Source organism: Bacillus cereus group sp. N8 (assembly GCF_016483685.1).
In the GTDB taxonomy this organism is placed as follows: domain Bacteria; phylum Bacillota; class Bacilli; order Bacillales; family Bacillaceae_G; genus Bacillus_A; species Bacillus_A proteolyticus.
Map to the genome: position 1 here is coordinate 1 of NZ_JAEHBK010000001.1, position 57,671 is coordinate 57,671.

Consider the following 57,671-nt stretch of genomic DNA (forward strand, 5'->3'; position numbering starts at 1 on the left):
CCCACCCGCCCCACCCGCCGCCCCGGCAGAACCAGGAGCAACAGCAGTAACAGGAGCAACGGGAGCCACGGGAGTAACAGGTCCAACGGGAGCAACGGGAGCGACGGGAGTAACAGGAGCAACGGGAGCAACGGGAGCAACGGGAGTAACAGGAGCAACGGGAGCGTCAGGTCCAACGGGAGCGACGGGAGCGACGGGAGCGACGGGAGTAACAGGTACAACGGGAGCAACGGGAGCAACAGGAGCAACAGGTACAACGGGAGCAACGGGAGTAACAGGAGCAACGGGAGCAACAGGAGCAACAGGAGATACAGGAGCAACGGGAGTAACAGGTACAAGTATAACTGCGACGTATGCATTTGCGAATAATACATCGGGTACGGCAATATCAGTATTACTTGGTGGGACAAATGTCCCGCTTCCAAATAATCAGAATATCGGTCCAGGAATTACAGTATCGGGGGGGAACACAGTATTTACGGCCGCAAATGCGGGGAATTATTATATTTCATATACAATTAATATAACGGCTTCTTTATTAGTTAGTTCGCGAATTACGATTAATGGGGCACCACTTACAGGAACTATCAACGCTCCTGCATTAGCAACGACTTCATTTAGTGCAACAATTATTACAACTCTTGCAGCGGGGAGTGCAATTAGTTTGCAGTTGTTTGGATTGTTAGCCGTTGCAACATTATCAACGAATACACCTGGTGCAGTTTTAACGATTATAAGATTAAGCTAATTAACGATAACTCTCTTATTCTTTTAAAATTAAGAGAGTTTATACATATAATAAGAAGTTAATGAAGTAAAGCATAGTTATATTAAAGTCAGAATATTATGATTGTAACGCTGTTCTGACTATAATATAATGAAAACAATCATCATGAATGAACATTCATTTATTTTAACAATTATTAGAAGGGGGAATGAGAGTGGAAAAACCTTGGTTGCAGAGTTATCCAGAGGAAATCCCAGGGACGATTTCATATGATATTCAGCCACTTCATGGATATTTAGAGAAAATGGCTTCTCGTTATCCAGAAAAGAAAGCGCTTCACTTTTTAGGTAAAGATGTTACATTTTCAGATTTCCATGACAAGGTGAAGAAATTTGCGAATTACCTTCAAAGGCTTGGTGTTGAAAAAGGTGATAGAGTTGCGATTATGCTACCAAATTGTCCGCAATCTGTAATAGGTTATTATGGTACATTGCTTGCGGGGGGAATTGTCGTACAAACGAACCCTCTTTATACAGAAAGAGAGCTTGAGTATCAACTTCATGACTCAGGGGCAAAAGTTATTCTTTGTCTTGATTTGGTGTTTCCTAGAGTTACTAACGTTCAAAAGGCTACAAGGCTTGAGCACATTATCGTAACTCGTATTGCAGATTTTTTACCTTTTCCTAAAAATTTACTTTATCCGTTTGTACAAAAAAAGCAAACAAATCTTGTTGTGAATGTGTCGGAAAGTGAAACAATCCATCTCTGGAAATCAGTAGAAAGAGAAAGTACTGCTAATGTTGAAATTCCATGTGACCCTGAAAACGATCTGGCTCTTTTGCAGTATACAGGGGGAACGACAGGATTTCCAAAAGGAGTTATGTTAACGCATAAAAATCTCGTTTCGAACACTTTAATGGGAGCGCATTGGTTATATAATTGTAAAGAAGGAGAAGAAGTAATTCTTGGTGTTCTTCCGTTTTTTCATGTGTACGGGATGACAGCTGTAATGAATTTGAGTATTATGCAAGGATATAAAATGGTTCTTATTCCGAAATTTGATATGAAAATGGTTTTTGAGGCAATTAAGAAACATAAAGTTACATTATTTCCAGGAGCACCAACTATTTATATTGCTCTTTTAAATAGCCCTCTTTTAAAAGAATACGATATTTCTTCTATTCAGGCTTGTATAAGTGGCTCTGCACCGCTTCCAGTAGAAGTACAGGAGGAGTTTGAGAGAGTTACAGGTGGTAAATTAGTAGAAGGATATGGATTAACGGAGTCATCGCCAGTTACACATGGGAACTTTTTGTGGGAAAAACGTGTGCCAGGAAGTATTGGTGTACCGTGGCCGGATACAGAGGCAATCATTATGTCACTTGAAACTGGAGAGGCATTACCTCCAGGTGAAATTGGTGAAATTGTTGTAAAGGGTCCGCAAATCATGAAAGGGTATTGGAATAAACCAGAGGAAACGGCAGCTGTACTGCAAGATGGTTGGCTCCATACAGGTGATGTAGGATACATGGATGAGAATGGATTTTTCTATGTGAAAGATCGTAAGAAAGATATGATTGTTGCTAGTGGTTTTAACGTATACCCTCGTGAAGTAGAAGAGGTATTATATGAATGTGAAAAGGTGCAAGAAGTAGTAGCAATTGGCGTTCCCGATCCGTATCGAGGAGAAACTGTAAAAGCTTTTGTTGTTTTGAAAGAAGGCGCTGAGTGTTCAGAAGAAGAACTAGATCAGTTTGCACGTAAATATTTAGCAGCTTACAAAGTTCCGAAAGTATATGAGTTTCGAAGTGAGTTGCCAAAGACGACAGTCGGAAAAATTTTACGTCGTGTCCTAATAGATGAAGAGAAGAGAAAGAATGAGGATGAGCAAACGGGCTAAGGCCCTTTCTTTTTGAAAAAATAGGATTGACACTTTTCTAAATAGTCAGTATTATAAGAATATGAATGACTATTCATTCAGTCATCTTCTTGAAGGGGACAGTAAAGTGAAGAAAAATAGACCGAAATACAATCAAATTATTGATGCGGCAGTCATTGTGATTGCGGAGAATGGATACCATCAAGCGCAAGTTTCAAAAATTGCAAAGCAAGCTGGGGTAGCTGATGGCACGATTTATTTATATTTTAAAAATAAAGAAGATATATTAATATCCTTATTCCAAGAGAAGATGGGAGAATTTGTTGAAACAATTCGTCAAAAAACAGCAGGAATTGAAAGCGCTGTAGCGAAGTTATTCATGTTGGTAGAAACGCACTTCTTGCTGTTGTCGCAAAATGATCCTCTTGCTATCGTTACGCAATTAGAACTAAGACAGTCCAATCAAGACTTGCGCCTTAAAATAAATGAAGTATTAAAAGGCTACTTACAGGTTATGGATGAGATTTTAGAAACAGGTATAAAGCAAGGTGAATTCCAGGCGAATTTAAATGTTCGCGTGGCAAGACAAATGATCTTTGGAACAGTGGATGAAGTTGTGACCAATTGGGTAATGAGCGATCATAAGTATGATCTGGTCGCACTTTCGAAAACGGTACATGGGCTACTTATTGCAGCTTGTGGTTATCGTCAATAATGGGAGGGATCATGTTGAAATTCCTATCTGTAAAAGTTGAAGACCATATTGCGGTGGCGACGCTAAATCATGCGCCAGCTAATGCAATGTCTTCACAAGTTATGAATGACGTTACTGAATTAATCGATCAAGTGGAAAAGGATGATAACATTCGTGTTGTTGTTCTACATGGTGAAGGGCGTTTCTTCTCAGCTGGAGCAGATATTAAAGAATTTACATCTGTTACTGAAGCGAAGCAAGCGACAGAATTAGCGCAGCTTGGACAAGTTACGTTTGAGCGTGTTGAAAAATGTTCAAAACCAGTTATTGCGGCAATTCATGGAGCGGCACTTGGCGGCGGCCTTGAGTTTGCTATGTCTTGCCACATGCGCTTCGTAACCGAAAGTGCAAAACTTGGTTTACCTGAATTAACGCTTGGATTAATTCCTGGTTTTGCAGGTACACAGCGTTTACCGCGTTATGTTGGTAAAGCGAAAGCTTGTGAAATGATGTTAACAAGTACACCAATTACTGGTGCAGAAGCATTACAATGGGGGCTTGTTAACGGGGTATTTTCTGAGGAATCTATTTTAGAAGATACGCTTAAAATTGCAAAACAGATTGCTGGAAAAAGTCCAGCAACAACTCGTGCTGTGCTAGAGTTATTACAAACGACAAAATCGTCTCATTATTATGAAGGTGTACAGCGTGAATCACAGATTTTTGGTGAAGTGTTTACGAGTGAAGATGGAAGAGAAGGTGTAGCAGCGTTTTTAGAAAAACGTAAGCCTTCATTTAGTGGTAGGTAGTCCAATTATTTTTTTAATATAAATTAACAGAATTTTAAAATTGATAGAATCTTTCTGAAAAACAAGGGGGTAAATGGAATGAACATCTACGTACTCATGAAACGAACATTTGATACAGAAGAAAAAATCGTAATTAAAAACGGTGCAATTTATGATGGCGAAGCGGAATTCATCATCAACCCTTACGACGAATATGCGATTGAAGAAGCAATTCAAGTAAGAGATGCACAAGGTGGAGAGGTTACTGTTGTAACAGTTGGTGGCGAGGATAGTGAGAAAGAACTTCGTACTGCGTTAGCGATGGGCTGCGATAAAGCGGTATTAATCAATATTGAAGATGATGTTGAAAACGGTGATCAGTTCACGACAGCAAAAGTACTTGCTGAATATTTAAAAGATAAAGAAGTAGATTTAATTTTAGGCGGGAACGTTGCGATTGACGGCGCATCTGGACAAGTTGGTCCACGCGTGGCTGAAGCGTTAAACATTCCATACGTAACGACAATTACAAAGCTTGAAATTGACGGTACAAATGTGAAAATTGAGCGTGATGTTGAAGGAGATACAGAAGTAATCGAAACATCATTACCAGTTTTAGTAACAGCGCAACAAGGTTTAAATGAACCGCGTTATCCATCACTTCCAGGCATTATGAAAGCGAAGAAAAAGCCACTAGAAGAAGTAGAATTAGATGATTTAGATCTAGAAGAAGATGATGTGGAAGCAAAAACAAAAACAATTGAAATCTATTTGCCTCCTAAGAAAGATGCAGGAAAAGTGTTACAAGGCGAGCTGCAAGATCAAGTAAAAGAACTTGTATCGTTGCTCCATACAGAAGCGAAAGTAATCTAATAAAATACGAAATTATATATGCAGGAGGGAAAATCTATGGCTCGTAAAGTATTAGTAATGGGTGAAGTTCGTGATGGATCGCTACGTAACGTTTCGTTTGAAGCGGTAGCAGCAGCAAAAACAATTGCAGAAGGCGGTGAAGTAGTAGGTCTTCTAGTTGGAGACAGCGTTGCCTCTTTTGCAAATGAATTGATTCATTACGGTGCAGATCGCGTTGTGACAGTTGAAAATGATAAATTAAAATCATATACGTCTGATGGTTATGCGCAAGCGTTTTTAGCTGTATATGCTGAAGAAAATCCAGAAGGTATTGTATTTGGACATACAGCACTTGGTAAAGATTTATCACCAAAATTAGCAGCAAAGCTTGAAGCTGGTTTAGTTTCTGACGTAACTGCTTTAGAAGTTGAAGGTGGAAATGTTATCTTCACTCGTCCAATTTACTCTGGTAAAGCGTTCGAGAAGAAGATTGTAACAGATGGTATCTTATTTGCGACAGTGCGTCCAAATAACATTACAACGCTTGAAAAAGATGAGTCTCGCAGTGGTGATGTATCTTCTATTACAGTTGATGTAAAAGATTTACGTACAATCATTCAAGATGTCGTCCGTAAAACTGCAGAAGGTGTTGATCTTTCTGAAGCGAAAGTTATTATCGCAGGTGGACGCGGTGTGAAGAGTGAAGAAGGATTTAAACCATTAAAAGAGTTAGCTGACGTATTAGGCGGCGCTGTTGGGGCATCTCGTGGTGCTTGTGACGCTGAGTATTGTGATTACTCATTACAAATTGGTCAAACTGGTAAAGTTGTTACGCCAGACCTATACATTGCGTGCGGTATCTCTGGTGCGATTCAGCATTTAGCTGGTATGTCTAACTCAAAAATAATTGTTGCGATTAATAAAGATCCAGAGGCAAGTATCTTCAAAGTAGCTGACTATGGTATTGTTGGTGACCTATTTGAAGTTGTACCTCTTTTAACAGAAGAATTTAAAAAGTTAAAAGTACATTCATGATTTGAGTACCCTTGAGTTCTAAGTGAAGTACCCCTATATATAGAAAAAGGTGAGGGATCCCCTGTCTCTCACCTTTTTAGTATTTAATCCGTATTTTTATATAGTATAAAGGAACATTTTTTTGTTACAATACATAACGATACATATTATTCGCCACGTATATAAGTTAATGATATACTCTTGGTAGAATATACTTGAAGGAGGAAATAAAATGGCAATTGTAAACGCAAATGACCAAAGCTTCGCAGCTGAAACTAGCGAAGGTGTTGTATTATTAGATTTCTGGGCACCTTGGTGTGGACCTTGTAAAATGATCGCTCCTGTATTAGAGGAAATTGATGCAGAACTAGGCGAAAAAGTAAAAGTAGTAAAAGTAGACGTTGATGAAAACCAAGAAACTGCTCGTCAATTCGAAGTAATGAGCATTCCAGCTCTTTTCGTATTAAAAGACGGTAAAGTAGTTGATCAAGCGTTAGGTTATAAACCGAAAGAAGCGTTAGTAGAATTAGTTTCTAAACACTTCTAAAATAAAGAGGCTACCATTTGGTAGCTTTTTTTATTTTCTTTTTTATAACCTTTCAGTTACAATAAAAGAACGTATGTTGGGTGTTTTGGCATAGTATGTTTTCATGTGAAAATAAAAATGCTAAGCATGTAGAAATGGAGGGTGACGAGTGCACGAACATTTGAAAGAGAAGTTGGCTATTTTACCAGATCAACCTGGTTGTTATTTAATGAAAGATAAGCAAGGAACGGTTATATATGTCGGTAAGGCAAAAGTACTAAAAAATCGTGTGCGCTCGTACTTTACTGGTTCACATGATGGGAAAACACTTCGGCTTGTAGGAGAAATTGTTGACTTTGAATATATCGTAACCTCCTCAAATTTGGAGGCTCTTATTTTAGAGTTAAATTTAATAAAAAAGTATGATCCAAAATATAATATTCAATTAAAAGATGATAAAACATATCCTTTCATTAAAATTACAGCTGAAAAACAGCCACGCTTACTCATTACGCGAAATGTAAAAAAGGATAAAGGAAAGTATTTTGGTCCTTATCCAAATGCGCAATCAGCTCATGAAACAAAGAAATTATTAGATCGTATGTACCCGCTTCGTAAATGCTCAAATATGCCAGATAAAGTTTGCTTATATTATCATATGGGCCAATGTTTAGCGCCTTGTGTGAAAGAAGTAACGGAAGAGCAAAATAAAGAAATTGTAGATGAAATTATTAAGTTTTTAAATGGTGGACATAAAGAAGTTCGATCAGAATTAGAAACAAAGATGTATGAGGCTTCAGAGAAACTAGAGTTTGAACGGGCGAAAGAGTTGCGCGATCAAATTGCTCATATTGATGCGATTATGGAAAAACAAAAAATGATTATGAGTGACTTAGTGGACCGTGACGTGTTTGGATATGCGGTTGATAAAGGATGGATGTGTGTTCAAGTTTTCTTTGTTAGAAAAGGAAAGTTAATTGAGCGTGATGTTTCTATGTTTCCAATCTATGATGAACCAGAAGAGGGATTTTTAACGTTTATCGGTCAATTTTATGAAAAAAGTAGTCACTTTAAACCGAAGGAAATTGTCGTTCCAGGAAGTATAGATTCAGAATTAGTAGAGCGCTTTTTAGAAGTTGAAGCGACACAGCCGAAACGTGGTAAGAAAAAAGATCTTGTAGAATTAGCAAATAAAAACGCAAAAATTGCACTAGAAGAGAAATTTTACTTAATTGAACGTAATGAAGAGCGGACGGTTAAAGCCATTGATAATTTAGGGAAGCAGCTTAGTATTGAAACCCCATATCGTATTGAAGCATTTGATAACTCGAATATTCAAGGGACAAATCCCGTTTCCGCAATGATTGCTTTTATCGATGGGAAACCAGCAAAGAAAGAATATCGGAAATATAAAATTAAAACGGTTCAAGGTCCTGATGATTACGAATCTATGAGGGAAGTTGTAAGACGCCGTTATACGAGGGCGCTTAAAGAGAATTTACCTTTACCAGATTTAATCATTATTGATGGTGGAAAAGGCCATCTGGCCGCTACAAGTGATGTTCTGGAGAATGAACTCGGATTATATATTCCAATGGCAGGGCTTGTAAAAGATGACAAACATAAAACATCACATTTAATCATTGGAGATCCGCCTGAACCTGTGATGCTTGAGAGGAATAGCCAAGAATTTTATTTATTGCAACGCATTCAAGATGAAGTGCATAGATTTGCAATTACATTCCATCGCCAGTTGCACGGGAAATCGGTCATTCAATCAGCATTAGATGATATTCCAGGAATCGGCGATAAACGCAAAAAGGTATTGTTAAAACATTTTGGCTCGTTAAAAAAGATGAAAGAAGCTTCCATAGCTGAATTTGTCGAAGCGGGTATGCCGAAAAATGTTGCAGAGACGATATACACTTATTTAACAGATAAGAAGACGTTGTAGTTTACAACGTCTTCTGTTTTTTGGTATAATTTCTGAATGTTTAAAATAAACTCATCTGAATGAATATACAAAAAAGTCAACTAAACTTATATGTCTAGTTGACTGTAGGTAGATGCTACGCTTCAATGAGATCTTTAATATCCCATTTAACAAGAATTGTAATAGAGTCTGAACGTTTCTTTTGTTCTTCGTAGGACTCTGCAACGACGTTTCTTTGTCTTTGAATTTGCTCGGCGATAAATCCAGCTTCTAATTGATAAGAAGAATGTCTCTTTTGTTTTTGACGCTCAGTAATAAGCGTACCTTTAAGTTGGAACTGCATTTCACGACGTTTATGTTCAACGATGCTTAAAGTGCCCCAACCAGCTTTTTCAAAAAACTGAATGACTTCTTCAATTGTTTCTAGCGGATATTTTCTTGCAAGGTTTCTGCCGGACCAGTATAAAATACCGTCTAAATCGTTACCAATTAAATCAGGTAGTAATTCTTCACGTAGCAATTCATAAGCGAAGGCGTTCAATGAAACATCTTCTAAAGATGTTATATCGATTGTATTTTTGCTCACAATATTCCCCTCTTTCTATAGGGATTATTATATAACATTTTTCATTTATAAAAACAGATTTTTCTTTAGGGAAATCTGAATATCTAAGAAGAAAAAAAGAATTGGCAAATTATATGCAAATTATGTATACGTTTTCTTGACGCTTCGACAAAAATAGGGGTAAAATGAACTTGTTATCAAATTATGCTGAAATATTTCGAATAATTTTTTCAGTTTTTCTTATGCCAATAGTGAAAAAACATTATTGTTATAAATTAATCTGAAAACAGCAGTCAAACATTCAAGGGGGTAATGGGGACATGAAAGGCCGCGAGTATACGTTTCGTAAGTGGCACTCATTAATGGGGGTCATCCCGGTTGGTGTCTTTTTGACGCAACATCTAATTGTAAACAACTTTGCAACAAGAGGAGCAGAGGCTTTTAACAAAGCTGCAGGCTTTATGGAGCTCCTTCCATTCCGGTATGCGCTAGAAATTTTCATCATCTTTTTACCTATACTGTACCATGCTATATATGGCTTATATATTGCATTTACAGCTAAGAACAATGCGGTATCTTACGGTTATTTCCGTAACTGGATGTTCGTCTTCCAAAGAATTTCAGGTATCGTTACGCTGATTTTCATTTCTTGGCACGTCTGGGAAACTCGTATTCAAGCAATGTTAGGTAAAGAGGTAAATTATGATATGATGGCAGATATTTTAAACAACCCATTTATGTTTGGTTTCTATTTAGTTGGTGTTGTTTCAACGATTTTCCACTTTGCAAATGGACTATGGACATTCTGCATAAGCTGGGGAATTACAGTATCTCCACGTTCACAAAGAATCTCTACTTATGTAACATTAGCTATTTTCTTAGGTCTATCTTATGTAGGTGTGAGTGCATTATTAGCGTTCATCGATCCACAGCTAGCAAACCAGTAAGGAGTGGGAGAGCATGAAAGGGAAACTTATAGTAGTCGGCGGTGGCTTGGCCGGCTTAATGGCAACGATTAAAGCGGCAGAAGCAGGAGTAAATGTTGAACTATTTTCTTTAGTACCAGTAAAACGTTCACATTCTGTATGTGCCCAAGGTGGAATTAACGGTGCCGTAAATACAAAAGGTGAAGGGGATTCTCCATGGATCCACTTTGACGATACAATTTATGGTGGGGACTTCTTAGCGAACCAACCGCCAGTTAAAGCGATGTGTGAAGCAGCACCAGGTATTATTCATTTAATGGACCGCATGGGTGTTATGTTCAACCGTACGGAAGAAGGACTTCTTGATTTCCGTCGTTTTGGTGGAACACAACATCACCGTACAGCATTTGCTGGCGCAACAACTGGTCAACAATTACTATACGCATTAGATGAGCAAGTACGTCGTCATGAAGTAGCGGGACTTGTAACGAAATACGAAGGTTGGGATTTCTTACGAGCTGTTGTTGATGATGAAGGTGTGTGCCGAGGAATCGTCGCACAAGACTTACAAACTATGGAGATTAAAAGTTTCCAAGCTGATGCCGTGATTATGGCAACAGGGGGCCCTGGTATCATCTTTGGAAAATCAACTAACTCTATTATCAATACAGGTACAGCAGCATCTGCTGTATATCAACAAGGTGCATATTATGCGAACGGTGAGTTCATTCAAATCCATCCAACGGCAATTCCTGGAGACGATAAGTTACGTCTTATGAGTGAATCCGCACGTGGTGAAGGTGGGCGTGTTTGGACATATAAAGATGGTAAGCCATGGTACTTCTTAGAAGACAAATATCCAGCTTACGGAAACCTTGTACCTCGTGATATTGCAACTCGTGAAATCTTTGATGTTTGCGTAGAGCAAAAACTAGGTATTAACGGTGAAAACATGGTATATCTAGATCTTTCTCATAAAGATCCGAAAGAACTAGATATTAAACTTGGTGGAATTATTGAAATCTATGAGAAGTTTACAGGTGATGATCCTCGTAAACTACCAATGAAAATCTTCCCAGCGGTTCACTATTCAATGGGCGGACTATGGGTTGATTACAAGCAGATGACAAGTATTCCAGGTTTATTTGCAGCAGGTGAGTGTGATTATTCTATGCACGGTGGTAACCGCCTTGGTGCAAACTCACTATTATCAGCAATTTACGGTGGTATGGTAGCAGGACCAAACGCAATTGAGTATATGAAAGGTCTTTCTAAATCATCTGATGCTGTTTCATCTACTGTATATGAGCAAAATGAATTAATCGAAACAGAGAAATTTAACAATATTTTAACGCTTGATGGTAACGAAAATGCGTATGTTCTTCATAAAGAGCTTGGAGAATGGATGACAGATAACGTTACAGTAGTTCGTGAAAATAAAAAGTTACTAGAAACTGATGCGAAAATCGAAGAGTTAATGGCACGTTACAAACGCATTAACATTAACGATACAGCAAGATGGAGTAACCAAGGTGCTTCATTTACACGCCAACTTGCAAATATGTTCGAGTTAGCGCGTGTTATTACAATTGGCGCATATAACCGTAATGAAAGCCGCGGAGCGCATTACAAACCAGAATTCCCAAATCGTGATGATGCAAACTTCTTAAAAACTACGATGGCGAAATTTGAGGGAGAAGGAAAAGCACCAGCATTCCATTACGAAGAAGTGGATGTTTCATTAATTAAACCACGTAAACGTGACTATTCTTCAAAACACGATGTAGCTGCTAAGGGTGAAGAGAAGGGGGATAAACAACATGTCTGAGAAAACAATCCGCCTCATCATTACGAGACAAGATGGACCAGATGCACAAGAATTTGACCAAGAGTTTGAAATTCCGTATCGTCCAAATATGAATATTATTTCAGCGTTGATGGAAATTCGTCGTAATCCTGTTGATTCAAAAGGGAACCAAACGACTCCGATTGCATGGGATATGAACTGTTTAGAGGAAGTATGTGGTGCTTGTTCGATGGTGATTAACGGAAAACCACGTCAATCATGTACAGCTCTTATTGACCAGTTAGAACAACCAATTCGCTTAAAGCCGATGAAGACATTCCCAGTTGTACGTGACTTACAAGTTGATCGTAGCCGTATGTTTAACGCGTTAAAACGTGTTAAAGCTTGGATTCCAATCGATGGTACGTATGACCTAGGACCAGGACCAAGGATGCCAGAGAAAAAGCGTCAATGGGCATATGAACTTTCAAAATGTATGACATGTGGTGTTTGCTTAGAGTCATGTCCAAACGTAAATAGTAAATCTGACTTTATTGGACCAGCGCCGTTATCACAAGCTCGTTTATTCAACTCACATCCAACAGGTGAAATGCATAAAGCTGATCGCTTACGTGCAATTATGGGAGATGGAGGACTTGCAAACTGTGGTAACTCTCAAAACTGTGTGCAATCATGTCCGAAAGGTATTCCATTAACAACTTCAATTGCGGCATTAAACCGTGATACAACAATTCAATCGTTCAAAGATTTCTTTGGTAGCGACAATAACTATTAATAAATATTGCCTCTTCATGTTGAAGAGGCAATATTTATAACTTTATTTTTCTGTTTATTCTGTTTATTTTAAGGGCGAAAAGGAGAGGTAGCAATGAAGAGGATTTCTTATATTGAAGACTTTGAGCAATGGGAAAGTGGTTTTTCATTTTATAACCCTGTCAAAGTTCGTTTTGGTGAAGTAGATATGTTTGGGCACGTAAATAATGTCGTTGCTTTTACATATTTTGAAGAAGCACGTATCGCATTGTTTAAAGAACTGGGATTTATGCAAGAATGGACACATGAATCATCAGAAACGATGATAGTCGTCGCAGATCTACAATGCAATTTTATTAAACAAATTTATTTTGATGAGCAGTTGAAAGTATATGTAAAGGCAGGAGCGGTTGGGAATTCCTCATTAGATTTACACTATATGGTCAAAAATGCAGAAGGAGAAGTTTGTTTAGTTGGACGTGGCATGATGGTGCAAGCATCGAAAAAAACGGGAAGAGGCGAACCATGGCCTGAAGAATGGAAGGGAAAATTACTAAAATAATAGAATGAAAGAAAAATAAGAGAGCAATTTGCTCTCTTATTTTTTGTCTTCCATCGCTTCTTCTAATGTTAAATGATGTTTATATATGTATGTAGCGTATGGATTACCAACGTAGCGTAAATGCCACGGTTCATATGAATATTCTGTTGTTTCTGTTTTGTCTTCTAAGTAACGGATGACAAAGCCGAATTCATGGGCATGTTCTGCAACCCATTTTCCTTCTGCTGTTTCTCCGAAGATAGGCTCTAATTGGAATTTAGCAGATTTTGAACTAATATCCATTGCTAAACCAGTTTGATGTTCACTTGTTCCAGGAATTGCACTTACCGAATTAGCCTCAGTTTTTCCTTGGCGTTTAATATATGTATTATGTAATGACTGTTGACGTTTGTAAGAACGGTAACCTGAAACTGCTGTAAGTTCTACCCCTTCGTTTTTCGCTGCTTGGAACATTTTCTTAAGCGCATCTGCAGCATCTTTACGAAGTAATGTTTTCTCTTTATCTTTTGGATTAGTAAATGGTACGTTCGGTTTCGTTAAATCTTTTGGAATGTATCCATCTGGCAATTTACGATGTTTATTGACTAATACAAGAGCAGAATCTGGATTTGTTACAACGGAAAAATTATCATCTAGTTTCTTTTTATTATGATCAGCTTTTGGAAAAGCAGGAATCTCTTCTTTTTGATGGTTACTATGTTTTTGACTTTCGACAGCCTTCACCTCGTTTTGTAGTGGTGATTTAGAACCAAAGTAAGCGAAAGATGTGATACCGATTACAATAGTAGCGGCAGAAACAATTATTATCTTTTTCATGATGCCTTGTAATCACAGTCCTTTCTTAATAAAATATGTATCGTTTTTATTATAAGTCTAGCTTATTGAAAAAGAAATATAAGAGCCATAACGTAATAGAAATGCAAAGAAAATGTCAGAAAATGTGCGAAATTGTAGTGTTTTTTTCATATAATTCATTTCTAATCTTTCATGAAATTCATTTTTTATGTAATATATACATATAGATAGATTTAATGATTAACAAGGGTGAAGGACTTCTTGTACAGAATAGGGGTGAATGGGAATGGATTTTGCAACAATTATTGGAATCGTTTTAGGAGTATTGGCGATAGTAGTAGGAATGGTCGTCAAGGGCGCTGACGTAATGGCCTTACTGAATCCTGCCGCGGCACTAATTATTTTTGTCGGTACGTTTGCTGCAGTATGTATTGCATTTCCGATGAATCAACTAAAAAAAGTTCCAAAATTATTTAAAGTTCTTTTTGGTTCAAATAAAAAAGATTTAAGCTATGAACAGTTATTAGAGTTATTTGTTCATTGGACATCTGAGAGTAGAAAATACGGTATTTTGTCTTTAGAACAACAATTAGATGAAATTGAAGATGAGTTTCTTTTACGTGGTATGAAATTTGTGATTGATGGCGTATCCGCAGAAAATTTAGAACAAATTTTAGAAGCTGAATTAGAAGCAATTGAAGAAAGGCATGCAAAAGGAGCGGCAATTTTTTCTCAAGCTGGTACATATGCACCGACATTAGGGGTTTTAGGTGCTGTTATTGGTCTTGTAGCTGCACTTGGAAATTTAACTGATATTGAAAAGCTAGGACATGCTATTTCAGGTGCATTTATTGCAACGATTTTCGGTATCTTTTCAGGTTACGTGTTATGGCATCCATTTGCAAATAAATTAAAGCAAAAGTCTGCCGCTGAATTAGAGAAGAAGCGTTTAATTATTGATAGTTTATTAATGTTACAAGAAGGTACATATCCATTTATTATGAAAAACCGCATTTTAGGTGCGCTTTCTGCAACTGAGCGTAAAAAGCTAGAAAAAGGAGCGGAAAAAAATGCGGAGTAGGAAGAATAGAAGAAGTAAAAAGAAAAAGCATGACGAACATATTGATGAAACGTGGTTAATTCCGTATGCTGATATGCTAACGCTGTTGTTTGCATTGTTTATTGTTTTATTTGCAATGAGTAGTATAGATGCTGAGAAATTTAAACAGATGGCAGTAGCTTTTCGCAGTGAACTAGCAGGTGGAACAGGAAATAAAGAGTTTTTAAGTGATCAAAAGCCAAATGATGAAACAGGATTATCAGCAAGTGGTCTTGAGGCGGAACAAGAAAAAAAACAAGAAGAAGCTAGAGCCGAAGAAAAAAAAGAGATGGCTGAGTTAAAAGCATTACAAAAAAAGATTGATCAATATATTAATGAGAACCAATTATCCTCTGCTTTTCAAACTAAATTAACTGAAAAGGGATTAATGGTGACAATACTAGAGAATGTGCTGTTTGATTCGGGGAAAGCAGATGTAAAGTTGGAATCATTGGGAATTGCAAAAGAAATGTCTAATGTACTTGTTTCAGCAGCTCCTCGTGAAATAACTGTATCTGGTCACACTGATAATGTTCCGATTGCGAATGCAAAATTTGCATCAAACTGGGAATTGAGTACACAGCGCGCTGTGAATTTTATGCAAGTATTGCTTCAAAATAAAGAGTTGCCACCAGAAAGTTTTAGTGCAATTGGTTATGGAGAATATCGTCCAATTGATAAAAATGATACACAAGAAGGAAAGGCAAAGAATAGACGTGTGGAAGTGTTTATCTTGCCTTTAACAGAGAAGGAAAAATAAAAGAGGGTGGCTAAAGCCATCCTCTTTTATTTTGTATCAAATGATTTTAAGTTGTCGCGACGAATTTTATCTTTTTCTGTATCTGATTTTTTGAAATCATAATCATATAAAGCGCCTTCCCAATCACCATACATTGGATTCGGGAAAATAATGAATTTCTCACCAAATTGTGCTTTTGAATTTGCTACTGTTTGATTACGATCTGTTACAGATTTCCCATCAAAACCAGTGAAATCAGATAAGTTATCACCGAAGAATAAGACAATATCATGTGTTTGTGAAACGAGTTCACGGCGTTTTTCTTTTCCTTTTTCTTTTGGATCTTGTAGTAATATATGTTCTTTCGTTGCTTGAGGAGCACCTACACGCTCAAGGTTTTTAATTGTTGCATCTAGTTGGTTCGTTTTACGATTTGAGATGTAGTAAATATCTACACCTTTAGATTCTGTATATTTTAAGAAATCAATTGAGCCTGGAAGGGCCTCAGCTTCAGCCTTATTAATCCAGTCATCCCATTTGTAAGGATAGCCTTTTCCTGTTTTTACGCTCATTGCTTGATGAGGACTGTTGTCTAAAACAGTTTCATCTAAATCAAGTACGATAGCAGGTTTTTTCTCTGTCCCTTTTGCAAGAGCTGCATCAAGCTTCAATTGACCAATATTGTATCCTTGGTAGTAAAGTGCTTTCGTTTCACCAGCTGTTTGATACCATAAATCAGCCATTAATTGCTGGTCTGTTAATTTTACTTTTTCTTCTTTTGCCACTGTTTTCTCTGGTGTTCCTGAACATGCTACAAGTGATGTAGATAGAACTGCTGCAGATAATAAAGTGGTAATGCCCCTCTTCATCTTCATATGTATCCTCCTTGATGTTAGAAAATCATTTAATATTATATATCGAAAAATAATATTTTTTTTATGAACATTTGCATATTGTCTTTTGTATATATAGTAGTCTGTCCTATATTAGAAAGGTGAGTTAAATAATAATACCTGTTTTGACAAGTTGTATTGTTGTAATGACAATTATAATTGACAGAAATAAGGTTTTTATTTACAGTTTTAACTAAATGAAACAAATGATGGATTAAGTGTAGTGATACATATAAGAGAATGAAATATAGTACTATATTTCATTCTGAACAATTATAGGATTTAACAGAGAGTACGAATGATACTAAAGGGGAGGCTTTATACTTTGAGTTTACAAATTCAAAATTTAACGAAACTATTTGGAGAATCAAAAGCAGTTAACGGTTTGCAAATTTCGTTACCAAAAGGTGAAGTGCTAGGATTGCTTGGACGAAATGGTGCAGGGAAAACAACAACAATCAAGATGCTTCTTGGATTATTAACACCTAATGAAGGCTCTATTACATGGGATGGAAAAACATTTGGTAATAGCGGGGTGACAATTGGATATTTACCAGAGGAGAGAGGTTTATATACAAAAAGTAGAGTAATAGATCAATTGCGTTATTTTGGTAGATTAGAAGGAATGACGAAGAAAGAAGTAGATATTGCTATCGATCACTGGTTAGAGCGATTAGCAATACCAGAATATAAATTTAAGACGGCTGGAGAGCTTTCAAAAGGGAATCAGCAAAAAATTCAATTGATTGCTGCTCTTCTTCATGATCCAGAACTTCTTATTTTGGATGAACCATTTAGCGGACTTGATCCAGTTAATGCTGGAATGCTAGCTAGTATTATTGGAGAACAAGTACAGAGCGGAAAGACAATTATTTTATCAAGTCACCGTATGGAGCAAGTAGAGGCCTTTTGCCAACATGTATGTATTTTGAAAAAGGGTGAAGCAGTTGTAGAGGGACAGTTAAGTGATATTAAGAAGGAATACGGTTTCCGTAATTTAACGATTGAAGATATAGCAGAGAATGAAAAGGGATTAGAAGCTATACAAGTCCCGTATGAAAAACAACAAGGCCTTCTTTATGTAAAAGTACAAGACGATGCAGAAGCTCTAAAGATTTTACAACAATTGCAAGAACAAGGTGTTACCTTACGCCAATTTAAAATGTTAGAGCCGACGTTAAACGAAATCTTTGTAGAGAGGGCGAAATAAAGATGCGTAAATTTTCTCATGTATTTTCATTTTATTTTAAAGAAGCATTTTTATCTAAAAAATCATTAATTACGAGTGCGATTTTATTTTTAGTTGTGTTTGGGATTTTTGCATTTAATCATTTTACTTCAGGCGATGATAAAAATAAGGATAAAGATAAAATTGCAGTTGTAGTAGAGAGCTCCACATACAAAGTACAAAAAGAAGAGCTAAATAAGCTATTACCATCAGCAAAAATAACGGTTGGTTCAAATAATGATTTTGATAAATACCATAAACAAGTAGAAGAAGGCGATTTAGATGGTCTATTCCATGTGACGGAAAAGGATGGGGCTCCAGCGGTTACATATATGTATAATGGATTTCCAAGCCAAGCAACTTCTGCAATTATGGCAGGCTATTTAAAACAACAATATACGATGGTGACGATTGCAAAAAATAATGTTTCACCAGAAATTGCGCAGCAATTACAAGCAGAAATTCAAGTGAAGCAAGAAGCGATAAAAGATCGTACATCTTCTTTCGGAATTGCATATTTCTTTACATTTGCTTTGTATATGTTTATTGTAGCTTTCGGAAATACAATCGCAATGAATATTGCATCTGAAAAGGCGTCACGTGTAATGGAAGTAATGCTTCCGAAAGTAAAGCCACTTACGATGATGTATGCGAAAATTTTAGCGGTTGTTTCAACGGCGTTATTGCAACTTGTAATATTGGCGTGTGGTTACCTTATTCCTTATTTGCTAGGTTGGGTCGATTTAGAAAGTGCCTCATTATTTGGTGTTCCAATTGACTTTACAAAATTAGATGCAAAGGTTATAAGCATGTTTCTTGTCTATTTCATTACGGGATATTTACTTTATGCGATGATGTACGCTGCGGCTGGAGCTGTTGTGTCTAAGACAGAGGATTTACAAGCTGTATCTTTCCCGGTAATGATTTTGATTATGGCTGCATTCTTCATTAGTATTAAATCATTAAGTGATCCGAATAGTACTATTGTTGTTGTAAGTTCGTATGTTCCGTTTTTCACACCGATGGTCACCTTCTCACGGATTATAGCCGGTGAAGCAGGTATGTTAGAGATTACGATAACATTAATAGTTTTATTGGCGACAATTGGTATATTAAATGCCGTTACAAGTCGCATTTACGTAAACGGTGTAATGAATTACTCCGACAAAGTGAAATTTAAAGATTTAGCAAAATTTATAAAGCGTCAATAAGGAGAGAAAAGCATGATTTTCTAATGGAATCATGCTTTTTCTTTATGTATAAATTAAAAATAGTATATAATAATAAGAGTGGTCTTTTAATAGAATGAGTACAAAGGAGGGTGTGCAGATGGGAATTAGTAGTCGGTTTACAGTAGGTGTTCATATGCTGACGTTACTTGCGATAGATCGAAACTCTCGCTGTACCTCTGAATGGATTGCTGGTAGTGTGAATACAAATCCAGTTGTGATTCGTCGCATTACAGGAATGTTGAAGAGAGCAGGACTTGTTGATGTACAAGCTGGTAAAGGTGGTACGACACTTGCTCGTGATTTAGAAGAAATTACATTACTTGATGTATATAAAGCAGTGGAAGTAGTAGAAGAAGGACAGCTATTTTCCTTCCATGAAAATCCCAACATTGAATGTCCAGTAGGAGCTAATATTCAATCAGTATTAGAAATTATTTTGATGCAAGCGCAAGAAGCGATGGAAAACGTACTTGCAAACGTAACAGTAGACCAATTAGTTACAAATTTAAAGTCTAAAATGAAAGAATAAAAAAGCGAGCTTCCTCATAATGAGGGCTCGCCTTTTTTTATTCAGAAATATTGAAAATTCTATTTTTCAGTATTTAAAATAAATTTCCCTACAACAGCTGCTACGATACCACCAAGAATTGGTGCTACGATGAATACCCATAGTTGAGAAAGTGCTTCTCCACCAACAAATAAAGCTGGTGCGATACTACGAGCTGGGTTAACAGATGTTCCAGTTAACGGAATTCCTAATAAGTGGATTAAAACTAATGTGAAACCAATTACTAGTCCTGCTAAAGAAGAACTTCCTTTTTTACCTGTTACAGCCACGATTACTAAAATAAATACGAAAGTTAAAACGAACTCAACTAAAAATGCTCCAGATAAACCAAGAGTACCAAAACCATTTTGTCCTAAATTATCTAAAGGTGTTTTAGCAGAGCGTAAAATTGTTACTAACGTTGCAGTTCCTAATAAACCACCTAAAATTTGAGCTAATACATAATAACAAAGTTCCGTAGCGTTCATTCTTTTGTTGATGAACATAGCTACAGATACTGCTGGGTTAATGTGACATCCAGAAATTGTTCCGATACTATAAGCCATTGCGACAATAGATAGACCGAAAGCCATAGCGATTCCTAATGTTCCAATTCCTTCAATTCCGCCGCCAGTGACAGCTACTCCAGTTCCGAATAATACAAGTACAAATGTACCAATAAATTCAGCGATTGCTTTTTTTAACATAATTTACCTCCTATTAATGCGCATGAAACGTATTATAACATAGGTTTTAGTATAAACAGCCAATAAAATACTATTCTGATAAGGCGAAATAGGGGGACAATAAAAAGGGTATGGTTCATTGTTATAGAACCATACTCTTTTTTATGCCGATTTTTTCTGTTTAATGACTGGAGCAGAACGGTTTAAAATACTATTCGCAACCATTCCTAACATAATAATAATCATTCCGAATAGGGAAAGACCACCAGGGAATGAACCATTCAAGAAAATAATCTCACCAAGCACGGTAAAGACCATCGTTCCAGCTTGTGTTGCTTCAACAGCTCCAAGTAAAGCAAGATTGTCTTTTGCTAAATCAGTAGCAAAAAAGAATGTCATCGTCGCAATGACTCCAGAACATAATGCTAACAAAAAACCTTGAAGCATTTGAGTTGATGATGGAATACCAGTAGTGGCAAAGCCGTATATACCAAGGAGAATTGTAATAGGAAGACTTCCAATTGCCATTCCTAATACACGTTGGAATGTATCAAGACGTCCGCCAACAAGTTCCATCATTTTTCGATTGCCGAACGGATATAAGAATGCAGCTAATACGACAGGTAAAAAACCCGAAATGAACTGCGTCATTGTAATATGACCCGCTGCAGTTGCTTGCATACAAATTACACCAAGTAAAATAAATAATGCTACATATAAACTACGAAGTGGAATTTTTCCGCGTACAAGTTTCGTACCTGACTGTGTCTCTATTTTCACGAAAAATAGTGGTGATAAAAGTAAACCTGCTAATATCGTAACTTGCCAAGTTCCAGCAACGAGCCAAGCTGGAGAAAAAACAGCTGCGAAACTTAATAAAGAATAGAAACCAATCCCTGCAACAGAACCCCATCCAATCCACATAAATGGATGTTTTTTTAACTCTTCCCATAAACCTCTTAAGTTTTTGCGAAATAAAACGATAAGGAATAAAATAGGGAGAGCGAATAAAAAGCGGAAGGAAGCTGTCCAAGCCCAGCTTGTTCCAGATACATTCATCGCTCTATTAATAATAAAGGTTGCAGAAAAAAAGGCTGATGATAAAAGCCCTAATAATATTGCGCGCATGAAATATAACACTCCTTTTGGAAGTAAATCGTTATGTATAGTATAATATACTTAAGTGTGATAAAAGTAAACTATTTTATACTTTAAGGTGGTTTTATAGATGAAAGAAAATGAAGATATGCAAACGAAAGAAGTCATTCAGCAAGTAGGTCAGTTATTAAGACAAATTCGAAATGAAAAAAAATTAAGTTTAGAAGAGTTAGCCCAAAAAACAGGTGTGAGTAAATTAACGTTGGGAAAGATCGAAAGAGGAGAAACGAATCCGACGTTAGCTGTCATTTGGAAAATAACGAAAGGGTTATCAATTCCTTTATCGAGATTAATGGTTGTTGGAGAACCTGTAGCTGTTGCGCGCTGCGGAGAAGGATTTGCAGTAGATGTAGGACAAGCATGGCATTTAGAAACGATGTTCCGTTACACGAAAGAGACAGGGATGGAAATGCACCGTGCTTGTTTAAGAGCGAATAGTATATATGAACCGGAAGCTCATCATGAAGGTGCTATTGAGCTTGTAACGGTAATGAAAGGGAAAGTATCTATTCAAGTGGAGAATGATGTATACGAATTAAATGAGTTTGACTCTATTCAATTTGAAGCGAATAAGAAACATAGTTATAAGAATGAAGAAGATGAAGTGGCGGTATTACATTTAACGATGAAATACTCTTCGTGAAAAAATCCCCTATAGAAAAAACTATAGGGGATTTTTTATACGTTTTGTTCAAACGTATTGAATGGAGTTATTAGTAAGAGCGTGGCATAAGTAATAAACAAATGAAATAAACTAAAAAACCCGTTCCAAAACATAAAATAGCAATAACCCAAAGTATGCGAATGAGAGTAGAGCTAATATCAAAATATTCTCCTAAACCACCACATACACCAAATAACATTTTATCAGTTTCGGATTTATATAATCTTTTTGACATTGTCCAATCCACTCCTTTTTATAGCAAACTGTATACTTCTATTCTATATGGAATTTTATGAGAAGACTATGAGGTTGTATTACATTTTTTATAAAGTGAACTGTGTTTTACAATTTAGATACGGGATTATATAAACAATGAATCTAATTTATAGCGCAGTACAATAGTTTGCGATAAAAGTAAAAAAAGGCCTTAGGTAGCAAAGTTAAACCACCAAAAGGGCCTCATATTATTGTTTCATTTTATAGTTGAATTGTTGGTGTATCCAATGTGAAAACATATAACAAATACTTAGTGAAAGAGTAACCACTATACTAACCCAAATGCTCGTTAAAGGACTGATTAAGAAGTAAGTTACATAACCGGTAAGGGTACCAATAATCGAGATGAGCGGTATAATGATGCTGATTTTTTGTTTGCTGAAAATAACGAATAATATTGTGATGATAAGAGATGTATAAAGAATACCAAAGAAAAAAATAATTTCTAAAATAGAATAGTTTGTAGTAATTGTAATGAAAAAAGCTAAAAATCCGATAGTTATAGAAATAAAATGAGCTGTATATAATTTGAAATTTATTTTTGTACGTATCATCGGTATAAAATCTCGAATGAGTTTAGTAAATCCATGCATCCAAGAAATAAAACTAGAAGTTATTGCGCTTAAAGAGCCGATAACGAGTAGATAAAATAAAATGGTAAATTCTATTTTTTTTGGAAGTTGAGCTAGAAGATCGTATAAATGATCTAAGCTCCCACTAAAGATAACTATCATAATTAGAGAAGCGAACGCCAAAGGGATGGTAATCCATATAAATCCTGATAGTAGAAAAGTCGGAATGATTTTTTTCGGATGAATACGGAAAGCTTTATCCCAAGATGCAGGGCTTATTAATACTCTGCCTGTTTCGATGAGAATGCCGGCAGTAAGAAAATATATTCCATTTATATTTTCATAAAATAGCAAATACGGGTGATATAAGCGAATTCCATCGTATACATGGGTAATGCCATCTTGCACAAAAAAATAAATTGGAATAATGATCATGGTAGAAAACATTAAAACAGTTTGCATAATAGCCATTTTAGTAAATAGCTTAGCGTTACTTAACATTACGAATATTGTACAAAGGGTAATGAAAAGGAAAGAACCCAATGTATATGGAATATGGAAAAAAACATTAAGTAAAATACTAGCAACTTTCGTTTGAATGAACATACTTTCTATACTTAATAGCACAAGGAAAGAGCATACAATTATATATCCTTTGTGAGAAAGTTTATAAGATAAATAATCGTGAATGGATTCTCCTTCTGGGAATGTAGAACGTATTTTTTTTATTAAAATCCCCAATAAAATAAGCGTAAAAGGGCCAATCATCGCATAAAGAATACCAGCGATTAGCCCATAATTGATAATAGATTCAGGTAAAGCGAGCGTCGATATACTTGCGACCCATTTAGATAATAAAAGAACAGTACCAGTTCCGATACCTAATTGTAAAGGTGTAAAAGCTGAGTTGTTTTTCGTCACAATTTATCCCTCGCCTCTATATTCTTTCGGAGTCATTCCGGTCATTTTACGAAAAACAGTACTGAAATAATGCTGACTATTAAAACCAGATCGTTCAGAGATTTGAGAGATACACCAATGTGGGTGTTCCGTTAAATATTTCTGTGACATTTCAATTCGATATTGCATGATATATCCGGAAAATGAAATACCTACTTCTTCATGGAACCGTCGGCTTAAATAAGTCGGATTTGTATGTACTTTAGCTGCGATGTCTGCTAAGTGTAGTTTGTCATGAAAAGTTTCATGGATGATGTCTAATGTATCTTGAATAATACGTGAGTAGGAAGGAGTATTGGAAACACCTTTGTACTTTTGTAATATATCAATGAGTTCTTTTTCTATAATTGGCTTTGTTATGTAGTCAATAACTCCTAGACGAATAGATTGTTTTGCATAATCGAAATTTTGATATGCGGTTACGATGATGATGTCCAAGTTAGAGTTATTATTTTTTAATTTTTCACCTAGTTGTAGGCCGGATATGCCTGGAAGGTGAATATCTAAAAGTGCTAAATGAATTGAGAATTTTTCATTTATACTTAAAGCTTCATCCGCATCTAAAGCTAGATGCAGTGTCCAATTAGGAAACTGACGGTGGATAAGAAATTCTAATTGTTCCAGTTCTAGTGGTTCGTCATCTACTAATAGCACGTTCATTTTTGTATTACCTCCTCTGTGTTTTTTTCTGTGATGAAAGGCCATGTGATTTCTACTTTCGTGCCGTTCTCTTTTGTAGAGAGGAAAGAGAACGTAGTTTGTTCTTGAAAGAATAACTGAAATCGTTGTTTTATATTTTCAAGTCCGTATCCACTTTCTTCCGTATGGGAAGTAAATGGTTCGTTTTGAGTACCGTTGTCGGAGACTAGAAGTGTAATTCGGTTATTTGTATTGTATAGATGAATATTTAAAATTGCTTGACCAGCTTTTTTTTCTAGCCCATGTTTAAAGGAATTCTCAACCAACGTTTGAATAACGAAAGGTGGAATATGGGCGTTATGTAAATCTTCAGAAGAGGTAATGCTTACTGAAAGCCTTGAGCGAAATCGCATTTTTTGAATCTCAATATAATAATTCGTATAGGTTAGTTCTTCAGAAATAGGAATTAACAAATCTGTTGTTTTATATTTTCCTTTTAAAAATAGAGAAAAGATCTCGAGTGATTTGACAACTTCATCTGTTCTCTGTAGACGAGCTAAACTTAAAATTGTATTTAATGTATTGAATAAAAAATGAGGCTGAATTTGTTGAGTAAGTTGATGATATAAAGATTGTTGCAACTCTCGTTCTAGTGCTATTTTTTTCTTTTCACTTTCTAGTAAGTCGATTCGTTTTTCAAAAATAAATAAACATAATAAAATAATAGCTCCAAAAATTGGAGCTAAGACAAGTATAGTTATTAATACAGCAAATGCTTCATAAGTTAACATACATACCTCAATCTTGTTTTTTATTATTATACTAAAGTGTTGTAAATATTTCTATTATTCAGACTCAAATCAAATGATATGACAGGCTACTTTATGATCTTCACTTATAGATTGAAAACTTGGTTGCTGCGTAGCGCATTTTTCAATGGCATACGGACAACGAGTATGAAAACGACAGCCTGTTGGCGGGTTTAAAGGAGAGGGCAGGTCTCCTTTAAGTTCAATACGCTCTTTTTTCGTTCCTGCACTAATGGTAGGAATTGCTGAGAGAAGCGCTTTTGTGTAAGGGTGTTGCGGATTGTTAAAAAGAGAATGTTTATCGGCAATCTCCACAATGGTACCAAGGTACATTACAATGATGCGATCTGATATGTGACGAACGACAGCTAAGTCGTGAGAGATGAATAAATATGTTAACCCATATTGTTGTTGCAACTGCTTTAATAAATTTAATACTTGTGCTTGCACTGAAACATCTAAAGCGGAGACAGCTTCGTCACAAATGATGAGTTTTGGATTAACAGCTAAGGCGCGAGCAATTCCAATTCTTTGGCGTTGTCCGCCACTAAACTCATGTGGATAGCGCTTCACTGCATCAGGTGGAAGACCAACTTTCCCGAGTAACTCAATAACCTTTGCTTTCCTTTCTCCTTTTGGACATACGTTTTGAATGGTCATAGCTTCTTCTAAAATACTCCCTACAGTTTGCCGAGGGTTTAAAGAAGCGAAGGGATCTTGAAAAATAACTTGTAAATCTTTTCGAATCTTTCGCATTGCTGAGTTATTTAATTCTAGTAAATCCTTATCTTGAAATATAATTTTTCCACTTGTTGCTTCATCAAGGCGCAATATTGCACGCCCAGTGGTGGATTTTCCGCAACCAGATTCACCAACAATACTAACAGTTTCCTTTTCGTAAATTGTAAAGCTAATATCGTCAACCGCTTTAATATAGCTAATAGAACGCCCTAGAATTCCTTTTTTTATAGGGAAGTATTGTTTTAAGTTTTGTACTTGTAATAACTTTCGTTTATTTATTTGCGTAGCAGTAGACATTTTATAATACCTCCAATTCTTCTGAAGATGATTTATCCCAAAGGTCAGTAAACATCCAGCATCGAACTTCGCTTCCATCTTGCGTGAGTTGAAGTTCTGGAAGAGTATTGTGACATAGTTCTTTTGCATGTGTGCATCTATCAGCAAAGCGACATCCACTCGGCATATGGTATGGACTCGGTACGGACCCAGGAATAGTTTGTAATTCTTCTTGGTCTGTATCGAGTCTTGGAAGAGATTGAAGAAGTCCGATTGTATAAGGATGTTTTGGGCTAGTAAATATATGCTCGATATCTGCATATTCGACGATTTTTCCAGCGTACATAACGGCGACTCTATCGCATGTTTCTGACACGACTCCTAAGTCATGGGTGATCATGATAATCCCCATACCGAGTTGTTTTTGAAGTGATTTCATAAGTGATAATATTTGAGCTTGAATTGTTACATCAAGAGCAGTTGTTGGTTCGTCTGCAATGAGTAAATCTGGATTGCAAGCGAGTGCCATTGCAATCATAATGCGTTGTCGCATTCCTCCGCTTAGTTCATGTGGCTCTTGTTTTGCACGCTTTTCAGGAGAAGGAATTCCAACTAGTTTCAACATATCGACGGCTTTATTCCAAGCTGCTTTTTTATTTAATTTTTGATGGATACGAATTGCTTCTGCGATCTGTTCCCCAACAGAATATACTGGATTCAAAGATGTCATTGGTTCTTGGAAAATCATTGAGATTTGATTTCCACGAATTGCGCGCATTTCAGCTTCTTTTTGTTGTAATAAATCTTTTCCTTTAAATAAAATGCTGCCTTCAATTTTACTGCCGCTTTCTCGGTCGATTAATCTCATAATGGATAGAGAAGTGATACTCTTCCCACAACCAGATTCACCTACGATGCCGAGTGTTTCTCCTTTAGAAACAGAGAAATTTAAACCATCAACCGCTTTGCTTACACCTTCGTCTGTAAAGAAATGTGTTTTTAAATCTTTAACTTGTAATATCTCTTCCTTTTTATTCATGTTTGTGCACCCCCCTTAATTAAGTTCAATACGTTTATTGAAATGACGGTATAAAATATCAACAATAAGATTGACTAGAACAAAGATGACCGAGGCGATTAATACGCCCCCTTGTAACATTGGTAAGTCTCTCATTCGGATAGCGTCCACAATCAATCTTCCAAGTCCATTTATAGCAAAAACTGATTCTACTAAAACTGTACCGCCTAAAAGAGCACCAAATTGTAATCCAACAACAGTAATAACGGGAATTAATGCGTTCCTCAAAGCGTGTTTATATATAACGACTCTTTCTTTTACCCCTTTCGCTCTTGCTGTTCGTATATAATCTTGGCGTATAACATCAAGCATACTTGAGCGAGTCATACGTGCTACAATTGCTGCGCCGGATGCACCTAGTGTAAGTGCTGGTAAAACCATGTGCATCCAAGTTCCCCAACCAGAAACGGGGAATATTTGAATTTGGACAGAGAAGTAGAAAATGAGCATAAGTCCAAACCAAAAGCTTGGTAATGAGACACCTAACAAAGCGATAATCATAATAGAAACATCTGTCCAAGAATATTGCTTTGTAGCAGAGATGATGCCAGCAATCATCCCAATTACAACTGTAATGACGATACTACACAGTGCGAGTTCAATAGTGATTGGAAGGCGAATTAATACTTCGTCTAACACTGGGCGATTAGAACGAATCGAAACCCCAAAGTCGCCTTGTAATATATTTCCGATATAAGAGAAATATTGCATGATAAAAGGTTTGTCCAATCCTAATTGGTGACGTATTTGCTGGACAGTTTCTTTTGATGCTCCTTCACCAGCAATAAGGAGAGCTGGATCACCGGGTACCATTTGCATAATTAAGAAAACAACGAATACAACGCCGAAAAGAACGGGAATTAATTGTAGTATTCTACGAAATATAAACATTAGCATGTATAATGCCCCTTTCTATTTTTTAAGTCTCGGATCTAGTGCATCACGTAATCCGTCACCAAACATGTTTAAACCGATTACGAGTGTAGACATTGCGATTCCAGGAAACATTGCAATATGTGGTGCGGTAAATAAAAAGTCGCGTCCATTACTTAACATGGCACCCCATTCAGGTGAAGGTGGTTGCGCTCCAAGTCCTAAAAATGATAATCCAGCTGCAGATAAAATTGCTGTAGCTAAGCGTAAAGTAGCTTGGACGATAATAGGTGATAAGATGTTAGGGAATATGTGTTTCATAATAATAGTAAAATCATTTGCCCCTAGTGCTCTTATAGCATCGATATACTCTAATTTTTTTACTGTTAATGTAGAAGCTCTAACGATACGAGCGAACATAGGGATTGAGAAAAAGCCAATAGCGATAATTACGTTCACAAGACTTGGTCCTAGTGCGCCTACAATGGCAAGAGCAAGTAAAATACCAGGGAAAGCTAGCATAATATCAATGATTCGCATAATAATTGTGTCAAACCATCCACCGTAATAACCAGAAATGATACCAAGAATAATGCCGAACAATGCCCCTATAAATACAGAAGAAAATCCAACAAGTAATGAAAGGCGTGTCCCGTGTAAAAGGCGGCTTAAAATATCTCTACCTTTATCATCTGTTCCCATCCAATGTTCCATAGATGGTGGTTGTAATTTGTTAACTAACTGAATGTCAAATGGATTATAGGGTGCTAACAATGGGGCAAATATAGCTATTAAAATATAGAAAAGAACGATACTACCCCCGATAAATGCCATCTTATTTTTTTTCAGTTTTCGATAGCTAATGATCCATTTCGATGTGTTCTTCGTTTGAATCGTTTGTAAAGAAGTATTTTCTTCTTTAGAAAGACGAACTTCCATTTTTCATACCTCCCTTTCTTTATGATTAAATTATCAGAAAATTAAAATGAGTCAACGAGTTTAAAACAATAAGTAAAGAAAGTGCAAATAGAAGTAAAGATGTTTCAAAAAAATTCAGAAAATTCAATTAGTAAAGAAAGTGCAAATAGAAGTAAAGATGTTTAAAAACTTTTTCTGCAAAGTTATTTATAATTACAAATACATAGACGAAATTGAAAAAGAGAGGGTGGTGGAATGATCTGCTATTAGAAAGTAGGGGATAGAAAGCTAGATGTAAGGTTTCGCTTTAGGATGTAGAGATAAAAGAAAGTGGAGGGGGAAGGGCGATGAGATTCAAAAGGGGACTTGTGATTTGTTTTATCACAATTTTATGTCTTTCAGTTTTTCTAGCGGGGTGTTCATCTAATACGAAGACAGGAAATGAAGGGTCAGGAAGCAAAGGGACAAAAGAAGGCGGCGTTTTAACAATTGCTAGACTGTCAGATGCTGATAATTTAGATCCGCATTTTATTACAAACATCCCTTCCGCAAGTGTTGTGTACCATAAAGTGTATGAAAATCTTGTACAACGAGATAAAAACATGGATTTTAAGCCGATGTTAGCAAAGGAATGGAAACAAATTGATGATTTAAATTGGGAATTTAAGTTGCAACAAGGAGTGACATTCCAAGATGGTGCACCATTTAATGCTGAGGCAGTAAAGAAAAACTTTGAACGTGTATTAGACCCGAAAGTAGGTTCAAATCGAGCAACTGTTTATTCCATGATCCAAGAAATAAAAGTAATTGATGAATACACAGTACAGTTCGTATTGAAATACCCATACTCACCTCTTTTATCTATTTTCGCAAGTAATGAAGGAAGTATTTTAAGTCCGAAAGCAATTGATGAAAAAGGAAAAGGTTTAGCCCAGCATCCAGTTGGGACAGGTCCATATACTTTTAAGTCATGGAAACCAGGTGAAGAAATTCGCCTTGAGAAGAATAAAAATTATTGGGGTGAAAAAACAAAGGTTGATGAAGTTGTATTCAAAGTAGTACCAGAAGATGCAACACGTATTGGAATGATTGAAACTAGTGAAGCTCACATTGCAGAGAATTTACCTGTAACTGAGGTAGAGCGTGTGAAAAATTCACCATCCATGGAGTTAATTGAAAATGAAGGTTTAGGTGTAGAATATATTGGCTTTAATGTACAGAAAAAGCCATTTGACAACCCGCTCGTTCGTCAAGCGATTGCACATGCGATTGAAACGAAAGGGATTTTAAAAGGGGTATATAACAATGTTGGGACTGAAGTGAACTCTGTAATGACTCCTAAAGTATTCGGTTATACGAAAGACGTAAAAGGATATAAGTATGACATTAATACTGCAAAAAAATTATTAGCAGAGGCTGGCTATCCAAATGGGTTTAAAACAACAATTTGGACGAATGACAGCAAAGTTAGAATGGCGTTAGTGGAAGTAATTCAATCTCAATTAAAAGGGATTGGCGTTGATGTAGAAATTAAAGTTATGGAATATGGTGCGTTTTTAGCTGCAACGAATAAATCAGAACATGCGATGTTTGTTGGAGGATGGGGAAATGCAACAGGTGATGGTGACTATAATCAATATAATTTATTCCATTCTAGTTCACACGGAGCAACTGGTAACCAATTCTTCTATAGTAATCCGGAAGTAGATAAATTAATAGAAGAGGCTAGAAAAGAAAAAGATGAGACGAAGAGAAAAGAATTGTATAAACAGTTACAAGAAATTGAATTAAAAGATGCTTTATTAGTACCAATTCGAGGGATTAATCATATTGCCGCAACTACGAAAAATATAAAAGGATTTTGGATTGATCCATCTGGGTATTTGCGACTGGAAGGTGTAGAACTACAGTAAAATAGGAAATTCTATCAGTGTATAACATTATTTTACACTGATAGAAATTTTTATCTATTTTTGTTTCATTTGTAAAGTAGAAAAATCATATTGCGAAGGGAGATTGACAAAGTGAGTGTAAAATCACAATATTGGTTAACGAATGTGAAACTTGAATGTGGGTACGTATATGAGGAATCGCGAATTACAAATACAGAAACAGAGATTTGTAGTTTGTTTATTGAAGATGGAAAGATTACGAAGATATTACCTGGAATTGTATCGGAACAAGATGGTGAAGTAGTAAATGCAAATGGTTTACTGGCATTACCAGCATTTGAAGAAATGCATATTCATATTGATAAAACGTATTATGGTGGACCGTGGAAAGCATGTACACCAGTAAAAAGTATATTCACTCGCATTCATGAGGAGCAAACTATTCTTCCGAAGCAATTAGAAACTGCAAAGAGTAGAGCGGAGAAAATGTTACAATTACTTCTTGAAAATGGAGCGACAAATATTCGAACACATTGCAATATTGATACTGTAATTGGTCTTGGGAATTTAGAAGCAACGATTGCGGCGCTAGAAACATATAAAGACAAGTTATCAGCAAAAATTGTAGCATTCCCGCAACACGGTTTGTTACGAAGTAATTCCGTAGGGCTTGTAAAAGATGCTATGCGTATGGGAGCTCATTTAGTAGGTGGAGTAGACCCAGCTACAGTAGACGGTAATATTGAAAAATCATTAAATACAATTATGGATATTGCAGTAGAGTTTGATTCAGACATTGATATTCATTTACATGACGCGGATCAACTTGGAATATTTACAATGAAGAGATTAGCTGCGTTAACAGAAGAAGCAGGGTGGCAAGGAAGAGTTACAATTAGTCATGCTCTCGGACTTGGAGATGTATCCGTAGAAGAAGCGGAGGAAATGGCTGAACGACTTGCGGCATTAGGCATTGATATAACGTCAACAGTTCCAATTAGTAGACATGTAATTCCAGTTCCGTTATTAAATCGTAAAGGTGTAAAAGTTTCACTAGGAAACGATAGTATAACTGATCATTGGTCTCCATTTGGAACAGGAGATATGTTGCAAAAGGCAAATTGTCTAGCGGAGAGATTTAGATGGATTGACGAGCGCTCTTTGGGGAAAGCAATTCAGTTTATTACGGGTGGGAAATCTATATTAGATGATCAAGGAAATCGTCAATGGCCAAAAATTGGGGATGAAGCAAATATCGTCTTTACAGAAGCGTCATGTTCAGCCGAGGTAGTAGCAAGACAAACAGAGCGCTGTGCTGTTTTATATAAAGGAAATGTTGTTGCTGGTAGTTTGCAAAAAACGGCTATAAATAATCTTGTTTGAGAGGATGATTGAAATGCAAAATGTGTATTGGTTAACGAATGTACGATTAGAAACAGGTTACAAGTTTAATAATGAAGTAGTTACAGGTACAGAAACAGCTTTGCATCATTTACTCATACAGGATGGAAAGATTGAGAAGATTGTACTTGCGGATGTACCGCTTCAAACAGAATATGAAACGAAAGATGCGAAAGAATTGCTTGTTCTTCCGTCGTTTGTGGAAAATCATTTTCACCTTGATAAAACAAAACTTGGTGGCCCATGGGAAGCGTGCATACCAGTAAAAAATATTATTGAGAGATTAGAGTTAGAACAGCAGGAGTTACCAATTTTAGCTCAAACAACTGGAGAGAGAGCAGATTTGTTACTAAGAACTATTTTAAATGCTGGTTCGACTCATATACGAACGCATGTAAATATTGATCCGTATATTGGTCTTAAAAACTTAGAATCTGTACGTCAAACTTTAGAAAATATGAAAGGCGCGTTTACATATGAAATCGTAGCATTCCCGCAGCGCGGTTTACTTCGTACAGAAGCACATTCTCTTATGAGAGAAGCGATGAAAATGGGCGCAACTTTAGTAGGTGGTGTAGATCCAGCTACTGTAGATAATAATATTGAAAAATCACTTTTTGATATGATGGAAATTGCTGTAGAGGCAAATGCAGATGTTGATTTGCATTTACATGATGCAGGGCATTTAGGTATTTATACAATTAAAAAGTTAGCTCAATTTACAGAGGATGCTAGTTGGGACGGACGTGTTGCGGTCAGTCATGCGTTTAGCCTAGGAGATGTATCTAAAGAAGAAGGAGCAGATATGGCAGACTTATTAGCTGAAAGAGGAATGTCTATTATTACGACAGTACCAATTAACAGAAATATGCCGCCAGTACCATTGCTTACAGAAAAAGGCGTTTCCGTTTCTTTAGGTTGCGATAGTATGTTTGATTCATGGGGACCATTTGGAAATGCTGATATTTTTGAAAGAGTAGGGCGTTTAGCAGAAAAGTATCGCTGGATTGATGAGAAGTCTTTATCTTCTTCTTTAGCGTATATTACAGGTGGAAAAACGCCATTGGATCAAGAAGGAAATCAAGTTTGGCCTAAAGTAGGAGATAAAGCTGATTTTGTCTTCTTACAAGCTACTTGTTCAGCAGAAGCGATTGCTAGACGAGCAAAGCGACCAGCCGTAATGAAAAATGGGAAAATAGTAGCAGGTTCCTTGCAAAATGTTCAAGGTGTATTGATTTAATTTACGTATCTCCCTAATTTATATATATTTTCAAGGGTTCCTAATGAAAGAATAGGAATCCTTCTTTTTTACGAGAAAAGGAGGGGAATAGGTGACACGTACATATATATTACTGTTTATATGTGTAGTAGTTTGGGGGAGTAATTTTATATTTGGTGCGATTTTAGTAAATACATTTCATCCGGTGTTGTTAACGACACTTCGCTTACTATTTATTAATTTGTTTTTTCTAGCGTACGCTATTATGTGTAAGAAAGACTTATATATAGAAAAGAATGAAATGAAAAGTGTATTATTAATTGGGATTATAGGTGTCGCGATTAATCAATGGTCTTTTTATGAAGGGTTACAAACAGCAGACCCAACAACAGCTGCGCTAATATTAGCACTTACTCCTGTCATGACTTCTATTCTAGCGGTATTTATTTTAAACGAACCGTTAACAGCTAAGTTAGTAATAGGAGGAGGGATTGCTACTTTTGGAGTGTTTTTTGTAATTGGTGTTGGGCAGAGGTTCGTCTTTTCAGAAGGGTTAATATGGATTTTTATAACGATGCTATCTTTTTCTTTATCTATCGTTTTAATTCGGAAATTGGGGAACAGAGATGATATGTTTTTTATTACATTCTTTTCTTCAATTTTTGGTTTTTTAATTATGCTACCGTTTCTTGCTTTTACCTTTTCTCACATAACGTTGAAATACTCTATAGAGAGTTGGTCGCTTCTAATTGTGACAGCAATACTTATGCATGGAATTTGTACGCTTGTTTGGAATAATCAATTGAGAAAAACGAAGGCGTCGACTGCGGCTATGTTTTTAAATTTAGAACCATTCGTTACGATGGTAGTTGGATATATTATATTGCAGAAAAGTGTAACATTCATTCAAATAATTGGAGCTATTTTTATCGTTTGTGGAGTTTACATCGCAACGTTTGGGTATGGGAAGAAATCGAAGGGAGAAAAAGAGTTGTTTCGAAAAGCTACGTAATAGTATTAAGCGTATTTTTGTACGCAATGTATGGAAGGGATGAAACAATTGGACAATCAACATAACCAAAATCATATTATGGGAACTTTGCAATGGTTTATATTTTTATTAGCGAATTCAATCGCACTACCAATTGTCGTTGGCGGATTATTTCATCTTACGACGGAAGAGATATTTTATTTAATGCAGCGTACATTTTTTGTAGTTGGTATATCTTCTTTTTTACAAGGATGGCTTGGGCATAGACTACCAATTGCGGATGGTCCAGCTGGATCTTGGGTTGGTGTATTTACTGTACTTGCTTATGCAACTGTAGGGCAAGACCAATTACATAGTACGTTGCAAATTTTAGAATTAGGAATGATGATTTCCGGTGTTATTTTAATCGGATTAGGAGTAAGTGGTTTTATAGGGCGTATTTTATTTTTATTTACGCCGCTTGTGACAGGGACGTTTTTAGTTTTGTTATGTTTACAACTAAGTGGTGTATTTTTGAAAGGAATGCTAGGAATTACAGCCACTGTTTCTCAAGTCGATGGATTTACAGCAATAATCGCGTTTAGTATATTTCTGTTCGTTATTATACTATCTAATTTTGGAAAAGGTTTTGTCAAAAGTTATGCAGTTTTAATAGGGTTAATTAGTGGGTGGATTATTTTTCTAATTGCAGGGAAAGTGACGATTCCGTCTCAAGTAACTCATTTTGTGCAACTTCCACATATATTTGCTTGGGGACTCCCGAAATGGAATGCAGGTATGGCTGTATCAAGTTTCGTTATGGTATGTATTTTAGTTTCAAATACTGTGGCAGCTATTATAGCGATTAATCAAGCTACGATTCATAAAGCGACTATTGAACAAAAACAGTTGAAAGATGGTACGTGGGTTGGGGGAATTTCACACATCATTTCTTCCGTATTTTCAACTGTAGGTGTCGTTCCTTTACCAGCAACGGCAGGGTTTATTCGTTTAACAAAACAAAAATATATACGATCGTTCTTAATGGCATGTATGTTATTAGTCGTTATGTCGCTATTCCCAAGTATTATTCGTTACTTAGCATCGTTACCATCTGCTGTTGCATCTGCAGTTTTAATGGCTTCATTCGTACAGCTAATTGGAATTGGGTTAAATAATATAAAGCAAGTGCCGATGAGCGAAAGGAATGTAACGATTTTAGGAGTTGCTATATTATTTGGAAGCGGTGTTATGTTTTTACCGTCTGGAGCACTTCAATCATTGCCTTCTGTTATGCAATATATATTCGGTAATGGTTTGTTTGTAGGTACAGTTGTAAGTATACTACTAGAACAAATATGGCGCGTTAAAAAGTAAGCGGATAAAATGAGTGCACGCACTGTATAAAAGTCTAAAATAACATCAGAAATAAAGCCCATTTTCATTCACCACCTGCACATTTCGTTCATACAATATCTTGACTAAATAAACACCCAACTTACACATACACAGCTCTGGCTTAAGCAAGGAGGGTTATACCAGTTGAAGGAAAAAGCGTATCAATCTAAACCGTTACTCACAAAGAGAGAGAGAGAAGTATTTGAATTACTGGTTCAAGATAAAACAACGAAGGAAATTGCAGGTGAACTTTTTATAAGTGAAAAAACAGTACGCAACCACATCTCAAACGCAATGCAAAAGCTAGGGGTTAAAGGACGTTCACAAGCAGTTGTTGAGCTTCTTCGTATGGGAGAGCTCGAACTATAAGAAGTAAGCCGACTTTTATACAAAGAGTCGGCTATTTTTTTTGTTTGTTTCATGTTCTATATGAATGATAAGGATGTTCTATACATAAATAGGTAGTAGGGAGGGGATATGTTGAAAAGAGTATTATTAGTTTCAACAAGCGCTCATGATATGAATGGACACCCGACTGGTTTATGGCTTGAAGAGCTCGCAGCTCCTTATAATTTATTTGAAAAGGCTAAGTTCGATGTTGATCTTGTATCTATAGAAGGTGGAAGGGTGCCTATTGATAGAGTATCAATTCCCAATGGTATACCTCGTGAATTTAAGCAGGTAGCTACGATATTACAAAATACGCAACCAATTTCGAAGGCTTATTTTTCGGATTATGATGCGGTTTTGTTTGGTGGTGGGCACGGGGCGATTGTAGATTTTCCAGGTAATCCGTATGTAGCGAATTTGATTGTAAATATGTATAACAATAATCGGATTGTAGCGGCTGTTTGTCACGGCGTAAGCTCTTTAGTCGGTGTGAAAAATAAGGATGGTTCGTTTTTTAGTGCAGGTAAGCGAATAACAGGTTATACAAATGATGAAGAAAAAGCTGTGCATTTAGAAAAGCGAGTTCCATTTTTGTTAGAAAGTAAATTGAAGGAAGAAGGAGCTTTCTTTTATGTTGCACCTAACTTTACGCCACATGTTGTAGTAGATGGGCGTTTGATTACAGGGCAGAATCCGCAGTCGAGTTTAAAAATAGGTAAGGCTATAAAGAACGTGATAAATAAGATATAGAAATAAAACGCCCGCTATTAATAAAGGTAGCGGGCATTTTAATTTGAATGAGCATTTTATATAGAAGAAACCGACTTTCATATAGAGGATCGGTTATTTTTCTGTCTTGCAAATTATGAAAAAAAGGAGCAAAATAAAAAAGGTCCTGATTTATACAGGTACAAATGAAAATTTTCATACAGAAGCAGTTTAAGTGAGCGAACTTAAAGTGTGTAAAATATAATGATAAAATAAGATGATGAATGAGAAAACGGGTGATGAAGTTGAATAGAGCAATCGGTGTTATCGATTCAGGAGTTGGCGGTTTAACAGTAGCGAAAGAATTAATTCGTCAGTTGCCGAAAGAGCGCATTATATATTTAGGGGATACAGCACGTTGCCCTTATGGTCCACGTTCTCGAGAAGAAGTGCGTCAATTTACGTGGGAGATGACGGAGCATTTACTAGATTTGAATATCAAAATGTTAGTTATTGCATGTAATACAGCAACTGCAGTTGTATTAGAAGAGATGCAGAAACAATTACCAATTCCGGTGGTAGGAGTTATTCACCCAGGATCACGTACAGCTTTAAAAATGACAAACACGTATCATGTTGGGATTATTGGAACAATCGGAACGGTAAAAAGTGGTGCATACGAAGAAGCGCTAAAGTCTATTAATAACCGTGTTATGGTAGAAAGTTTAGCGTGTCCGCCTTTCGTTGAGCTTGTAGAGAGTGGTAATTTCGAAAGTGAAATCGCGTATGAAGTTGTCAGAGAAACGTTGCAACCATTGAAAAATACTGATATTGATACACTTATTTTAGGGTGTACACATTATCCAATTTTAGGTCCTGTTATTAAAAAAGTAATGGGAGATAAAGTGCAACTAATTAGTTCTGGTGATGAAACGGCGCGTGAAGTAAGTACAATTTTATACCATAGTAAAATGTTGAATGAGGGAGAGGAACAAAGCGATCATCTCTTCTTAACAACAGGGAAAATAGGCCTATTTAAAGAAATTGCATCAAAATGGTTCGGTCAGCCGATTGAAAATGTGAAGCATATTAATTTAGAAACAGAATAATAGTAGATTCATATAAGAGAACTCCTGAGAAATCAGGGGTTTTTTTTGTGTAAGTAGCTATAGCTTGTTCTAAAATATGAAACAGCTCGTATACATAATAGTACAAACTTAGATTTTAGGGGGGAATGGCATGCCTAAATCCACTTTTAAATGGGTTGTTGGTGCTACTGTGAGTGCGATTTTATTATCAGGGTGTGGCTTATTAAATCAAGAGAAAGCGACAGAACAAATTGATCCACCGAAAAAAGTTACGTATACAGAAGGTGAAAAGAAAGAAACAGCTAAAAAAGATAAACAAGGGCAAACAGTAAATAGAGAGTTATACCTTGTTGATAAAAATGGATATGTCGTACCGCAAACTATTGCAATGCCTACTCCGAAAGCGAATGAGGTTGTAAAGCAAACGTTAGAGTATCTTGTGAAAGATGGACCAGTCACAAATTTATTGCCAAATGGATTTCGAGCAGTCCTTCCAGCAAATACGACGATGACCTTGGATTTGAAAAAAGGTGGGACAGCAGTAATTGATTTCTCTAACGAAATGAAAAATTATTCAAAAGAAGAAGAGCGTCAAATTGTTGAATCAGTAGCGTGGACTTTGACTCAATTTACAGAAATAAAACAAGTGCAGTTCCAAATAAATGGTGAGAAGTTAGCTAAGATGCCTGTTGCGGGTACACCGCTTGGTGAAGGTGTAAGTCGTGCGAATGGAATTAACTTTGATGATGAACAAGTAGCAGATGTAACGCATACAAAACCGGTTACACTTTACTTTATGGCGCAAAATAATAATAAGCAGCAATATTACGTACCGGTAACAAGACGCGTTGCAGAAGGGAAAGAAAATGATTACGCGACAATTGTGGATGAGCTTGTAAAAGGCCCGATTCACAGTTCGTTACTAAATGATTTTAATCCGGGAGCTAAGCTTATTACGAATCCGAAAGTGGAGAACGGAAATATTACATTAAACTTTAATGAAAATATATTTGCGAACCAAGACAAGAGTGTGATTTCAAATTACGTATTGAAGTCGCTAGTTTTATCTTTAACGGAAAAACAAGGTGTGAAAAATATTTCCATTGAAGTGAATGGGAAGGCGAATCTTATGGATGAGAAGGGTGAAAAGTTAACAAAACCTGTTAATCGTCCGCAAAACGTGAATACAGGTAGTTTTTAATCACGAATAATTTGATATACTTATGTAAGAAAGGGGAATTGCTTTTTGAGTTCCCCTTCTTTTATTGTTATACATATCGTACATTTAAATTTGGCTATACTAATAAGAGTAGTTATGAGGGGGTTATTTTTATGCGAGTAGATGGTAGAGGACAAGCAGAGCTACGCCATATACATATTCATACAAATTATTTAAAACATCCAGAGGGATCGGTACTAATTGAAGTTGGGGATACAAAGGTAATTTGTTCAGCGACAATTGAAGAGCGTGTACCGCCGTTTATGCGTGGAGAAGGAAAAGGCTGGGTAACAGCAGAATACTCAATGATTCCACGTGCGACAGAGCAACGTACAATCAGGGAGTCAAGCAAAGGGAAAGTAACAGGGCGTACAATGGAGATCCAGCGTTTAATTGGACGAGCATTACGTGCGGTTGTTGATTTAGAAGCGCTTGGCGAAAGAACGGTTTGGATTGACTGTGATGTAATTCAAGCGGATGGCGGAACGAGAACAGCTTCAATTACAGGTGCTTATGTAGCGATGGTATTAGCTTTTGAAAAATTATTGCAAGCAGATAAAGTATCTAAAATTCCTGTAAAAGATTATTTAGCGGCAACGTCAGTAGGTGTTGTTGAAGAACAAGGTGTCGTTTTAGATTTAAATTATGCCGAAGATTCTAAAGCAGATGTTGATATGAACGTTATTATGACTGGAAAAGGTCAGTTTGTTGAAGTACAAGGAACTGGAGAAGAAGCGACGTTTAGCAGAGCGGAATTAAATGAACTACTTGATGCCGCTGAACAAGGGATCTTCCAACTTGTTGAAAAGCAAAAAGAAGCGTTAGGTGACATCGTATCTCATATAGAGTAGAGGTGGAAAATATGAAGCAAGTTGTTGTAGCGACGAAAAATCTTGGGAAAGTACGTGAGTTTGCTGAGTTATTTGAGAGATTTGACTTAGAAGTGAAATCTTTACACGATTTTCCTCATATTGAAGAAGTCGAAGAAACTGGTGAAACATTTGAAGAAAACGCAATTTTGAAAGCGGACAGTCTTAGTAGACAGTTGAATTCCATCGTAATTGCGGATGACTCTGGTCTTATTGTAGATGCCTTAAACGGGAAACCAGGTGTATATTCAGCTCGTTTTGCTGGAGAGCCGAAAGATGATCAGGCGAATATCGATAAAGTGTTACAAGGGTTAACTGACGTCGATTTAGAAAAACGTACAGCTCGTTTTTACTGTGCGCTAGCGGTTGCTTTCCCTGAAGCAGATAAAGAGCCTGTTATTGTAAACGGAACGTGTGAAGGAAAAATCTTAGAACAGCGCCGCGGGGAAAATGGTTTTGGATACGATCCGATTTTTTATGTAGAAGAATATAAAAAAGCGATGGCTGAGCTAAGTTCGGATGAGAAAAATGCCATTAGCCACCGTGGACGCGCTCTTCGTAAATTAGAAGAGAAAATCCCAGAATGGTTTTTAGAAGAATAAGGGAGAGAGATTGATGAAAGCTTTAATCGTAAGCGATAGTCATAGCTCTGTGAAGGAATTACAGCAGTTAAAAGAGAAATATGAAGGGAAAGTAGATATCATGATTCATTGTGGTGATTCAGAGCTAACGCCTGCTCACGAAGAGCTACAAGGTTTTCATGTTGTAAAAGGGAATTGTGATTATGCTAACTTTCAAGATGAAATTGTAACTGATGTAGATGGAATTCGTTTCTTAGTTGTACACGGTCATCGTCATAATGTGAAAATGACGTTACAAACGTTAGCGTATCATGCAGAAGAAGTAGGAGCGCAAGTAGCGTGCTTTGGACATTCTCATGTATTAGGGGCAGAATTACTTGATGGGATTTTATTTATTAATCCAGGAAGTATTTTGCTCCCGCGCTCTCGTGTGGAAAAGACATTCGCTTTATTAGAAATGGATGAAAATCAAATAGAAGTTCGTTTTGAAACATTAGACGGACAACTAGTTGAACAAGCAGTTTTTAAAAGAGGATAAGAAAAATTATCCTCTTTTAAAAAAGGTGTTGACTTTATGTATGGTTATACATATAATAAATATTGTCGATAGGGCAACAGCGCTAACGAAGAAAAATAAAATAAAATATGCGGGTGTAGTTTAGTGGTAAAACAAGAGCCTTCCAAGCTCTGGTCGAGAGTTCGATTCTCTTCACCCGCTCCATGTCCCAGTAGCTCAGCCGGATAGAGCATACGCCTTCTAAGCGTACGGTCGGGAGTTCGAATCTCTCCTGGGACGCTAACAAAACCTTGTTATCTTTTGATAACAAGGTTTTTTGTTTGTCTACCAATTGATGTATGTGCAAGAGGTTTAAAAATATTATAACGGGATATATGATAATGAGTATATGTAACAGATTAAAGTGCATTAAAAAGAGCGCCATTTATGCGCCCTGTTCCTCATATTTAATTTAAAGAATCAATAGGCTTATGATGGAACTTAAATTTATATCCATATTATTCTAATTTCTCACTTAGAATGTTATAAAACTTTTACCATTCTAGTACGATTGAACAGCCGTTATCGGAACTTATCCCCGACAGTGTGTTACAATTAGTCGAAGTGGAAAGCGAGGATCTCCAATTGACTGGACGTGTGATTGATTGGACAGTTTTAGAAGGTTGTATAAAAAAGGGAGATGGCGCAAAGATGGCGAAATCTAAAGAGAATGATTTAACGGAGAAATTGGCAGAAGGTCACCGAAAATATGGTGACGGCAACTTTACAGTACAGAACATCGGTGATGAAACTAACCCGAATTGGACTGTCGTAAAAAATGTGAGGAAGGGATCGGCAGGCATTCGCGAAGAGGCAGATATATTAAGACTGCAATCAAAATATATAAAATAGTGCGGAAAGGTACGCCGAGATTCGCATTTTAAGACGATTGTTTTTTATTCCGTGGATAGGGAAAATATCATCTAAATGCGTCAGAATTTTCGATAGGGAATCGATAGAACAAAAAGTATTCAACATTGGCGTAGAACTACTATATAGCGTATAATATTAATTAATAAAAACGGTCAGTTGACCGCACAAATGAACGTTCAGCAAGCGATGAAGGAATTGTTTATATATCATAGGTAATTGACGGGTCGGGAGTTCGAATCTCTCCTGGGACGCTAAGGAAACCTTGTTATCTTTGGATAACAAGGTTTTTTGTTTGTTTTAAATTAGTTATTAATAAACTTTTCAAATACAAAACCATAATCTTTCACATTATATTGTTTCTTCGTATCAACAAGCCAGTTAAAAGCGATCTCGTTCATCTCTTTAAATTGCTCTGCTAAGTTTACTTGTGCGTTTGAAATACGGCTGAAAGCGTTAGATGCCATATCTAAACTTTTATGTGCATATTGTAATGTAATGTCGTTGTCGTATGAAATTTCTTCGATTTTAAGTAAAGCCTTATATAAATCTTTTAATTCTTCAATATGTTTTTTATGAACATCAATTGAGTAATGCTCATCTCCCATTTGAAACTTAATTTCTACATCCAAATCAATCGTTCCCGCAGTTTCAAGTGCTACGTTTTTAATTTGATATTTACTATAACTAAAGCGGCGCAGTGTACGTTTTTTGCTTGTTGCACTTGTACCGTCTAGGTGGATTAATCCTTTGTTTGTGAAACAATATTCATCTGATTTTGATTTAATAAGAAAATATATTTTCTCCCCATCTTCATGCATGACGTAATCATCAGCATCGACCTTATCATAATCTTTCGGAGTGATAACGGAACCTACATCGCTTAGTCCTAAAACATCAGCTGCCATTTTTTTGAACATATAAAATCCCCCTTGTAAATTAAATTCTTAATTGTACAAAAATATATTAACATGATTTGAAACTTATTTTTGAAATCTTACAATTCTGTAAGGTAACTGTAAGGAAGTTCGATGGTAACAAATTACGAATCCTCTATAATGAAGGTAACAACGATAAAACGAGGAGGAAGAAATGATGAAAGGATTAATCGTAACAGGTTTAACAGTAGCTTTTGGGTTTGTAGCGTATGAGAAATTAACGTATGTAGTTGATGTTGTAAAACATTTAATCGCTTAGAGAAAACTGCCATGAGAGGGAAAGGGAATGAGTGAATGAATGGAATGGTTATTTGGAATTATAGGTACTTGTAGTGTAGTTTTATTGTTCTTTGTCCCGAGTGGTATACTTAGTTCGACAACGAGTTTGCTCTTCTTAAGTTTGTTTGCTTGTACGATGCTTATCATTATGTTTTTAATGAAGCGAAGTAAACCAATCTTCTACTTTAGCATGATTGTTATGGCAATTATTGTTCTCCAAATTATTACCCTTGTTATATACCCCACAATTATAAATGCTTTCCATTAATGATGAATCCTCTGCTTCTGTTGCTGAGGGTTTTTGTTTGTGGAAAATGAATTTCATTTAAAAGGTTGTTGATTTCCTAATATGAAAATTAAATATTCCTATATTTCAAACGAATGGTTTTGGAATGTTGTGTTCTCATTACGCATTTGATATATTTACTTTGAAGATAATTAAAATCTAGAAAAAGAGGCGAACGTATGGATAAAAAAGAAAATACGGTCGTATTGTTTCCGCAACTATCAGAACGCTATATTGATGAAGGTTTTTTAGCGTTGAAAGAGCGGAAATTCGAAGATGCATTGCGCTGCTTTGAAATATTACGTCAGTATAATGCGGAAACGGAACAAACAGAATTAGCCTCAGTTATTTGTTTGTTAGAATTAAAGCATATGGAAGAAGCGAAAGATAAATGTGAGCAGTTACTTGAAACAGGAGCTGTATTATTTGGTGACATTCTTGAAACGTATGTGACTATTTTAGTTCAAACAAATGATTATGAAGGCGTTATTGAAACCGTTGAAAAAGTTTTGCAAACGAAAGATATAATGCCTGAGCAAAAGGAAAAATTAGCACAGCTCGCTTTATTTGCAGAAGGTATGCTAGATGAAGCAGACATGTCGCTAGTGGATTCAAATTTCAAATTGGAAGAATTTACTGATGAACTTTTTGGAGAAAACTTTGGTCAAAAGCTAAGAGTGATCCAAAAACTTTCATTAAAAGACCTGGATCTCGCACTTCCTGCTTTAAAGAAATTTTTAATAGAGGAAAAGCAACACCCTTATTTGAAAACTTCTATTTTGTATAAGATGGTAGAAAATCAAATAGAAGAAGAGATAGAAGTAGAGAAGTTTGGAAATACGATAAGAGTGATACCAGCATTTACGGGTCATAATGAGGAGCAATCCGATAAAATAATACATAAATTATCAAGCCAATTAGAGCAAAATTATCCGGATATATTTAGTGCGATGGTCACTTACTGGAAAGAATTACGAATTAGCATTTTCCCATTCCCTCTATTCATGGATAAAGTAGAAATTTGGGCTGCCGTCTTAGAGAGAATTGGAAGAAAGCGTTTCGGATTGGCTATTGATGAAGAAGAACTTATGACAGCATACAATATCGAGTTAGAGGAATTTCATATCGCCTATCAATGGTTACTACGCATTGAAAGAGAAGGATATTTGCCCGTATAATTATGAAAAAGAATCGTTCAGTTATTGAAACGAGCATATTCTATGTTATAATGTAAGGGTTGCAAAAGGCAGAAATCTGCCTGTTTGTAAGAGAAGAGGAGTATAATTCTCTTACTTAATATGTTTCATATTAGTCTCGAACAAAATATACCGTAGTTGTCTTTTAGACAATTAGTAGATTGGAACATTATATCTGAAAGCTTTTGCTAGAGGGTTATTTGTACATTTGTTATTTCAAAAAAGAGATAATGAATATTTTAATCTATAGAGGTATGTGCATACATTATTATAGTTGGAGGGAAAGAATAAATGTCTACAAAATGGGAAAAATCAGAAGGTAACGTTGGCGTTTTAACAATCGAAGTTGATGCTAAAGAAGTAAACAACTCTATCGACGCTGCGTTCAAAAAAGTAGTAAAAACAATTAACGTACCAGGTTTCCGTAAAGGGAAAATGCCTCGTCCGTTATTCGAACAACGCTTTGGTATCGAGTCTTTATACCAAGATGCTTTAGATATCATCTTACCAAAAGCATACGGTGAAGCAATCGATGAAGCTGGTATCTTCCCAGTTGCTCATCCTGAAATCGACATCGAGAAGTTCGAAAAAAATGCTAACCTTATCTTCACTGCAAAAGTTACAGTGAAACCTGAAGTTAAATTAGGTGAATACAAAGGTTTAGCAGTAGAAAAAGTTGAAACAACTGTAACTGACGAAGATGTAGAGAACGAAGTAAAAGCTTTACAAGAGCGTCAAGCTGAACTAGTTGTTAAAGAAGAAGGAACTATTGAAAATGGTGATACAGCTGTAATCGACTTCGAAGGTTTCGTTGATGGCGAAGCATTTGAAGGCGGAAAAGGCGAAAACTATTCTCTTGCAATCGGTTCTGGTACTTTCATCCCAGGTTTCGAAGAGCAAGTAATTGGTCTTAAATCTGGTGAGTCTAAAGACGTTGAAGTATCATTCCCAGAAGAGTACCATGCTGCTGAATTAGCTGGCAAACCAGCAACATTCAAAGTAACAATTCACGAAATCAAAACAAAAGAACTTCCTGAGTTAAACGACGAGTTCGCTAAAGATGCTGACGAAGAAGTTGCAACTCTTGATGAATTAAAAACAAAACTTCGTACAAACTTAGAAGAAGGCAAAAAGCACGAAGCTGAGCACAAAGTACGTGACGAAGTAGTAGAATTAGCTGCTGCAAACGCTGAAATCGACATTCCAGAAGCTATGATCGACACTGAGTTAGATCGTATGGTTCGTGAATTCGAGCAACGTTTAAGCCAACAAGGTATGAACCTTGAGCTTTACTACCAATTCACAGGTACTGACGCTGACAAATTAAAAGAGCAAATGAAAGAGGATGCACAAAAACGTGTAAGAATCAACCTTGTTCTTGAAGCTATCATTGAAGCTGAAAACATCGAAGTTACTGAAGAAGAAGTAACTGCAGAAGTTGAAAAAATGGCTGAAATGTACGGTATGCCAGTAGACGCTATCAAGCAAGCTCTTGGAAGCGTAGACGCTTTATCTGAAGATCTTAAAGTGCGTAAAGCTGTAGACTTCTTAGTAGACAACGCTGCATAATAAAATAACAAGGCGCGATTTTAATCGTGCCTTGTTTTATAAATATAGAAATATATTTATAAAACTTTTCGATGAAGAAGGAAAAGTTTCTTCATAAGTCGAATATACATACTTCAAAAGTTTTAAAATTTTTTATTTGTACATAACTAGTCATATTATTTGTATTTCTCGCCACGTAGTGACATAATATGTATTTACATACGATACATTTATCGTGTACATACGAAGGCAAGAGGTTAGCACTTTGTAAGGGGTGTGAAAATATGTTTAAATTTAATGATGAAAAAGGTCAATTAAAATGTTCTTTCTGTGGTAAAACACAAACGCAAGTTCGAAAGTTAGTTGCAGGTCCAGGTGTTTACATTTGTGACGAGTGTATCGAGCTTTGTACTGAAATTGTACAAGAGGAGCTTGCGAAGGACGAAGAAGTAGAATTCAAAGATGTACCGAAACCGGTAGAAATTCGTGAAATCTTAGATGAGTATGTCATCGGACAAGATAACGCGAAAAAAGCACTAGCGGTAGCGGTATATAACCATTACAAACGTATTAATTCTAACAGCAAAATTGATGATGTAGAATTAGCGAAGAGTAATATTTCACTTATTGGGCCAACTGGTAGTGGTAAAACATTATTGGCACAAACATTAGCGCGTATTTTAAATGTTCCATTTGCAATCGCGGACGCAACATCTTTAACTGAAGCTGGATACGTTGGGGAAGATGTAGAAAACATCTTACTAAAACTAATTCAAGCGGCTGATTATGATGTAGAGAAAGCGGAAAAAGGAATTATTTATATTGATGAGATTGATAAAGTGGCACGTAAGTCCGAAAATCCATCAATTACACGTGATGTATCTGGTGAAGGTGTACAGCAGGCACTTCTGAAAATTTTAGAAGGTACTGTAGCGAGCGTTCCACCTCAAGGTGGTCGTAAGCATCCGCATCAAGAGTTTATTCAAATTGATACAACGAACATCTTATTCATTTGTGGTGGAGCGTTTGATGGCATCGAGCCAATTATTAAACGTCGCCTTGGTGAAAAAGTAATTGGATTTGGTTCTGAGAAGAAAAATGCTGATGTAAATGAGAAGCATGTTTTATCTCACGTATTACCAGAGGACCTTTTAAGATTCGGTTTAATCCCAGAGTTTATTGGTCGTCTTCCAGTTATTGCGAACCTAGAGCCGCTTGACGAAGATGCTCTTGTAGATATTTTAACTAAACCGAAAAATGCACTTGTTAAGCAATTCCAAAAATTGTTGGAGCTTGACGATGTTGAGTTAGAGTTTGAAGAAGGTGCACTAGTTGAGATTGCGAAAAAAGCAATTGAACGTAAAACAGGTGCTCGTGGACTTCGTTCTATTATTGAAGGCTTAATGCTTGATGTAATGTTCGAACTCCCATCTCGTAAAGATATCGAGAAGTGTATTCTTACAAAAGAAACAGTAGCTGATAATGCACCGCCAAAATTGGTGTTACAAGACGGTACTGTACTTGATACAAAAACATCTGCATAATGCGAAGAAGAAACAGCAATTTTTATAATTGCTGTTTTTCTTTATGTTTAGCACTATTCCTCCCAGGAAATACTAAAAGATAAAACATAGCGGGAGGAAATGAATTATGAGCTGGACAAATATATTTTTACTTGTTCAACTTGTTTTTGGTGTAATTGTCGGATTGTACTTTTGGCATTTACTTCGAAATCAGCGAACACAAAAAGTTTCAATTGATCGAGAATCGAAAAAAGAATTAGAGCAGCTTCGTAAAATGCGTGAGGTTTCTTTAACAGAGCCACTTGCGGAAAAGGTGCGTCCTATATCCTTTTTAGACATTGTGGGGCAAGAAGACGGGATTAAGTCGTTAAAAGCGGCTCTTTGTGGTCCTAACCCGCAACATGTGATTATATATGGTCCGCCAGGTGTCGGAAAGACAGCGGCAGCACGCCTTGTATTAGAAGAAGCGAAACGAAACCCAAAATCTCCATTCCGTACGAATGCAACATTTATCGAACTTGATGCGACGACAGCTCGGTTTGATGAACGTGGTATTGCAGATCCTTTAATTGGTTCAGTCCATGATCCAATTTATCAAGGAGCGGGTGCAATGGGGCAAGCTGGTATCCCGCAGCCGAAAAAAGGGGCTGTAACAGATGCACATGGAGGTATTTTGTTTATTGATGAGATTGGTGAATTACATCCGATTCAAATGAACAAAATGTTAAAGGTGTTAGAAGATCGGAAAGTATTTTTGGAAAGTGCGTACTATAGTGAAGAAAATTCGATGATTCCAACGTATATACATGATATTTTTCAAAAAGGTTTACCAGCCGATTTTCGCTTAGTTGGTGCAACGACGCGTTCGCCAGAGGAAATTCCTCCTGCAATTCGGTCGCGGTGTTTAGAAGTGTTCTTCCGGGAGTTAGAAACAGAAGAAATTCAAAAAGTAGCGAAGAATGCAGCTGACAAAGTGGAAATGCAAATAGGTGAGAACGGTATTGAAATGATTGGAATGTATGCAAGAAATGGACGGGAAGCGATTAATCTCGTACAAATTTCTGCTGGTATGGCGATAAATGAAGAACGTTCTTTCATTAAAGATGAAGATATAGAGTGGGTTGTTCATTCGAGCCAACTTACACCAAAGTACGAAAAACGCATTTATCCAATTCCAAGGATTGGCCTTGTGAACGGGCTTGCTGTATATGGACCGAATACAGGCGCTTTATTAGAAATTGAGGTAACAGCAATCAAGGCGAAAGATAAAGGATCAGTAAATGTAACTGGTATTGTGGAAGAGGAAAGTATTGGTAATCAAACGAAATCAATCCGCCGTAAAAGTATGGCTAAAGGTTCTGTTGATAATGTGTTAACAGTACTCCGTTCTCTAGATGTACTTCCAGAAGGCTACGATATACATATTAACTTTCCGGGCGGTATCCCGATTGATGGTCCTTCGGCAGGGATTGCTATGGCAACGGGTGTTTATTCAGCGGTGCATCGTACATATGTGAATAATGAAGTAGCGATGACAGGTGAAATAAGTATCCACGGAGAAGTGAAGCCTATTGGTGGTGTGTACGCAAAAATAAAAGCCGCGAAAAAAGCGGGAGCTAAAAAAGTCATTATTCCGGCTGAAAACATGCAACCATTTTTGTATACAATAAAGGGAATTGAAATCATTCCTGTCCGCAAATTAAAAGAAGTATTTGAATTAACATTTATGCAGGAAAATATGCATCGTGAGATTGATGTACAGACTGCGTTGGACGAAACAGATGCACAATCAATGTAAGAATAAACGATAATAAAATTTGCCAGACTTCGTTTAAGTTTGTATGCTTAAGCGGAGTCTTTTTTCTTTTCATAAGGGAGAAAAACAAGATATTTACAATTGCGGAGAATCTCTGCAATTGCATCTAGATGTATTGTAATATAAAATAGTTGAACAGGAGTTTAATTTATTATGGAGGTGCTATGTCTAGTATGAATACGAACGAAAGAATTGTGCCCCTCCTACCATTAAGAGGCGTTCTCGTATATCCAACGATGGTTCTGCATCTTGATGTAGGACGTGATAAATCGATACAAGCACTAGAGCAGGCGGCAATGGATGAAAATATCATCTTTTTAGCAATGCAAAAAGAAATGAATATCGATGATCCGAAAGAAGATGACATATATAGTGTAGGTACAGTGGCGAAAGTGAAGCAAATGCTAAAATTGCCGAACGGTACGCTTCGTGTCCTTGTGGAAGGTTTACATAGAGCAGAAGTAGTAGAGTTTATCGAAGAAGAAAATGTAGTGCAAGTTTCTATTAAAACGGTAACGGAAGAAGTGGAAGATGATTTAGAAGAGAAAGCTCTTATGCGTACGTTACTAGAGCATTTCGAACAATATATTAAAGTTTCGAAAAAAGTTTCAAATGAAACATTTGCAACGGTAGCTGATGTAGAAGAACCGGGAAGACTAGCTGATTTAATTGCTTCTCACTTGCCGATTAAAACGAAGCAGAAACAAGAGATTTTAGAGATTGTATCTGTAAAAGAACGACTACATACACTTATTTCAATTATTCAAGATGAACAAGAGTTGCTTAGCCTAGAAAAGAAAATTGGACAAAAAGTGAAACGTTCAATGGAGCGCACACAAAAAGAATATTTCTTACGTGAGCAAATGAAGGCGATTCAAACAGAACTTGGTGATAAAGAAGGTAAGGGCGGAGAAGTTGAAGAACTTCGTGAGAAAATTGAACAGTCAGGAATGCCTGAAGAAACAACGAAGGCTGCGCTGAAAGAATTAGATCGTTATGAAAAGTTACCAACAAGTTCTGCGGAGAGCGGTGTTATTCGCAATTATATTGACTGGTTATTAGCCCTTCCGTGGACAGAAGCGACAGAGGATATGATTGATCTTGTTCATTCTGAAGAGATTTTAAATAAAGATCATTACGGCCTTGAAAAAGTAAAAGAGCGAGTGCTTGAATATTTAGCTGTACAAAAATTGACTAACTCATTAAAAGGCCCTATTCTTTGTTTAGTAGGACCTCCTGGGGTCGGGAAAACTTCGTTAGCTCGTTCTATCGCAACATCATTGAATCGTAACTTTGTCCGTGTATCCCTTGGCGGTGTACGTGATGAATCTGAAATTCGTGGTCACCGCCGTACGTATGTTGGAGCAATGCCAGGACGCATTATTCAAGGTATGAAAAAGGCGAAAACAGTTAATCCAGTCTTCTTATTAGATGAGATTGATAAAATGTCTAACGATTTCCGTGGAGATCCATCAGCAGCATTACTTGAAGTGTTAGATCCAGAACAAAACCATAACTTTAGTGATCATTACATTGAAGAGCCATATGATCTATCGAAAGTTATGTTTGTAGCAACTGCTAATACACTTTCAAGTATTCCAGGTCCGTTGCTTGACCGTATGGAAATCATTTCGATTGCTGGCTATACAGAACTTGAAAAGGTACACATTGCTCGTGAACATTTACTGCCGAAACAATTAAAAGAGCATGGCTTACGAAAAGGTAATTTACAAGTACGTGATGAAGCGCTTCTTGAAATTATTCGTTATTATACACGTGAGGCTGGTGTTCGTACACTAGAGCGTCAAATTGCAAAAGTTTGTCGTAAAGCAGCAAAAATCATTGTTACAGCAGAACGCAAGCGAATTATTGTAACGGAGAAAAATGTTGTTGATTTACTTGGTAAGCACATATTCCGTTACGGACAAGCTGAGAAGACAGACCAAGTTGGTATGGCGACTGGTTTAGCTTACACAGCAGCTGGTGGTGATACACTGGCTATTGAAGTGTCTGTAGCGCCAGGTAAAGGGAAATTAATTTTAACAGGGAAACTTGGGGATGTTATGAAAGAATCAGCACAAGCAGCGTTTAGCTATATTCGTTCTCGTGCAGAAGAGCTGCAGATCGATCCGAATTTCCATGAGAAAAATGATATTCATATTCATGTTCCAGAAGGAGCAGTTCCAAAAGATGGACCGTCAGCAGGTATTACGATGGCAACGGCACTTATTTCGGCACTAACAGGTATTCCTGTAAGTAAAGAAGTAGGTATGACAGGTGAAATTACACTTCGTGGTCGTGTATTACCAATTGGTGGTTTAAAAGAAAAAACATTAAGTGCTCACCGCGCAGGCTTAACAAAAATTATTTTGCCAGCAGAAAACGAGAAAGATTTAGATGATATTCCAGAGAGCGTAAAAGAAAACCTTACGTTTGTGCTTGCATCTCATTTAGATGAAGTATTGGAGCACGCATTAGTAGGAGTGAAACAATGAAAGTAACAAAAGCAGATATTGTAATTAGTGCTGTTAAACCAGAACAATATCCAGACAGTGATTTACCAGAAATTGCATTAGCAGGTCGTTCAAATGTCGGGAAATCTTCCTTCATTAATAAAATTTTAAATCGTAAAAAGTTAGTACGTATTTCTTCTAAACCAGGAAAAACGCAAACACTGAACTTTTTCTTAATCAATGAGATGATGCATTTTGTTGACGTTCCAGGTTATGGATATGCGAAAGTATCTAAAACGGAGCGCGCGGCATGGGGCAAGATGATTGAAACTTACTTTACAACACGTGAGCAATTAGACGCAGCTGTATTAGTAGTTGATTTACGTCACCAACCAACAAAAGATGACGTGATGATGTATGATTTCTTAAAGCATTATGAAATCCCAACAATTATTATTGCAACGAAAGCCGATAAAATTCCGAAAGGGAAATGGCAAAAGCATTTAAAAATTGTAAAAGAAACGCTTGCTGTTGAAATTGGCGATGAAATCGTTCTATTCTCTTCTGAAACAGGACTTGGAAAAGAAGAGGCATGGAAAGCAATTCATAAAATGACAAAAACAAAAAACGCGTGACGAATGTCGCGCGTTTTTTTCTTTATACACTTTTAGCGTACGTTTAATGTTACTTCAATATTCCCTCGTGTTGCTTTAGAGTACGGACACACCCCGTGAGCAGCTTCTACAAGTTCTTGTGCTTCGCTATGTGAAACGCCGGCGACATGTACATCAAGTACAGCAGATAGACCGAAACCACCATCTGTATCTTTTCCGATAGAAACGTGAGCAGTTACTTCTGTACTTTCCACTTTCACACGTTTTGTACGAATGACAAGTTGTAATGCACTATCAAAGCAAGCGGCATAACCAGCAGCAAATAGTTGTTCTGGATTTGTTGCCTCTCCGCCTGCACCACCTAGTGCTTTCGGCATTTTTACATCAAGGTTTAATATGCCATCATCTGAAACTACTTTCCCGTTTCTTCCACCTGTTGCTGTTACTGAAGCAGTATATAATTTATCCATGTTTATTCCCCTTTTCTATCATTAATGGTTTTCATTGTTTCAATTAGTGTATTTAATTGAATTAATAAAGAACGATATTCTTGCTCTGTAATTCCTAAATTTGTAGCCATCGTTGTCGGTAATGAGCAAGCCTTTTCTTTTAAATCTTTACCTTGTTCTGTTAATTCAATACAAACTTTTCGCTCGTCTTCTTTTGAGCGAACACGTTTTACAAGTTTTAATGATTCCATTCGTTTTAACATAGGTGTTAACGTACCAGAATCTAAAAATAGGCGTTCGCCAATTTCTTTCACTGTTAGTCCATCTTGCTCCCATAGTACGAGTAACGTAATGTACTGGGGATACGTAATGCCCATTTCTTCTAAATAGGGCCGATAAAAACGGGTAACCTCTTTAGAACAAGCGTAAATAGAAAAACAAAGTTGGTTATCTAGATGTAAAGGATTTTCTTTCATAAGCAACTCCTTATATTTTTAAATTGTGCACAATTTAATTTTGTAAAATCAATATAACGAAAAATAAATACAATGTCAAATGCATTGCATTGAGAAAGTGAGTACTATATTTTGGAACAATCATACATATTTTCCTTCATGATGAAAGAAGATAGAAAAGATGATGTTATAATTAATATGGAATAGTTTCCAACACTTGATTATGAGGACTTTTTTTGGTAACGTACAAATAGAGTTGTTATTTTATAATCATTATAAAGTAGAGAGTTCTTTGTTAATTTTACTGAAGCTCCTTTATTACATATGGAGAATAAATAAAAAATAATCAGTTGTTCACACGATTGTCAGATTCATAAGAGGAAAGTTGTATTATGATAGTAGATAAAGTGATAAAACGGGTGAAGGGGGACATGCTGCGTGCATATTCTTGTTGTTAGTGTAAATTATCGAACAGCCCCTGTAGAATTTCGTGAGAAACTCACATTTCAGGCAGCAGAGCTAGAGCAAGCAATGACTACATTACAAAATCAAAAGAGCGTGCTAGAAAATGTCATTGTATCAACTTGTAATCGCACTGAGATTTACGCTGTTGTTGATCAATTACACACGGGACGGTATTACATTAAGAAGTTTTTAGCTGATTGGTTTCAGCTTGAAATAGAAGAGGTCGCACCATATTTAACTATTTTTGAACAAGATGGTGCAATAGATCATTTATTCCGCGTAACGTGCGGTTTAGATTCTATGGTAGTTGGAGAGACGCAGATTTTAGGTCAAATAAAAGATAGCTTTTTAGAAGCGCAACAAGTAAAAGCGACAGGCACAATTTTTAATGAATTGTTTAAGCAAGTGGTTACGTTAGCAAAACGTGCGCACTCAGAAACAACAATTGGTGGAAGTGCGATGTCTGTTAGTTATGCTGCTGTTGAGCTCGGAAAGAAAATATTTGGCGATTTAACAGATTGTCATGTACTTATTCTTGGTGCAGGTAAGATGGGTGAACTTGCACTGCAAAACTTATACGGAAGCGGTGCTCGTAAAGTAACAGTTATGAATAGGACGCTTACGAAAGCGGAAGTGATGGCTGAGAAATATATGGGACATGCAAAGCCTTTAAGTGAATTGCAATGTGCATTATTAGAAGCGGATATTTTAATTAGTTCAACGGGTGCATCAGAATATGTTATTACGAAAGAAATGATGACGAAAGTAGAGAGAATGCGCTCTGGTCGTCCGTTATTTATGGTTGATATTGCAGTGCCACGTGATATTGATCCTGCGATTGACGAATTAGAAGGCTCTTTCTTATATGATATCGACGATCTGCAAGGTGTAGTTGAAGCAAACCGTGTTGAACGTTTAAAAGAAGCAGAGAAGATTCAATTTATGATTGAAGAGGAAATGGTTTTATTTAAAACGTGGTTAAGTACGCTTGGTGTTGTGCCGTTAATATCGGCTCTTCGTGATAAAGCGCTAGCAATTCAAAGTGATACGATGGAAAGTCTTGAGCGGAAAATACCAAACCTAAGTGATCGTGAGAAAAAAGTAATTAGTAAACATACGAAAAGTATTATTAATCAATTGTTAAAAGACCCAATTTTAGTAGCTAAAGAACTAGCTGTTGAAGAGGGAGCCGACGAAAAATTAGCTTTATTTGCGAAGATTTTTGATTTAGAAGTAGAAGAAGCGGGAAATACGGAAGAAGTAGAACATAAAAGAGCGTGGACACCATCCGTTCCATCTTTATAATTTGGAAGGATGATCGGATGAGTTTTTTAAATAACAGTATTATTTATCATATTGCAATTATTTTATATGCTTGTAGCATTAGTTTATATTTTATAGATTATTTCCAAAGTAACCGAAAGGCGAACCGATTTGCTTTTTGGTTACTTTCGATTGTATGGGTATTGCAGTCTATTTTTATGTTGCTTAGGGCGACAGATTCAGAAACGAATCCCATTTTGACTTTATTATCAGGGATTTATTTTTATGTTTGGTTATTGATTACGATGTCGTTAGTCATCAATCGATTTATGCGCGTTGACTTTCTAGTCTTTTTTACAAATGTTGTTGCATTTGGCGTAAGCGCTTTTTCGATTTTTACACCGCTCGGAAAGATGTCGCCAGTACTTGCAGAGCAATTGGTTTCAGAACTTGTATACGTGCATGTCGGAATGGCGATTATTTCTTATGCAACGTTTACTGTATCGTTTATTTTTTCTATTATGTATTTACTGCAATATCGCCTATTAAAAAAGAAAAAGTGGAATGCGAGATTAAGAAGGTTAGGGAACTTGCCGAAGCTTGAATCTACGTCTTACGGATTAAATTTATTTTCTGTGCCATTCTTCTTACTAGCAATTTTATTAGGATGCATATGGGGATATACAAAATTGGACAATTTCCATTGGTATGATACGAAAGTAATCGGTTCGTTTGTTGTTCTATTTGTATATTGTGCGGGCTTGTATTTACGAGCAGCAGATGTGTTGCAAGGTAAGAAAATTGTACTGTGGAATGTAGGGGCATTTCTCGTAATGCTAGTTAACATTTTTCTATTAAGTAGTTTATCTAATTTCCACTTTTGGTATTTATAATGAGGAGAGAGAATTATGCGCAAAATTATTGTAGGTTCACGAAAGAGTAAACTAGCATTAACACAAACAAACTGGTTTATTGATCAGTTAAAAGCACTTGGTTTACCATATGAATTTGAAGTGAAAGAAATTGTCACTAAAGGTGATGTGATTTTAGATGTTACTCTTTCAAAAGTAGGCGGAAAAGGTTTGTTCGTTAAAGAAATTGAACATGCGTTACTTACGAAAGAAATCGATATGGCTGTACATAGTATGAAAGATATGCCGGCCGTACTTCCAGAAGGATTAATGATTGGTTGTACACCAAAGCGTGTTGACCCTCGTGATGCTTTTATTTCTAAAAGCGGAGAATCGTTTAAAGATTTAGCAGAAGGTGCAATCTTAGGGACGAGTAGTTTGAGACGTAGTGCACAACTACTAGCTGCGAGACCAGATTTACAAGTGAAGTGGATTCGCGGAAATATCGATACACGTTTACGTAAATTAAAAGAAGAAGATTACGATGCGATTATTTTAGCGACAGCTGGATTACAAAGAATGGGCTGGGACGATGAAGTTATTACAGAACATTTAGATGAAACGTTATGTGTACCAGCTGTAGGACAAGGTGCATTAGCGATTGAATGTCGTGAGGACGATAAGGATTTACTTCAGTTGTTAGCACATATTAATGATGCAGTAACAGAAAGAACAGTGGCTGCTGAACGAGTATTTCTTCATAAACTTGAAGGTGGATGCCAAGTTCCAATCGCTGGATATGCAACTCTTAAAGAAGATGATGTAATCGAATTAACAGCGCTTGTCGGTTCTATGGACGGTTCTGTTTTGTTGAAAGAGACAGTAGTAGGCACTGATCCGAAGCAAGTTGGATTAGAGGCTGCAGACCGTTTAATTAAACAAGGAGCAAAAGAGCTCATTCTTGCTGCAAATAAGGAGCAACAATAAATATGAACGCTCTCGCTGGCAAAACAGTATTGATTACACGTGCCCAGCACCAAGCGAAACAAATGAGTGTAGCAGTGAAAGAAAGGAGCGGAATTCCATTGGAAATTCCGCTTTTGCGTATGGAAGGTATGTCTCATAGGGAAATTCAACATATAGCAGGACAGCTACATTCGTATGA

At 36.5% G+C, this 57,671-nt stretch carries 58 protein-coding genes and 2 tRNA genes (1 of these 60 running past the window's edge); 44 read left to right on the forward strand and 16 right to left on the reverse strand.

The window, feature by feature from the left end; genetic code table 11:
- From JDS80_RS00005 to uvrC, 8 genes are all read left to right on the forward strand, one after another.
- Nucleotides 1-748 (forward strand): BclA C-terminal domain-containing protein (locus JDS80_RS00005; protein ID WP_472926348.1); only part of this gene is annotated, 748 nt, incomplete at its 5' end.
- Between the two features lie 193 nt (nucleotides 749-941).
- On the forward strand, nucleotides 942-2,627 hold the full coding sequence (locus JDS80_RS00010; RefSeq protein ID WP_199636710.1) for a long-chain-fatty-acid--CoA ligase: 1,686 nt from the start codon (nucleotides 942-944) through the stop codon (nucleotides 2,625-2,627).
- Between the two features lie 106 nt (nucleotides 2,628-2,733).
- Nucleotides 2,734-3,321 (forward strand): TetR/AcrR family transcriptional regulator, encoded by a 588-nt coding sequence (locus JDS80_RS00015; protein ID WP_430634465.1) that lies wholly within the window; start codon nucleotides 2,734-2,736, stop codon nucleotides 3,319-3,321.
- 11 nt (nucleotides 3,322-3,332) lie between these two features.
- Nucleotides 3,333-4,109 (forward strand): enoyl-CoA hydratase, encoded by a 777-nt coding sequence (locus tag JDS80_RS00020; RefSeq protein ID WP_199636712.1) that lies wholly within the window; start codon nucleotides 3,333-3,335, stop codon nucleotides 4,107-4,109.
- 78 nt (nucleotides 4,110-4,187) lie between these two features.
- Nucleotides 4,188-4,961, forward strand: a complete 774-nt coding sequence (gene etfB, locus JDS80_RS00025; RefSeq protein ID WP_001029036.1) for an electron transfer flavoprotein subunit beta — start codon at nucleotides 4,188-4,190, stop codon at nucleotides 4,959-4,961.
- A gap of 36 nt (nucleotides 4,962-4,997) precedes the next feature.
- Nucleotides 4,998-5,975: an electron transfer flavoprotein subunit alpha gene (gene etfA / locus JDS80_RS00030; protein ID WP_071745803.1), complete on the forward strand. Its 978-nt coding sequence runs from the start codon at nucleotides 4,998-5,000 to the stop codon at nucleotides 5,973-5,975.
- A 211-nt stretch (nucleotides 5,976-6,186) separates the two neighbouring features.
- A complete protein-coding gene (gene trxA, locus JDS80_RS00035; RefSeq protein ID WP_001018943.1) occupies nucleotides 6,187-6,501 on the forward strand; it encodes a thioredoxin in 315 nt (104 codons plus the stop codon).
- Between the two features lie 148 nt (nucleotides 6,502-6,649).
- On the forward strand, nucleotides 6,650-8,434 hold the full coding sequence (uvrC, locus tag JDS80_RS00040) for an excinuclease ABC subunit C (RefSeq protein WP_199636713.1): 1,785 nt from the start codon (nucleotides 6,650-6,652) through the stop codon (nucleotides 8,432-8,434).
- Nucleotides 8,435-8,549: 115 nt separating this feature from the next.
- On the opposite strand, the gene JDS80_RS00045 is transcribed toward uvrC, so the two are convergent.
- The gene (locus JDS80_RS00045; protein WP_199636714.1) at nucleotides 8,550-8,999 is read right to left on the reverse strand and encodes a DUF2507 domain-containing protein; all 450 of its coding nucleotides are present in this window, start codon (nucleotides 8,997-8,999) and stop codon (nucleotides 8,550-8,552) included.
- A gap of 299 nt (nucleotides 9,000-9,298) precedes the next feature.
- Here JDS80_RS00045 and sdhC point away from each other — a divergent pair, with 299 nt between their 5' ends.
- From sdhC to JDS80_RS00065, 4 genes are all read left to right on the forward strand, one after another.
- Nucleotides 9,299-9,925, forward strand: coding sequence for a succinate dehydrogenase cytochrome B558 (gene sdhC, locus JDS80_RS00050; protein WP_000678357.1), 627 nt, complete (start codon nucleotides 9,299-9,301; stop codon nucleotides 9,923-9,925).
- Between the two features lie 13 nt (nucleotides 9,926-9,938).
- A complete protein-coding gene (gene sdhA / locus JDS80_RS00055) occupies nucleotides 9,939-11,732 on the forward strand; it encodes a succinate dehydrogenase flavoprotein subunit (RefSeq protein WP_071745800.1) in 1,794 nt (597 codons plus the stop codon).
- Nucleotides 11,725-12,486, forward strand: a complete 762-nt coding sequence (gene sdhB, locus JDS80_RS00060) for a succinate dehydrogenase iron-sulfur subunit (protein ID WP_001291830.1) — start codon at nucleotides 11,725-11,727, stop codon at nucleotides 12,484-12,486. Before sdhA ends, sdhB begins: the two co-directional genes overlap by 8 nt.
- Before the next feature lie 93 nt (nucleotides 12,487-12,579).
- Nucleotides 12,580-13,026 carry an acyl-CoA thioesterase gene (locus tag JDS80_RS00065; RefSeq protein ID WP_199636715.1) on the forward strand — a complete coding sequence of 149 codons (447 nt, stop codon included), beginning with the start codon at nucleotides 12,580-12,582 and terminating at the stop codon, nucleotides 13,024-13,026.
- A 36-nt stretch (nucleotides 13,027-13,062) separates the two neighbouring features.
- Here JDS80_RS00065 and JDS80_RS00070 read toward each other — a convergent pair whose 3' ends face one another.
- Entirely contained in the window at nucleotides 13,063-13,842 is a 780-nt protein-coding gene (locus tag JDS80_RS00070) for a M15 family metallopeptidase (RefSeq protein WP_199636716.1), read from the reverse strand.
- 265 nt (nucleotides 13,843-14,107) lie between these two features.
- Here JDS80_RS00070 and motA point away from each other — a divergent pair, with 265 nt between their 5' ends.
- Together motA and motB are read left to right on the forward strand one after the other, a co-directional pair.
- On the forward strand, nucleotides 14,108-14,902 hold the full coding sequence (gene motA / locus JDS80_RS00075) for a flagellar motor stator protein MotA (RefSeq protein WP_199636717.1): 795 nt from the start codon (nucleotides 14,108-14,110) through the stop codon (nucleotides 14,900-14,902).
- A complete protein-coding gene (gene motB, locus JDS80_RS00080; RefSeq protein WP_199636719.1) occupies nucleotides 14,892-15,680 on the forward strand; it encodes a flagellar motor protein MotB in 789 nt (262 codons plus the stop codon). The genes motA and motB overlap by 11 nt, the downstream gene beginning before the upstream one ends.
- 26 nt (nucleotides 15,681-15,706) lie before the next feature.
- On the opposite strand, the gene JDS80_RS00085 is transcribed toward motB, so the two are convergent.
- Nucleotides 15,707-16,534: a 5'-nucleotidase, lipoprotein e(P4) family gene (locus JDS80_RS00085; RefSeq protein WP_199636720.1), complete on the reverse strand. Its 828-nt coding sequence runs from the start codon at nucleotides 16,532-16,534 to the stop codon at nucleotides 15,707-15,709.
- Between the two features lie 343 nt (nucleotides 16,535-16,877).
- On the opposite strand from JDS80_RS00085, the gene JDS80_RS00090 reads away from it, so the two are divergent.
- From JDS80_RS00090 to JDS80_RS00100, 3 genes are all read left to right on the forward strand, one after another.
- Nucleotides 16,878-17,762: an ABC transporter ATP-binding protein gene (locus JDS80_RS00090; RefSeq protein WP_199636721.1), complete on the forward strand. Its 885-nt coding sequence runs from the start codon at nucleotides 16,878-16,880 to the stop codon at nucleotides 17,760-17,762.
- Between the two features lie 2 nt (nucleotides 17,763-17,764).
- Nucleotides 17,765-18,991, forward strand: a complete 1,227-nt coding sequence (locus JDS80_RS00095) for an ABC transporter permease (protein WP_199636722.1) — start codon at nucleotides 17,765-17,767, stop codon at nucleotides 18,989-18,991.
- A 118-nt stretch (nucleotides 18,992-19,109) separates the two neighbouring features.
- On the forward strand, nucleotides 19,110-19,541 hold the full coding sequence (locus JDS80_RS00100; protein ID WP_000512998.1) for an Rrf2 family transcriptional regulator: 432 nt from the start codon (nucleotides 19,110-19,112) through the stop codon (nucleotides 19,539-19,541).
- Nucleotides 19,542-19,600: 59 nt separating this feature from the next.
- Here the strand turns inward: JDS80_RS00100 and JDS80_RS00105 are convergent, their stop codons facing one another.
- Together JDS80_RS00105 and JDS80_RS00110 are read right to left on the reverse strand one after the other, a co-directional pair.
- Entirely contained in the window at nucleotides 19,601-20,266 is a 666-nt protein-coding gene (locus JDS80_RS00105) for an aquaporin (protein ID WP_071745793.1), read from the reverse strand.
- Nucleotides 20,267-20,407: 141 nt separating this feature from the next.
- Nucleotides 20,408-21,373: a DMT family transporter gene (locus tag JDS80_RS00110; RefSeq protein ID WP_199636723.1), complete on the reverse strand. Its 966-nt coding sequence runs from the start codon at nucleotides 21,371-21,373 to the stop codon at nucleotides 20,408-20,410.
- Between the two features lie 100 nt (nucleotides 21,374-21,473).
- Here JDS80_RS00110 and JDS80_RS00115 point away from each other — a divergent pair, with 100 nt between their 5' ends.
- Nucleotides 21,474-22,046, forward strand: coding sequence for a helix-turn-helix domain-containing protein (locus JDS80_RS00115; protein WP_199636725.1), 573 nt, complete (start codon nucleotides 21,474-21,476; stop codon nucleotides 22,044-22,046).
- Nucleotides 22,047-22,116: 70 nt separating this feature from the next.
- On the opposite strand, the gene JDS80_RS00120 is transcribed toward JDS80_RS00115, so the two are convergent.
- From JDS80_RS00120 to nikC, 8 genes are all read right to left on the reverse strand, one after another.
- Nucleotides 22,117-22,302, reverse strand: coding sequence for a PspC domain-containing protein (locus JDS80_RS00120; RefSeq protein ID WP_097830535.1), 186 nt, complete (start codon nucleotides 22,300-22,302; stop codon nucleotides 22,117-22,119).
- Between the two features lie 229 nt (nucleotides 22,303-22,531).
- A complete protein-coding gene (locus JDS80_RS31325; protein ID WP_199636726.1) occupies nucleotides 22,532-23,836 on the reverse strand; it encodes an SLC5/6 family protein in 1,305 nt (434 codons plus the stop codon).
- Nucleotides 23,837-23,839: 3 nt separating this feature from the next.
- Nucleotides 23,840-24,535 (reverse strand): response regulator transcription factor, encoded by a 696-nt coding sequence (locus JDS80_RS00130; protein WP_199636727.1) that lies wholly within the window; start codon nucleotides 24,533-24,535, stop codon nucleotides 23,840-23,842.
- On the reverse strand, nucleotides 24,532-25,305 hold the full coding sequence (locus tag JDS80_RS00135) for a sensor histidine kinase (RefSeq protein WP_000958968.1): 774 nt from the start codon (nucleotides 25,303-25,305) through the stop codon (nucleotides 24,532-24,534). Before JDS80_RS00135 ends, JDS80_RS00130 begins: the two co-directional genes overlap by 4 nt.
- A gap of 69 nt (nucleotides 25,306-25,374) precedes the next feature.
- Nucleotides 25,375-26,361: an ABC transporter ATP-binding protein gene (locus tag JDS80_RS00140; protein WP_199636728.1), complete on the reverse strand. Its 987-nt coding sequence runs from the start codon at nucleotides 26,359-26,361 to the stop codon at nucleotides 25,375-25,377.
- Between the two features lies 1 nt (nucleotide 26,362).
- Nucleotides 26,363-27,379 (reverse strand): ABC transporter ATP-binding protein, encoded by a 1,017-nt coding sequence (locus JDS80_RS00145; protein WP_199636729.1) that lies wholly within the window; start codon nucleotides 27,377-27,379, stop codon nucleotides 26,363-26,365.
- Between the two features lie 15 nt (nucleotides 27,380-27,394).
- Nucleotides 27,395-28,315 (reverse strand): nickel ABC transporter permease, encoded by a 921-nt coding sequence (gene nikB, locus JDS80_RS00150; RefSeq protein WP_000928489.1) that lies wholly within the window; start codon nucleotides 28,313-28,315, stop codon nucleotides 27,395-27,397.
- Between the two features lie 15 nt (nucleotides 28,316-28,330).
- Nucleotides 28,331-29,230: a nickel transporter permease gene (gene nikC, locus JDS80_RS00155; protein ID WP_199636731.1), complete on the reverse strand. Its 900-nt coding sequence runs from the start codon at nucleotides 29,228-29,230 to the stop codon at nucleotides 28,331-28,333.
- 326 nt (nucleotides 29,231-29,556) lie between these two features.
- On the opposite strand from nikC, the gene JDS80_RS00160 reads away from it, so the two are divergent.
- The 15 genes from JDS80_RS00160 (at nucleotide 29,557) to JDS80_RS00230 (ending at nucleotide 42,352) form a co-directional block, all read left to right on the forward strand.
- Nucleotides 29,557-31,122 carry a glutathione ABC transporter substrate-binding protein gene (locus JDS80_RS00160; protein WP_199636732.1) on the forward strand — a complete coding sequence of 522 codons (1,566 nt, stop codon included), beginning with the start codon at nucleotides 29,557-29,559 and terminating at the stop codon, nucleotides 31,120-31,122.
- Between the two features lie 111 nt (nucleotides 31,123-31,233).
- On the forward strand, nucleotides 31,234-32,484 hold the full coding sequence (locus tag JDS80_RS00165) for an amidohydrolase (RefSeq protein WP_199636733.1): 1,251 nt from the start codon (nucleotides 31,234-31,236) through the stop codon (nucleotides 32,482-32,484).
- A 13-nt stretch (nucleotides 32,485-32,497) separates the two neighbouring features.
- A complete protein-coding gene (locus JDS80_RS00170) occupies nucleotides 32,498-33,742 on the forward strand; it encodes an amidohydrolase family protein (RefSeq protein ID WP_199636734.1) in 1,245 nt (414 codons plus the stop codon).
- Between the two features lie 91 nt (nucleotides 33,743-33,833).
- Nucleotides 33,834-34,733, forward strand: a complete 900-nt coding sequence (locus JDS80_RS00175) for an EamA family transporter (protein WP_199636735.1) — start codon at nucleotides 33,834-33,836, stop codon at nucleotides 34,731-34,733.
- Between the two features lie 39 nt (nucleotides 34,734-34,772).
- A complete protein-coding gene (locus JDS80_RS00180; RefSeq protein ID WP_199636737.1) occupies nucleotides 34,773-36,068 on the forward strand; it encodes a purine/pyrimidine permease in 1,296 nt (431 codons plus the stop codon).
- 165 nt (nucleotides 36,069-36,233) lie between these two features.
- On the forward strand, nucleotides 36,234-36,458 hold the full coding sequence (gene gerE / locus JDS80_RS00185; protein WP_000659484.1) for a spore germination transcription factor GerE: 225 nt from the start codon (nucleotides 36,234-36,236) through the stop codon (nucleotides 36,456-36,458).
- A 108-nt stretch (nucleotides 36,459-36,566) separates the two neighbouring features.
- Nucleotides 36,567-37,229 (forward strand): type 1 glutamine amidotransferase domain-containing protein, encoded by a 663-nt coding sequence (locus JDS80_RS00190; RefSeq protein ID WP_199636738.1) that lies wholly within the window; start codon nucleotides 36,567-36,569, stop codon nucleotides 37,227-37,229.
- 257 nt (nucleotides 37,230-37,486) lie between these two features.
- Nucleotides 37,487-38,296, forward strand: a complete 810-nt coding sequence (racE, locus tag JDS80_RS00195; RefSeq protein WP_071745787.1) for a glutamate racemase — start codon at nucleotides 37,487-37,489, stop codon at nucleotides 38,294-38,296.
- A gap of 130 nt (nucleotides 38,297-38,426) precedes the next feature.
- A complete protein-coding gene (locus tag JDS80_RS00200) occupies nucleotides 38,427-39,476 on the forward strand; it encodes a GerMN domain-containing protein (protein WP_071745786.1) in 1,050 nt (349 codons plus the stop codon).
- A 131-nt stretch (nucleotides 39,477-39,607) separates the two neighbouring features.
- Nucleotides 39,608-40,345 (forward strand): ribonuclease PH, encoded by a 738-nt coding sequence (gene rph, locus JDS80_RS00205; protein ID WP_001261778.1) that lies wholly within the window; start codon nucleotides 39,608-39,610, stop codon nucleotides 40,343-40,345.
- A gap of 11 nt (nucleotides 40,346-40,356) precedes the next feature.
- Nucleotides 40,357-40,965, forward strand: a complete 609-nt coding sequence (locus tag JDS80_RS00210) for an XTP/dITP diphosphatase (RefSeq protein WP_061674627.1) — start codon at nucleotides 40,357-40,359, stop codon at nucleotides 40,963-40,965.
- Between the two features lie 13 nt (nucleotides 40,966-40,978).
- Entirely contained in the window at nucleotides 40,979-41,482 is a 504-nt protein-coding gene (locus tag JDS80_RS00215) for a metallophosphoesterase (RefSeq protein ID WP_071771744.1), read from the forward strand.
- A 109-nt stretch (nucleotides 41,483-41,591) separates the two neighbouring features.
- A tRNA-Gly gene (locus JDS80_RS00220) sits at nucleotides 41,592-41,665 on the forward strand.
- 1 nt (nucleotide 41,666) lies between these two features.
- A tRNA-Arg gene (locus JDS80_RS00225) sits at nucleotides 41,667-41,740 on the forward strand.
- 411 nt (nucleotides 41,741-42,151) lie between these two features.
- On the forward strand, nucleotides 42,152-42,352 hold the full coding sequence (locus JDS80_RS00230; protein ID WP_071745806.1) for a cytoplasmic protein: 201 nt from the start codon (nucleotides 42,152-42,154) through the stop codon (nucleotides 42,350-42,352).
- A 323-nt stretch (nucleotides 42,353-42,675) separates the two neighbouring features.
- Here the strand turns inward: JDS80_RS00230 and JDS80_RS00235 are convergent, their stop codons facing one another.
- Entirely contained in the window at nucleotides 42,676-43,290 is a 615-nt protein-coding gene (locus tag JDS80_RS00235; RefSeq protein WP_000473869.1) for a PH domain-containing protein, read from the reverse strand.
- Nucleotides 43,291-43,606: 316 nt separating this feature from the next.
- Here JDS80_RS00235 and JDS80_RS00240 point away from each other — a divergent pair, with 316 nt between their 5' ends.
- The 7 genes from JDS80_RS00240 to ysxC all read left to right on the forward strand — a co-directional run bounded on the left by JDS80_RS00240 (nucleotide 43,607) and on the right by ysxC (nucleotide 53,044).
- Nucleotides 43,607-43,855, forward strand: a complete 249-nt coding sequence (locus JDS80_RS00240; RefSeq protein ID WP_199636739.1) for a hypothetical protein — start codon at nucleotides 43,607-43,609, stop codon at nucleotides 43,853-43,855.
- Between the two features lie 197 nt (nucleotides 43,856-44,052).
- Nucleotides 44,053-45,051, forward strand: a complete 999-nt coding sequence (locus tag JDS80_RS00245; protein ID WP_199636740.1) for a hypothetical protein — start codon at nucleotides 44,053-44,055, stop codon at nucleotides 45,049-45,051.
- Nucleotides 45,052-45,360: 309 nt separating this feature from the next.
- On the forward strand, nucleotides 45,361-46,638 hold the full coding sequence (tig, locus tag JDS80_RS00250) for a trigger factor (protein WP_199636742.1): 1,278 nt from the start codon (nucleotides 45,361-45,363) through the stop codon (nucleotides 46,636-46,638).
- A gap of 263 nt (nucleotides 46,639-46,901) precedes the next feature.
- Complete coding sequence (clpX, locus tag JDS80_RS00255; RefSeq protein ID WP_071745779.1) at nucleotides 46,902-48,161, forward strand: ATP-dependent protease ATP-binding subunit ClpX; 1,260 nt, start codon at nucleotides 46,902-46,904, stop codon at nucleotides 48,159-48,161.
- Nucleotides 48,162-48,267: 106 nt separating this feature from the next.
- Nucleotides 48,268-49,938, forward strand: coding sequence for an ATP-dependent protease LonB (lonB, locus tag JDS80_RS00260; protein ID WP_071745778.1), 1,671 nt, complete (start codon nucleotides 48,268-48,270; stop codon nucleotides 49,936-49,938).
- A 182-nt stretch (nucleotides 49,939-50,120) separates the two neighbouring features.
- Entirely contained in the window at nucleotides 50,121-52,451 is a 2,331-nt protein-coding gene (lon, locus tag JDS80_RS00265; RefSeq protein WP_071745777.1) for an endopeptidase La, read from the forward strand.
- The gene (gene ysxC / locus JDS80_RS00270; RefSeq protein WP_199636743.1) at nucleotides 52,448-53,044 is read left to right on the forward strand and encodes a ribosome biogenesis GTP-binding protein YsxC; all 597 of its coding nucleotides are present in this window, start codon (nucleotides 52,448-52,450) and stop codon (nucleotides 53,042-53,044) included. The genes lon and ysxC overlap by 4 nt, the downstream gene beginning before the upstream one ends.
- A gap of 32 nt (nucleotides 53,045-53,076) precedes the next feature.
- Here ysxC and JDS80_RS00275 read toward each other — a convergent pair whose 3' ends face one another.
- Nucleotides 53,077-53,493, reverse strand: coding sequence for an organic hydroperoxide resistance protein (locus tag JDS80_RS00275; protein ID WP_000359781.1), 417 nt, complete (start codon nucleotides 53,491-53,493; stop codon nucleotides 53,077-53,079).
- Nucleotides 53,494-53,495: 2 nt separating this feature from the next.
- Nucleotides 53,496-53,948 carry a MarR family winged helix-turn-helix transcriptional regulator gene (locus JDS80_RS00280; RefSeq protein WP_071771741.1) on the reverse strand — a complete coding sequence of 151 codons (453 nt, stop codon included), beginning with the start codon at nucleotides 53,946-53,948 and terminating at the stop codon, nucleotides 53,496-53,498.
- A 417-nt stretch (nucleotides 53,949-54,365) separates the two neighbouring features.
- Here JDS80_RS00280 and hemA point away from each other — a divergent pair, with 417 nt between their 5' ends.
- The 4 genes in view from hemA to hemD are tightly spaced (at most 17 nt apart) and all read left to right on the forward strand, a layout consistent with a single transcriptional unit that may run on beyond the window.
- On the forward strand, nucleotides 54,366-55,697 hold the full coding sequence (gene hemA / locus JDS80_RS00285) for a glutamyl-tRNA reductase (protein WP_199636744.1): 1,332 nt from the start codon (nucleotides 54,366-54,368) through the stop codon (nucleotides 55,695-55,697).
- A gap of 17 nt (nucleotides 55,698-55,714) precedes the next feature.
- The gene (locus JDS80_RS00290) at nucleotides 55,715-56,548 is read left to right on the forward strand and encodes a cytochrome c biogenesis protein (protein WP_000009002.1); all 834 of its coding nucleotides are present in this window, start codon (nucleotides 55,715-55,717) and stop codon (nucleotides 56,546-56,548) included.
- A 15-nt stretch (nucleotides 56,549-56,563) separates the two neighbouring features.
- Nucleotides 56,564-57,493, forward strand: coding sequence for a hydroxymethylbilane synthase (hemC, locus tag JDS80_RS00295; protein WP_199636746.1), 930 nt, complete (start codon nucleotides 56,564-56,566; stop codon nucleotides 57,491-57,493).
- A 2-nt stretch (nucleotides 57,494-57,495) separates the two neighbouring features.
- Nucleotides 57,496-57,671, forward strand: partial view of a uroporphyrinogen-III synthase gene (gene hemD / locus JDS80_RS00300; RefSeq protein WP_199636747.1) — the 5' end (the start) only. It continues 577 nt past the right edge of the window; only the first 176 of its 753 coding nucleotides appear in the window; the start codon lies at nucleotides 57,496-57,498; the stop codon falls past the right edge of the window.

Coding starts and splice junctions, on each gene's coding strand:
- JDS80_RS00020 (WP_199636712.1), top strand. CDS start 3,333: ATGTTGAAATTCCTATCTGTAAAAGTTGAAGACCATATTGCGGTGGCG.
- etfB (WP_001029036.1), top strand. CDS start 4,188: ATGAACATCTACGTACTCATGAAACGAACATTTGATACAGAAGAAAAA.
- etfA (WP_071745803.1), top strand. CDS start 4,998: ATGGCTCGTAAAGTATTAGTAATGGGTGAAGTTCGTGATGGATCGCTA.
- trxA (WP_001018943.1), top strand. CDS start 6,187: ATGGCAATTGTAAACGCAAATGACCAAAGCTTCGCAGCTGAAACTAGC.
- sdhC (WP_000678357.1), top strand. CDS start 9,299: ATGAAAGGCCGCGAGTATACGTTTCGTAAGTGGCACTCATTAATGGGG.
- sdhA (WP_071745800.1), top strand. CDS start 9,939: ATGAAAGGGAAACTTATAGTAGTCGGCGGTGGCTTGGCCGGCTTAATG.
- sdhB (WP_001291830.1), top strand. CDS start 11,725: ATGTCTGAGAAAACAATCCGCCTCATCATTACGAGACAAGATGGACCA.
- JDS80_RS00065 (WP_199636715.1), top strand. CDS start 12,580: ATGAAGAGGATTTCTTATATTGAAGACTTTGAGCAATGGGAAAGTGGT.
- JDS80_RS00070 (WP_199636716.1), bottom strand. CDS start 13,842: ATGAAAAAGATAATAATTGTTTCTGCCGCTACTATTGTAATCGGTATC.
- motA (WP_199636717.1), top strand. CDS start 14,108: ATGGATTTTGCAACAATTATTGGAATCGTTTTAGGAGTATTGGCGATA.
- motB (WP_199636719.1), top strand. CDS start 14,892: ATGCGGAGTAGGAAGAATAGAAGAAGTAAAAAGAAAAAGCATGACGAA.
- JDS80_RS00085 (WP_199636720.1), bottom strand. CDS start 16,534: ATGAAGATGAAGAGGGGCATTACCACTTTATTATCTGCAGCAGTTCTA.
- JDS80_RS00095 (WP_199636722.1), top strand. CDS start 17,765: ATGCGTAAATTTTCTCATGTATTTTCATTTTATTTTAAAGAAGCATTT.
- JDS80_RS00100 (WP_000512998.1), top strand. CDS start 19,110: ATGGGAATTAGTAGTCGGTTTACAGTAGGTGTTCATATGCTGACGTTA.
- JDS80_RS00105 (WP_071745793.1), bottom strand. CDS start 20,266: ATGTTAAAAAAAGCAATCGCTGAATTTATTGGTACATTTGTACTTGTA.
- JDS80_RS00110 (WP_199636723.1), bottom strand. CDS start 21,373: ATGCGCGCAATATTATTAGGGCTTTTATCATCAGCCTTTTTTTCTGCA.
- JDS80_RS00115 (WP_199636725.1), top strand. CDS start 21,474: ATGAAAGAAAATGAAGATATGCAAACGAAAGAAGTCATTCAGCAAGTA.
- JDS80_RS00120 (WP_097830535.1), bottom strand. CDS start 22,302: ATGTCAAAAAGATTATATAAATCCGAAACTGATAAAATGTTATTTGGT.
- JDS80_RS00130 (WP_199636727.1), bottom strand. CDS start 24,535: ATGAACGTGCTATTAGTAGATGACGAACCACTAGAACTGGAACAATTA.
- JDS80_RS00135 (WP_000958968.1), bottom strand. CDS start 25,305: ATGTTAACTTATGAAGCATTTGCTGTATTAATAACTATACTTGTCTTA.
- JDS80_RS00140 (WP_199636728.1), bottom strand. CDS start 26,361: ATGTCTACTGCTACGCAAATAAATAAACGAAAGTTATTACAAGTACAA.
- JDS80_RS00145 (WP_199636729.1), bottom strand. CDS start 27,379: ATGAATAAAAAGGAAGAGATATTACAAGTTAAAGATTTAAAAACACAT.
- nikB (WP_000928489.1), bottom strand. CDS start 28,315: ATGCTAATGTTTATATTTCGTAGAATACTACAATTAATTCCCGTTCTT.
- nikC (WP_199636731.1), bottom strand. CDS start 29,230: ATGGAAGTTCGTCTTTCTAAAGAAGAAAATACTTCTTTACAAACGATT.
- JDS80_RS00160 (WP_199636732.1), top strand. CDS start 29,557: ATGAGATTCAAAAGGGGACTTGTGATTTGTTTTATCACAATTTTATGT.
- JDS80_RS00170 (WP_199636734.1), top strand. CDS start 32,498: ATGCAAAATGTGTATTGGTTAACGAATGTACGATTAGAAACAGGTTAC.
- JDS80_RS00180 (WP_199636737.1), top strand. CDS start 34,773: ATGAAACAATTGGACAATCAACATAACCAAAATCATATTATGGGAACT.
- JDS80_RS00190 (WP_199636738.1), top strand. CDS start 36,567: ATGTTGAAAAGAGTATTATTAGTTTCAACAAGCGCTCATGATATGAAT.
- racE (WP_071745787.1), top strand. CDS start 37,487: ATGAAGTTGAATAGAGCAATCGGTGTTATCGATTCAGGAGTTGGCGGT.
- JDS80_RS00200 (WP_071745786.1), top strand. CDS start 38,427: ATGCCTAAATCCACTTTTAAATGGGTTGTTGGTGCTACTGTGAGTGCG.
- rph (WP_001261778.1), top strand. CDS start 39,608: ATGCGAGTAGATGGTAGAGGACAAGCAGAGCTACGCCATATACATATT.
- JDS80_RS00210 (WP_061674627.1), top strand. CDS start 40,357: ATGAAGCAAGTTGTTGTAGCGACGAAAAATCTTGGGAAAGTACGTGAG.
- JDS80_RS00215 (WP_071771744.1), top strand. CDS start 40,979: ATGAAAGCTTTAATCGTAAGCGATAGTCATAGCTCTGTGAAGGAATTA.
- JDS80_RS00230 (WP_071745806.1), top strand. CDS start 42,152: ATGGCGAAATCTAAAGAGAATGATTTAACGGAGAAATTGGCAGAAGGT.
- JDS80_RS00235 (WP_000473869.1), bottom strand. CDS start 43,290: ATGTTCAAAAAAATGGCAGCTGATGTTTTAGGACTAAGCGATGTAGGT.
- JDS80_RS00240 (WP_199636739.1), top strand. CDS start 43,607: ATGGAATGGTTATTTGGAATTATAGGTACTTGTAGTGTAGTTTTATTG.
- JDS80_RS00245 (WP_199636740.1), top strand. CDS start 44,053: ATGGATAAAAAAGAAAATACGGTCGTATTGTTTCCGCAACTATCAGAA.
- tig (WP_199636742.1), top strand. CDS start 45,361: ATGTCTACAAAATGGGAAAAATCAGAAGGTAACGTTGGCGTTTTAACA.
- clpX (WP_071745779.1), top strand. CDS start 46,902: ATGTTTAAATTTAATGATGAAAAAGGTCAATTAAAATGTTCTTTCTGT.
- lonB (WP_071745778.1), top strand. CDS start 48,268: ATGAGCTGGACAAATATATTTTTACTTGTTCAACTTGTTTTTGGTGTA.
- lon (WP_071745777.1), top strand. CDS start 50,121: ATGTCTAGTATGAATACGAACGAAAGAATTGTGCCCCTCCTACCATTA.
- ysxC (WP_199636743.1), top strand. CDS start 52,448: ATGAAAGTAACAAAAGCAGATATTGTAATTAGTGCTGTTAAACCAGAA.
- JDS80_RS00275 (WP_000359781.1), bottom strand. CDS start 53,493: ATGGATAAATTATATACTGCTTCAGTAACAGCAACAGGTGGAAGAAAC.
- JDS80_RS00280 (WP_071771741.1), bottom strand. CDS start 53,948: ATGAAAGAAAATCCTTTACATCTAGATAACCAACTTTGTTTTTCTATT.
- JDS80_RS00290 (WP_000009002.1), top strand. CDS start 55,715: ATGAGTTTTTTAAATAACAGTATTATTTATCATATTGCAATTATTTTA.
- hemC (WP_199636746.1), top strand. CDS start 56,564: ATGCGCAAAATTATTGTAGGTTCACGAAAGAGTAAACTAGCATTAACA.